This window comes from Pseudarthrobacter cellobiosi, assembly GCF_023913815.1.
GTDB classification, from domain to species: Bacteria; Actinomycetota; Actinomycetes; order Actinomycetales; family Micrococcaceae; genus Arthrobacter; species Arthrobacter cellobiosi.
The window spans coordinates 228509-284153 of record NZ_JAMXBK010000026.1 but is presented as its reverse complement, the minus strand read 5'-3'; the positions used below and the strand labels follow the sequence as shown (position 1 = coordinate 284153).

General features: G+C 65.7%; 56 protein-coding genes and 1 pseudogene (2 of these 57 cut by a window edge). 39 read left to right on the top strand and 18 right to left on the bottom strand.

Features of this window, described 5'->3' with window-relative positions; all coding sequences use genetic code 11:
• The 5 genes from urtC to NG701_RS15080 all read left to right on the top strand — a co-directional run.
• Positions 1-878, top strand: partial view of an urea ABC transporter permease subunit UrtC gene (gene urtC, locus NG701_RS15100; protein WP_252568617.1) — the 3' portion only. The gene continues 319 nt to the left of window position 1, outside the view; only the last 878 of its 1197 coding nucleotides appear in the window; its start codon lies off the left edge, out of view; the stop codon is at positions 876-878.
• Complete coding sequence (gene urtD / locus NG701_RS15095; RefSeq protein WP_252568616.1) at positions 875-1678, top strand: urea ABC transporter ATP-binding protein UrtD; 804 nt, start codon at positions 875-877, stop codon at positions 1676-1678. The genes urtC and urtD overlap by 4 nt, the downstream gene beginning before the upstream one ends.
• Positions 1678-2370: an urea ABC transporter ATP-binding subunit UrtE gene (gene urtE / locus NG701_RS15090; RefSeq protein ID WP_252568615.1), complete on the top strand. Its 693-nt coding sequence runs from the start codon at positions 1678-1680 to the stop codon at positions 2368-2370. The genes urtD and urtE overlap by 1 nt, the downstream gene beginning before the upstream one ends.
• 150 nt (positions 2371-2520) lie before the next feature.
• Positions 2521-2892 carry a hypothetical protein gene (locus tag NG701_RS15085; protein WP_252568690.1) on the top strand — a complete coding sequence of 124 codons (372 nt, stop codon included), beginning with the start codon at positions 2521-2523 and terminating at the stop codon, positions 2890-2892.
• 156 nt (positions 2893-3048) lie between these two features.
• Complete coding sequence (locus NG701_RS15080) at positions 3049-5034, top strand: FAD-binding monooxygenase (RefSeq protein WP_252568614.1); 1986 nt, start codon at positions 3049-3051, stop codon at positions 5032-5034.
• Positions 5035-5099: 65 nt separating this feature from the next.
• On the opposite strand, the gene NG701_RS15075 is transcribed toward NG701_RS15080, so the two are convergent.
• The 4 genes from NG701_RS15075 to NG701_RS15060 all read right to left on the bottom strand — a co-directional run bounded on the left by NG701_RS15075 (position 5100) and on the right by NG701_RS15060 (position 7584).
• Positions 5100-5957, bottom strand: a complete 858-nt coding sequence (locus NG701_RS15075; protein WP_252568613.1) for a prephenate dehydratase — start codon at positions 5955-5957, stop codon at positions 5100-5102.
• 159 nt (positions 5958-6116) lie between these two features.
• Complete coding sequence (locus tag NG701_RS15070; RefSeq protein WP_252568612.1) at positions 6117-6836, bottom strand: GntR family transcriptional regulator; 720 nt, start codon at positions 6834-6836, stop codon at positions 6117-6119.
• Positions 6837-6841: 5 nt separating this feature from the next.
• Positions 6842-7327 carry a PTS sugar transporter subunit IIA gene (locus NG701_RS15065; protein ID WP_252568611.1) on the bottom strand — a complete coding sequence of 162 codons (486 nt, stop codon included), beginning with the start codon at positions 7325-7327 and terminating at the stop codon, positions 6842-6844.
• Between the two features lie 26 nt (positions 7328-7353).
• The gene (locus NG701_RS15060; protein WP_058930899.1) at positions 7354-7584 is read right to left on the bottom strand and encodes a PTS sugar transporter subunit IIB; all 231 of its coding nucleotides are present in this window, start codon (positions 7582-7584) and stop codon (positions 7354-7356) included.
• Positions 7585-7770: 186 nt separating this feature from the next.
• Between NG701_RS15060 and NG701_RS15055 the strand changes: the two genes are divergently transcribed.
• From NG701_RS15055 to nagB, 3 genes are read left to right on the top strand one after another with little or no spacing between them, the layout of a single operon-like run.
• Positions 7771-9045 carry a PTS transporter subunit EIIC gene (locus NG701_RS15055; RefSeq protein WP_252568610.1) on the top strand — a complete coding sequence of 425 codons (1275 nt, stop codon included), beginning with the start codon at positions 7771-7773 and terminating at the stop codon, positions 9043-9045.
• Positions 9035-10315 carry an N-acetylglucosamine-6-phosphate deacetylase gene (locus tag NG701_RS15050; protein WP_252568609.1) on the top strand — a complete coding sequence of 427 codons (1281 nt, stop codon included), beginning with the start codon at positions 9035-9037 and terminating at the stop codon, positions 10313-10315. Before NG701_RS15055 ends, NG701_RS15050 begins: the two co-directional genes overlap by 11 nt.
• Positions 10296-11114 carry a glucosamine-6-phosphate deaminase gene (gene nagB, locus NG701_RS15045; protein WP_252568608.1) on the top strand — a complete coding sequence of 273 codons (819 nt, stop codon included), beginning with the start codon at positions 10296-10298 and terminating at the stop codon, positions 11112-11114. The genes NG701_RS15050 and nagB overlap by 20 nt, the downstream gene beginning before the upstream one ends.
• 94 nt (positions 11115-11208) lie before the next feature.
• Here nagB and NG701_RS15040 read toward each other — a convergent pair.
• Positions 11209-11301: pseudogene (locus NG701_RS15040) on the bottom strand (aldehyde dehydrogenase family protein); the annotation flags it as partial.
• Between the two features lie 147 nt (positions 11302-11448).
• Between NG701_RS15040 and NG701_RS15035 the strand changes: the two are divergent.
• The 16 genes from NG701_RS15035 (at position 11449) to NG701_RS14960 (ending at position 26116) form a co-directional block, all read left to right on the top strand.
• Positions 11449-11685 (top strand): hypothetical protein, encoded by a 237-nt coding sequence (locus tag NG701_RS15035; RefSeq protein WP_252568607.1) that lies wholly within the window; start codon positions 11449-11451, stop codon positions 11683-11685.
• A gap of 72 nt (positions 11686-11757) precedes the next feature.
• Complete coding sequence (locus NG701_RS15030; RefSeq protein ID WP_252568606.1) at positions 11758-12135, top strand: cupin domain-containing protein; 378 nt, start codon at positions 11758-11760, stop codon at positions 12133-12135.
• Between the two features lie 162 nt (positions 12136-12297).
• On the top strand, positions 12298-12645 hold the full coding sequence (locus NG701_RS15025) for a dimethylamine monooxygenase subunit DmmA family protein (RefSeq protein WP_252568605.1): 348 nt from the start codon (positions 12298-12300) through the stop codon (positions 12643-12645).
• Positions 12642-13619 (top strand): PDR/VanB family oxidoreductase, encoded by a 978-nt coding sequence (locus NG701_RS15020; RefSeq protein ID WP_252568604.1) that lies wholly within the window; start codon positions 12642-12644, stop codon positions 13617-13619. The genes NG701_RS15025 and NG701_RS15020 overlap by 4 nt, the downstream gene beginning before the upstream one ends.
• Positions 13616-14671 carry a heme-dependent oxidative N-demethylase family protein gene (locus NG701_RS15015; protein ID WP_252568603.1) on the top strand — a complete coding sequence of 352 codons (1056 nt, stop codon included), beginning with the start codon at positions 13616-13618 and terminating at the stop codon, positions 14669-14671. Before NG701_RS15020 ends, NG701_RS15015 begins: the two co-directional genes overlap by 4 nt.
• Positions 14668-15204, top strand: coding sequence for a dimethylamine monooxygenase subunit DmmA family protein (locus NG701_RS15010; protein WP_252568602.1), 537 nt, complete (start codon positions 14668-14670; stop codon positions 15202-15204). The genes NG701_RS15015 and NG701_RS15010 overlap by 4 nt, the downstream gene beginning before the upstream one ends.
• On the top strand, positions 15201-16199 hold the full coding sequence (locus NG701_RS15005; protein ID WP_252568601.1) for a PDR/VanB family oxidoreductase: 999 nt from the start codon (positions 15201-15203) through the stop codon (positions 16197-16199). The genes NG701_RS15010 and NG701_RS15005 overlap by 4 nt, the downstream gene beginning before the upstream one ends.
• Entirely contained in the window at positions 16196-17188 is a 993-nt protein-coding gene (locus tag NG701_RS15000) for a heme-dependent oxidative N-demethylase family protein (protein WP_252568600.1), read from the top strand. Before NG701_RS15005 ends, NG701_RS15000 begins: the two co-directional genes overlap by 4 nt.
• Before the next feature lie 138 nt (positions 17189-17326).
• Entirely contained in the window at positions 17327-18571 is a 1245-nt protein-coding gene (locus tag NG701_RS14995; RefSeq protein WP_252568599.1) for an ammonium transporter, read from the top strand.
• Between the two features lie 39 nt (positions 18572-18610).
• Entirely contained in the window at positions 18611-18949 is a 339-nt protein-coding gene (locus NG701_RS14990; RefSeq protein WP_252568598.1) for a P-II family nitrogen regulator, read from the top strand.
• A gap of 233 nt (positions 18950-19182) precedes the next feature.
• The gene (glnT, locus tag NG701_RS14985) at positions 19183-20553 is read left to right on the top strand and encodes a type III glutamate--ammonia ligase (protein ID WP_252568597.1); all 1371 of its coding nucleotides are present in this window, start codon (positions 19183-19185) and stop codon (positions 20551-20553) included.
• 44 nt (positions 20554-20597) lie between these two features.
• Positions 20598-21506 carry a class II glutamine amidotransferase domain-containing protein gene (locus tag NG701_RS14980; protein ID WP_252568596.1) on the top strand — a complete coding sequence of 303 codons (909 nt, stop codon included), beginning with the start codon at positions 20598-20600 and terminating at the stop codon, positions 21504-21506.
• A complete protein-coding gene (locus tag NG701_RS14975; protein ID WP_252568595.1) occupies positions 21494-22213 on the top strand; it encodes a GltB/FmdC/FwdC-like GXGXG domain-containing protein in 720 nt (239 codons plus the stop codon). The genes NG701_RS14980 and NG701_RS14975 overlap by 13 nt, the downstream gene beginning before the upstream one ends.
• A gap of 9 nt (positions 22214-22222) precedes the next feature.
• Positions 22223-23596, top strand: coding sequence for an FMN-binding glutamate synthase family protein (locus tag NG701_RS14970; RefSeq protein ID WP_252568594.1), 1374 nt, complete (start codon positions 22223-22225; stop codon positions 23594-23596).
• A 21-nt stretch (positions 23597-23617) separates the two neighbouring features.
• Complete coding sequence (locus NG701_RS14965) at positions 23618-24763, top strand: FAD-dependent oxidoreductase (RefSeq protein ID WP_252568593.1); 1146 nt, start codon at positions 23618-23620, stop codon at positions 24761-24763.
• Between the two features lie 132 nt (positions 24764-24895).
• A complete protein-coding gene (locus tag NG701_RS14960) occupies positions 24896-26116 on the top strand; it encodes an allantoate amidohydrolase (protein WP_252568689.1) in 1221 nt (406 codons plus the stop codon).
• 69 nt (positions 26117-26185) lie between these two features.
• On the opposite strand, the gene NG701_RS14955 is transcribed toward NG701_RS14960, so the two are convergent.
• Complete coding sequence (locus tag NG701_RS14955; protein ID WP_252568592.1) at positions 26186-26659, bottom strand: sensor histidine kinase; 474 nt, start codon at positions 26657-26659, stop codon at positions 26186-26188.
• Between the two features lie 203 nt (positions 26660-26862).
• On the opposite strand from NG701_RS14955, the gene NG701_RS14950 reads away from it, so the two are divergent.
• The 3 genes from NG701_RS14950 to NG701_RS14940 all read left to right on the top strand — a co-directional run bounded on the left by NG701_RS14950 (position 26863) and on the right by NG701_RS14940 (position 30165).
• The gene (locus NG701_RS14950) at positions 26863-27504 is read left to right on the top strand and encodes a helix-turn-helix domain-containing protein (protein ID WP_252568591.1); all 642 of its coding nucleotides are present in this window, start codon (positions 26863-26865) and stop codon (positions 27502-27504) included.
• Positions 27505-27771: 267 nt separating this feature from the next.
• Positions 27772-29061: an ammonium transporter gene (locus tag NG701_RS14945; protein ID WP_252568590.1), complete on the top strand. Its 1290-nt coding sequence runs from the start codon at positions 27772-27774 to the stop codon at positions 29059-29061.
• Between the two features lie 417 nt (positions 29062-29478).
• Positions 29479-30165, top strand: a complete 687-nt coding sequence (locus tag NG701_RS14940; RefSeq protein ID WP_252568589.1) for an HNH endonuclease family protein — start codon at positions 29479-29481, stop codon at positions 30163-30165.
• 13 nt (positions 30166-30178) lie between these two features.
• Here the strand turns inward: NG701_RS14940 and NG701_RS14935 are convergent, their stop codons facing one another.
• Positions 30179-33703: a DEAD/DEAH box helicase gene (locus NG701_RS14935; protein ID WP_252568588.1), complete on the bottom strand. Its 3525-nt coding sequence runs from the start codon at positions 33701-33703 to the stop codon at positions 30179-30181.
• 191 nt (positions 33704-33894) lie between these two features.
• Between NG701_RS14935 and NG701_RS14930 the strand changes: the two genes are divergently transcribed.
• Entirely contained in the window at positions 33895-34746 is an 852-nt protein-coding gene (locus NG701_RS14930) for a DMP19 family protein (RefSeq protein WP_056341263.1), read from the top strand.
• A gap of 72 nt (positions 34747-34818) precedes the next feature.
• On the opposite strand, the gene NG701_RS14925 is transcribed toward NG701_RS14930, so the two are convergent.
• A complete protein-coding gene (locus NG701_RS14925; protein WP_252568587.1) occupies positions 34819-35202 on the bottom strand; it encodes a DUF5655 domain-containing protein in 384 nt (127 codons plus the stop codon).
• Between the two features lie 153 nt (positions 35203-35355).
• Here NG701_RS14925 and NG701_RS14920 point away from each other — a divergent pair, with 153 nt between their 5' ends.
• The 3 genes from NG701_RS14920 to NG701_RS14910 all read left to right on the top strand — a co-directional run bounded on the left by NG701_RS14920 (position 35356) and on the right by NG701_RS14910 (position 37533).
• A complete protein-coding gene (locus NG701_RS14920; protein ID WP_252568586.1) occupies positions 35356-35991 on the top strand; it encodes a protein tyrosine phosphatase in 636 nt (211 codons plus the stop codon).
• A gap of 155 nt (positions 35992-36146) precedes the next feature.
• Positions 36147-36725: an RNA polymerase sigma factor gene (locus NG701_RS14915; protein WP_141138651.1), complete on the top strand. Its 579-nt coding sequence runs from the start codon at positions 36147-36149 to the stop codon at positions 36723-36725.
• Positions 36718-37533, top strand: coding sequence for a hypothetical protein (locus NG701_RS14910; RefSeq protein WP_252568585.1), 816 nt, complete (start codon positions 36718-36720; stop codon positions 37531-37533). The genes NG701_RS14915 and NG701_RS14910 overlap by 8 nt, the downstream gene beginning before the upstream one ends.
• A 27-nt stretch (positions 37534-37560) precedes the next feature.
• Here NG701_RS14910 and NG701_RS14905 read toward each other — a convergent pair whose 3' ends face one another.
• A complete protein-coding gene (locus tag NG701_RS14905; RefSeq protein WP_252568584.1) occupies positions 37561-38091 on the bottom strand; it encodes a COG4315 family predicted lipoprotein in 531 nt (176 codons plus the stop codon).
• A gap of 222 nt (positions 38092-38313) precedes the next feature.
• On the opposite strand from NG701_RS14905, the gene NG701_RS14900 reads away from it, so the two are divergent.
• Positions 38314-38814 (top strand): sigma-70 family RNA polymerase sigma factor, encoded by a 501-nt coding sequence (locus NG701_RS14900; protein ID WP_252568583.1) that lies wholly within the window; start codon positions 38314-38316, stop codon positions 38812-38814.
• Positions 38811-39476 (top strand): anti-sigma factor family protein, encoded by a 666-nt coding sequence (locus tag NG701_RS14895; RefSeq protein WP_252568582.1) that lies wholly within the window; start codon positions 38811-38813, stop codon positions 39474-39476. The genes NG701_RS14900 and NG701_RS14895 overlap by 4 nt, the downstream gene beginning before the upstream one ends.
• Positions 39477-39519: 43 nt before the next feature.
• On the opposite strand, the gene NG701_RS14890 is transcribed toward NG701_RS14895, so the two are convergent.
• Both NG701_RS14890 and NG701_RS14885 read right to left on the bottom strand, forming a co-directional pair.
• Complete coding sequence (locus NG701_RS14890) at positions 39520-40002, bottom strand: type II toxin-antitoxin system RatA family toxin (RefSeq protein WP_252568581.1); 483 nt, start codon at positions 40000-40002, stop codon at positions 39520-39522.
• Between the two features lie 73 nt (positions 40003-40075).
• On the bottom strand, positions 40076-40954 hold the full coding sequence (locus NG701_RS14885) for a DUF1206 domain-containing protein (protein WP_252568580.1): 879 nt from the start codon (positions 40952-40954) through the stop codon (positions 40076-40078).
• Positions 40955-41142: 188 nt separating this feature from the next.
• On the opposite strand from NG701_RS14885, the gene NG701_RS14880 reads away from it, so the two are divergent.
• Both NG701_RS14880 and NG701_RS14875 read left to right on the top strand, forming a co-directional pair.
• Complete coding sequence (locus NG701_RS14880) at positions 41143-42732, top strand: hypothetical protein (protein ID WP_252568579.1); 1590 nt, start codon at positions 41143-41145, stop codon at positions 42730-42732.
• A 63-nt stretch (positions 42733-42795) separates the two neighbouring features.
• The gene (locus NG701_RS14875) at positions 42796-43242 is read left to right on the top strand and encodes a hypothetical protein (RefSeq protein WP_252568578.1); all 447 of its coding nucleotides are present in this window, start codon (positions 42796-42798) and stop codon (positions 43240-43242) included.
• Between the two features lie 72 nt (positions 43243-43314).
• Here the strand turns inward: NG701_RS14875 and trmB are convergent, their stop codons facing one another.
• A complete protein-coding gene (trmB, locus tag NG701_RS14870) occupies positions 43315-44238 on the bottom strand; it encodes a tRNA (guanosine(46)-N7)-methyltransferase TrmB (protein WP_252568577.1) in 924 nt (307 codons plus the stop codon).
• Positions 44239-44353: 115 nt separating this feature from the next.
• Entirely contained in the window at positions 44354-44749 is a 396-nt protein-coding gene (locus tag NG701_RS14865; protein WP_252568576.1) for a hypothetical protein, read from the bottom strand.
• Between the two features lie 124 nt (positions 44750-44873).
• On the opposite strand from NG701_RS14865, the gene NG701_RS14860 reads away from it, so the two are divergent.
• Together NG701_RS14860 and NG701_RS14855 are read left to right on the top strand one after the other, a co-directional pair.
• Positions 44874-46214, top strand: coding sequence for an MFS transporter (locus NG701_RS14860; RefSeq protein WP_374208696.1), 1341 nt, complete (start codon positions 44874-44876; stop codon positions 46212-46214).
• Between the two features lies 1 nt (position 46215).
• Complete coding sequence (locus NG701_RS14855) at positions 46216-47598, top strand: MFS transporter (RefSeq protein WP_252568574.1); 1383 nt, start codon at positions 46216-46218, stop codon at positions 47596-47598.
• A gap of 9 nt (positions 47599-47607) precedes the next feature.
• Here the strand turns inward: NG701_RS14855 and NG701_RS14850 are convergent, their stop codons facing one another.
• Positions 47608-48333 (bottom strand): class I SAM-dependent methyltransferase, encoded by a 726-nt coding sequence (locus tag NG701_RS14850; protein WP_252568573.1) that lies wholly within the window; start codon positions 48331-48333, stop codon positions 47608-47610.
• Between the two features lie 326 nt (positions 48334-48659).
• Here NG701_RS14850 and NG701_RS14845 point away from each other — a divergent pair, with 326 nt between their 5' ends.
• Entirely contained in the window at positions 48660-50579 is a 1920-nt protein-coding gene (locus NG701_RS14845) for a DEAD/DEAH box helicase (RefSeq protein ID WP_252568572.1), read from the top strand.
• 85 nt (positions 50580-50664) lie between these two features.
• Here the strand turns inward: NG701_RS14845 and NG701_RS14840 are convergent, their stop codons facing one another.
• The 3 genes from NG701_RS14840 to NG701_RS14830 all read right to left on the bottom strand — a co-directional run bounded on the left by NG701_RS14840 (position 50665) and on the right by NG701_RS14830 (position 53026).
• Positions 50665-51315, bottom strand: coding sequence for an MBL fold metallo-hydrolase (locus NG701_RS14840; protein WP_252568571.1), 651 nt, complete (start codon positions 51313-51315; stop codon positions 50665-50667).
• Between the two features lie 10 nt (positions 51316-51325).
• Positions 51326-52321, bottom strand: coding sequence for an aldo/keto reductase (locus NG701_RS14835; RefSeq protein ID WP_252568570.1), 996 nt, complete (start codon positions 52319-52321; stop codon positions 51326-51328).
• 66 nt (positions 52322-52387) lie between these two features.
• The gene (locus NG701_RS14830; protein WP_252568569.1) at positions 52388-53026 is read right to left on the bottom strand and encodes a nucleoside/nucleotide kinase family protein; all 639 of its coding nucleotides are present in this window, start codon (positions 53024-53026) and stop codon (positions 52388-52390) included.
• A gap of 403 nt (positions 53027-53429) precedes the next feature.
• Between NG701_RS14830 and NG701_RS14825 the strand changes: the two genes are divergently transcribed.
• Positions 53430-54851: an amino acid permease gene (locus NG701_RS14825; RefSeq protein ID WP_252568568.1), complete on the top strand. Its 1422-nt coding sequence runs from the start codon at positions 53430-53432 to the stop codon at positions 54849-54851.
• Between the two features lie 114 nt (positions 54852-54965).
• Here the strand turns inward: NG701_RS14825 and NG701_RS14820 are convergent, their stop codons facing one another.
• A protein-coding gene (locus NG701_RS14820) for a cobaltochelatase CobT-related protein (RefSeq protein ID WP_252568567.1) crosses the window boundary here: on the bottom strand, positions 54966-55645 show its 3' end. Its footprint extends 1111 nt past the window's final position; the window shows 680 of its 1791 coding nt (coding positions 1112-1791); its start codon lies beyond the right edge, outside the window; its stop codon occupies positions 54966-54968.

The window sequence follows — 55645 nt, the reverse complement described above, 5'->3', positions numbered from 1 at the left end:
GCTGGTGGGAACCGTTCCGCAGCCCCGCGGTGACCATCCTGGCCGTGGTCCTGGTTCCGGGGCTCGTGGCACTCGTCCTCGGTTTGGCCATCTTCAAGCGCCGCGTCAAAGGCGCCTATTTCGCGATTCTCAGCCAGGCTCTCGCGGCTGCGTTCGCCGTGTTCCTGATCGGCCAGCAGGCCACAACCGGCGGTTCCAATGGACTCAACGGCTTCCGGTCCTTCTTCGGTTTTGACCTGAAGGACCCGAACAACAAGCTCATGCTGTACATGATCGCGGCGGTGGTCCTGCTGCTGTCACTCGCCATTGCCCGGCAGCTCATGCACAGCCGGTTCGGCGAGCTGCTGGTGGCGGTCCGGGACCAGGAGGAGCGCGTCCGCTTCCTGGGCTATGATCCGGCGACCGTCAAAACCGTCATCTACGTTGTTGCAGCTGTCCTGGCAGGCGTTGCCGGGGCGCTGTTCGTCCCGCTGGTCGGGATAATCTCACCGGCGGATGTGGGCGTGATCCCATCCATCGCGTTCCTCATCGGCGTCGCAATCGGCGGCCGCGCCACCCTCCTCGGGCCAGTCCTCGGCGCGGTCTCCGTAGCCGCAGCCCAGTCCAGCCTGTCTTCCACTTTCCCGTCCTTCTGGGTGTACTTCCAGGGCCTGCTGTTTGTCCTGGTCATCGGGTTTATGCCTGGCGGGCTTGCCTCATTGCCGGCGCTGCTGGGCAGGCGGCGCAGAACGTCGCCCGACGCGCCAGATCCCCTAGCGCCGCCCGACGCGTCAGATCCCGTAGGGCCGCCCGAAGCGTCAGATCCCGTAGGGCCGCCCGACGCGCCAGATCCCGACGTTGAAGAGCGAGCCACCAAGCCTGAGGAGATCAGCAGATGACGACGCCTACGCTGCTCCCTGACGGAGAGCCGCAGGCCGGGGGACTGCGCCACGGCCGGCCTAAATACCTTGAAGTCCGTAATCTCTCGGTTTCCTTTGACGGATTCCTGGCGGTGGACAACGTCAACCTTGATGTGATCCAGGGCGACCTGCGGTTCCTGATCGGACCCAATGGTGCCGGGAAAACGACGGTAATTGATGCCATCACCGGGCTGGTGCCGGCTACGGGATCGGTGAACCACACCGGCACGGAGATCCTCGGCCGCAAAGTGCACAAGATCGCCCGGCTGGGTGTGGGGCGCACCTTCCAGACCGCAAGCGTGTTTGAGAACCTCTCCGTACTCCAGAACCTCGACATCGCTGCGGGCTCCGGCCGCAGCCCGCTTCAGATGCTCCGCCGCCGGAAGACCGTGGACCCGGCCGTCGAAGAAGCATTGGACATCATCGGCCTGGCAGGCGCGGCGGACAAGAAGGCAGGCATCCTCGCCCACGGACAGAAGCAGTGGCTGGAAATCGGCATGCTCCTGGTGCAGAACTCGGACGTGCTCCTCCTGGACGAGCCAATCGCGGGGATGAGCCAGGATGAGCGCGGGGAAACCGGCGAGCTGCTGCGCCGCATCGCAGCCAACCGGATCACCCTGGTTATTGAGCACGATATGGACTTCGTCCGTGAGTTCGCCACATCGGTCTCTGTCCTTGCCGCGGGCAAGGTCCTCAGCGAGGGGAGCGTAGCGCAGGTGCAGGCAGACAGGAAGGTGCAGGACGTGTACCTGGGCACCTCGGGAACGGAAGGCCACTGATGCTGGAAATCGAAGATCTGCAGACCGGTTACGGCCGTACCCAGGTGGTCTCCGGAGTGAGCATGACCGTCCGGGAGGGAGCCGTCGTCTCGGTTCTGGGGCACAACGGTGCCGGCAAAACGACACTGCTGCGCGCCGTCGTCGGGCTCCTCAAACCCATGGCCGGACGCATCACCTTGGACGGGGAGGACATCTCGGCCCTCCGCCCACACCAGCGGGTGGCGCGTGGGATGGCCTATGTACCGCAGGGCCAGCAATCCTTCGGGCAGCTCTCTGTCATGGAGAATCTGCAGGTCGTCGCTGACGGGCGCAGGAACGGCACTGTACGCGTGGCGGAGGTCCTCGAGATGTTTCCCGCGCTCCGGCCACTGCTGGCACGGCGGGCCGGGCTGTTGTCGGGTGGCCAGCGGCAGCAGCTTGCCATTGCCCGGGCGTTGATCACCGAGCCGCGCCTTCTGATCCTGGACGAACCAACCGAGGGCATCCAGCCCAACGTTGTGGCCGAGATCGAAGCGACCATCGTCAAGCTGTCCCGGCGCAACGGCATGAGTATCCTCCTGGTGGAGCAGCACATCGGTTTTGCCCTCCATGCTGCGGACAGCTACTACGTCCTTTCGGCCGGAAGGGTCTCGTCCTCAGGAGCCGGCGGCGCCGGATCGGCGGCCAATGTGCGGCAGGCAATGCTCATCTGAGGCAAGAACAACGCTTGTCCGATGCCGGAAAAGCGAGTACTCACTACTCGTGACCGGACCGCCCCCACTGGCTTGAATGGAACTTCAGCTGGGTCTCACAGCGCAGGTTCGAGCCTTTGGGGGTTTCTCGTGTTTGGTTCTTCAGTCGTTATGTTCGCAGGGTCCAGTGTTGGGCTGATCCTGCTTGCCGTCGGTCAGGCCGTCGTGGTGGTGTGCATGTGCTTTGACATGGTGCGGGCGCTGTCCGTACCGAGGTCGCACCGGCGCTACGTGGCCAGTACGGTCTTCCGAACGCTGGCCATTCCGTCCATCATCGCTGCCGGCATGAGCGTGCTGATCGACGCGCTGGCCTGGTCCTGGATGGAGGTTGGCATGTCGATGTTCGTGATGGTGGCGATCATCTTCCGCCTGCACCACGACAAGGACGAAGACAACTGGTGGAAGGGCAAGGGCAAAAAACTCGCCCGCTGGGCCAGGCGCCAGTTCAGCTCCGGAACGTCGGTAGCGCCGGCGATGGGGTAGGACCCGGCGACCCGGGCTCACGGTCGCAGGGGGCTGGTTGTGGCTTGCATCACGGCCGCGTAGAATTCCACTTCAGGGCGTGATTCATATATGGAACGTTGAGTTCTATTATCGAACTCGATGTCTCCCAGCCACACAACGAAGTGAGGAAAGCCCGTGCAGTTCCACCACCACGGTTACGTATCCGGTGACCCTCGGGTCCAGCCAGCCGCCGGCGTCGGCATTAATCGGCCCGCCGAGCTCCCCGACGAAGTGGACGTGCTCATCGTGGGCACCGGCCCTGCGGGCATGCTCGCCGCGGCCCAGCTCTCCCGGTTCCCCGGCGTCACCACGCGCATCGTGGAGCGCCGCCCAGGGCGGCTCGTCATCGGCCAGGCGGACGGCATCCAGGCCCGCAGCGTCGAGACCTTCCAAGCTTTCGGTTTCGCCGAGCGCATCATCGCCGAGGCGTACCGCATCACCGAAATGGCGTTCTGGAAACCGGACCCCGCCGACCATTCCCGGATCGCCCGCGCCGCCCGCACGCCGGACGACCCCACGGGCATCAGCGAGTTCCCGCACCTCATCGTCAACCAGGCCCGCGTGCTGGACTACTTCGCCGAGTACATGGCCAACGCGCCAGCGCGGATGTCGCCCGACTACGGCTATGAGTTCCGCAGCCTCGATATAGGCGACGGCGACTACCCCGTCACTGTGAGGCTCGTCCACACTTCAGGACCTGAGGAGGGCCAGGTGCGGGTGGTCCGCGCCAGGTACGTCGTCGGCGCGGACGGCGCACGCAGCAAGGTGCGCGAATCGATCGGCTGCACCATGGCCGGCGACCAGGCCCATCACGCGTGGGGAGTCATGGACGTCCTCGCCGTCACAGACTTCCCCGACATCCGCACAAAATGCGCCATCCAGTCCGGTGCGGGCGGCAGCATCCTGCTGATCCCGCGCGAAGGCGGGCACCTCTTCCGCATGTACGTTGACCTCGGTGAGGTCGCGCCGGAGGACCACGGGGCCGTGCGCAGCACTACCATCGAGCAAATCATCGGCCACGCGAACACCATCCTGCACCCCTACACCCTGGACGTCCGCAACGTCGCCTGGCACAGCGTGTATGAGGTTGCCCACCGCCTCACGGACAGGTTCGACGACGTCCTTCCGAACCAGCGCGGGACGCGCACACCCCGCGTGTTCATCACCGGCGATGCCTGCCACACGCACAGCGCCAAGGCTGGCCAGGGCATGAACGTCTCGCTGCAGGACGGTTTCAATCTGGGCTGGAAGCTCGGCCATGTGCTCGAGGGCCGCAGCCCGGCAAGCCTGCTGGCCACGTACTCGGCCGAGCGCCAGGTGGTGGCGAAGAACCTGATCGACTTCGACAAAGAGTGGTCCACCATGATGGCGAAGAAGCCCGAGGAGTTTGCGAACCCCTCCGAGCTTGAGGACTTCTACGTCAGCACCGCCGAGTTCCCCGCGGGCTTCATGACCCAGTACACGCCGTCCATGATTACCGCAGAACCGGTGCACCAGCACCTGGCCGCCGGTTTCCCCATCGGCAAACGGTTCAAGTCCGCGCCCGTGGTGCGGGTGTGCGACGGCAACCCGATGCATCTCGGCCACCACGCCACGGCGGACGGCCGGTGGCGAATCTACGTCTTCGCCGACGCGGCAGCACCCCAGACGGCGTCGCCGCCCACAGAACGGCCGACGGCGGAACAACAGGATGCCGGACAGCCGACGGCGGGACAGCACGCGTCGCCGTCGTCCGTCGCCGACTTCGCCGAGTGGATCGCGAACTCGGCGGAATCGCCGCTGGCCGCAACGCCGTCGGGCGCTGACCGGGACGCGTGGTTCGACGTGAAGGTCATCTACCAGCAGGACCACACAAACGTTGATATCGGGGCTGTTCCGGCGGCGTTCAAGCCGTCAGTCGGGCCGTTCCAGCTGACTGACTACGAGAACGTTTACGCCACCGATCCCGCAGCTGACATCTTCGAGCTCCGCGGCCTGGACCGCGGCGGCGTGGTGGTGGTGGTCCGGCCGGACCAGTACGTGGCCAATGTCCTGCCAGTGGGCGCGACGGCGGAACTCGCCGCGTTTTTCGCTCCCCTCCTACTGCTCCATGAGAAGGGCAAGCTGCCCAAGGAGGCCTGACCGGCGGGGCATCGGTCCGCGGTCCCGACTTCGAGAATCGCCCTCCCGCTCCAGCGGGAAAGGGATCAGGCAGTGACTGTCTGCGCGGTCCGGAACTCGGCAGCGGGATAGACACCCAGGATGCGGACTTCGGTGGTAAAGAAATCCAGTTCCTCAAGGGCCAGGCGCAACGGCAGGTCCTCGGGGTGTCCTTCGACGTCCACCATGAACATCGTGGCGGCGAATTCGTCGCCCACCATGTAGCTCTCCAGCCGCGTCATGTTCACGCCGTTCGTGGCAAATCCGCCCAGCGCCTTGAACAGCGCCGACGGGACGTTCCTGACGCGGAACACAAAGCTGGTCACCGCCGGTCCGGGCAGCTCTTCGCGGGTGGGCAGTTCCTTTTCCCGCGCCAGGACCACAAAACGGGTGGTGTTGGACGGGTCGTCCTCGACCCGCGACGCCAGCACCTCAAGGCCGTAGATCTCGGCGGCGAGCGGGGGAGCGAGGGACAGTTTGGTGGGGTCGTTCCACTCGCGGACCTCCCGGGCGGAACCGGCGGTATCCCCGGCAATGACCGGACGCAGTCCGGCCTCCCGGATCAGGCGGCGGCACTGGCCCAGGGCGTGGATGTGGCTGTGGACCTCCGTGGCCGCCTCGATGGTGCTGCCCGGAATGCCCAGCAGGTCAAAGTGGATGGGCAGGAAGAACTCGCCCACGATCTGCAGGTTCGACTGGGGGAGCAGGATGTGGATGTCCGCCACCCGGCCGGCGATCGAGTTCTCAATCGGAATCATCGCCAGCTCCGCCTCGCCGCCGGAGACAAGCTCGAAGGCGTCCTCGAAGCTGGCGCAGGGAATGCTTTCCAGCTGGGGGAACATCTGCATGCACGCGATATTGGAGTTGGCGCCGGGCTCACCCTGGTACGCAATCTTCTGGGCCATGGTCCGTATGGTTTCACGGCAGGTGCCCGCCCACCCAACTGAGTAGCGTCAAGTGCCGTTTTGAGGGTCCAAAACGGCTGATACCGCTACTCAGTTGGGGCATCAGAGGGCGGGGAGCCATGGAGCCAGAGGCATTGGTGCGACGCCAGCAGTGTTGGCTTAGCCCGCGCCCAGACGCATGGACACCTGGTACCGGTCGGAGCGGTACGTTGAGACGGCGTATTCGATGGGCGTGCCGGGGTCCTCCTGGCCGGTGAACGAACGGCGCCGGAAGAGCAGGACAGGTGCCCCCGGCTCGATGTCCAGCAGCGCGGCGGTCTCGTCAGGGGCGGCGGCGGCCTCGACGGTCTGTTCCGCATGCTGCACCGGGTGCCCTGCGGCGCCAAGGGCCCGGTAAAGGGACCCCGTCAGGTCTTCCGAGAGTAGCCCGGGGACCAGCGCTGGCGGCAGCCACGATTCGTCCACACTGACGGGCGCGCCGTTCGCGAGCCGCAGCCTGCGGACGCGATAGGCCGCTTCCCCGGGCGCCAGGCCGAGGTGATCGGCGGCCGCCGCCGGCGGCACTGCCGTGGAGGCGTTGATGACCCGTGTGCTGGGTTCGAATCCGGCTGCCCGCATGTCCTCGTTGAACGAGGCCAGGTGCAGGGTGGAACGCACCAGCCCGTGGGAGACGAACGTGCCTTTCCCCTTGATCCGCACCAATGCGCCGTCCTGGACCAGGTCCGAAATGGCACGGCGCACCGTGATCCGGGAGACTCCGAACTGCTCCTCCAGCTGGCGCTCACCCAGCAGGGCATCGCCGGGCCGCATTGTGGTGGCCACCAGTTGCTGGAGTTGCCTGCGGACCCAGACGTGTTTTAGTTCCCCTGCCGTATCCATGTCTCCTATTTTCCGGGAATTTTGAACAGGTGGCCGCCTGATTCCACCCGGCCACCGGAGGCCGGAGGTTCGATGGCGTCCGCCGCGCTGTCCAGGATCACCACGGGACTGCACATGCTCAGGTCCTTTGAGCGGACCAGTGTGACGTCCACGGTGATCATGGGGTCGCCGGCGCGGACCTGGTCCCCCTTTTGCGCGAGCACGGTGAAGCCCTCGCCCTTCAGGCCGACGGTGTCGATGCCGACGTGGACCAGCACGGCGGGCCCGGACGCGTGCTGGACGATGTAGGCGTGGGGCATGACCTTGATGACCCTGCCGTCCAGCGGTGCGACGGCGGTGAGGACGCCGGCGTCGTCGTCGGGAACTACGGCGGCGCCGCCACCTACAAGCCCCTTGGCGAATACGGGGTCCGGCACCTCGTTCAGGGGAATAAGCCGGCCCGGCAGGGGGGAGACAACGCTGATGACCTGGGCTGGTGCTTCCGTGCTCACGTCAGGCGTGCTCACCTCAGGACTGCTCACATCAGGTCCTGGATGTCTTCGGCGAGGCTTTCGGCTTCCGGACCCACAACCACCTGGACCACCGTGCCGGACATCATGACGCCGTGGGCACCCGCGGCCTTGAGGGCGGCCTCGTCAACCCGGGAGGAGTCCACCACCTCGGTGCGAAGGCGGGTGATGCACCCTTCGATTTCTTCGACGTTGTCGGCGCCGCCAAGGGCGGCGAGGATGATTTCTGCTTTGGACATGTCCACTCCTGAGTTCGTTTCGCGGTGAATGACACCGGGTCCGGAAGCTTTTTTACGGCTTGAGGTTGACAACTGAGGCCGGCGCCCTTCACAGTGATGGTTGTCACTGGTTATAACCAGTTAGCTAGACTCTACTGAATCAAGCATCCACGCACAAGCACCACCCTCTTCGAGACGAGGAACATCATGACCACGGAAAACCCATCAGCTTCCGCCGGGGCCGGCCCGCTGGCCGCTCCGGCCCCGAGCAAGGGCAAGGGCAGCGGAAAAGCGCTGCAGAACATGCAGCGCTTCGGCCGCAGCCTTATGCTCCCCATCGCCGCCCTCCCCGCCGCGGCGCTGCTTTTGCGCCTGGGCCAAGACGACCTGCTGGGCAGGTTCGAATCCCTGACCACCGTCGCCCAGGTCATCGGCGCCGCCGGCGGCGCCCTGTTCGAGAACCTGCCGCTGCTCTTCGCCGTCGGTATCTCCTTCGGTTTCGCCAAAAAGGGTGACGGTTCCACGGCCCTTGCCGCCGTCGTCGGATACCTGGTCCTGACCAACGTCTTCAAGGTCATGGCCCCGCTAGTGCTGGGAGCCGCCCCGGAGGGCGGCAAGGATCCCGTCATCAATTACGGCGTGCTGGCCGGCATTGTGATGGGCCTGACGACGGCGTTGCTTTGGCAGCGTTTCCACCGCACCACCCTGCCGGACTGGCTGGGCTTCTTTGCGGGCCGCCGCCTTGTGCCCATCCTGACGTCCTTCGCCGCGATCGTGATCGGCGTGGCCATGGCGCTGCTGTATCCGCTGTTCAATAACGGGCTGACAGCGGTGGGCAACACGGTTGCGGACAACACCGTGGTGGGCAGCGGGGTCTATGGCACACTCAACCGGCTGCTCATTCCGCTGGGCCTGCACCACATCCTGAACTCCATCGTCTGGTTTATCATCGGCGACTACAACGGCGCCCACGGCGACCTGAACCGGTTCTTCGCCGGGGACCCCACCGCTGGCGTCTTTATGACCGGATTCTTCCCCATCATGATGTTCGCCCTGCCCGCAGCCGCCCTCGCCATCTGGCAGGAAGCAAAGCCGTCGCAGAAGAAGATCGTGGGCGGCGTGATGTTCTCCACCGGTCTCACGGCCTTCCTCACCGGGATCACTGAACCGCTGGAATTCTCGTTTATGTTTGTGGCCTGGCCGCTGTACGTCGTCCACGCCTTCCTGACCGGGACGTCCATGATGCTGGTCAACTTCCTCGGCATCCATCACGGGTTCGGCTTCTCAGCAGGAGCGATCGACTATGTCCTGAACTTCGGCATCGCACAGAATCCGCTGTGGCTGATCCCCATCGGGCTGGTCTACGCCGCGGTGTACTACGTGGTGTTCCGCTTTGTGATCCGTCGCTGGAACCTGCGCACCATGGGCCGCGAAGATGAAAACGACGAGAACGGCTCAATGGCCAAAGCCGATGCCAGCTGACCGGCCGGTGACCCTGGACGCCGACGGCGGGGTGGGGCTGCGGGGCCGTCTCGTTACCGGCCGCCCGGGTGACGAAGTTATCGACGACGGCGCCGTGGTGATAGCCAGAGGGAACATCGTGTGGTGCGGCCCGACGGCGGACCTGCCGGCCGGTATGGGCGTCGCCATCCGGCAAGTGCCGCTGATCCTGCCCGGGCTCGTGGACGTGCACTGCCACGGTGCCGTGGGGCACACTTTCTCCGCGGATGCGGATGGTGCACGCCTGGCTGCCGGCCACCACGCAGCGCAGGGCACGACGTCGGTACTCGCCTCGCTCGTCTCGGCGCCGTCGCAGGTGCTACTGGAACAGATCGCTGTGCTGCGGGACCTGGTGCAGGACGGCACCCTGGCCGGCCTGCACCTGGAAGGGCCGTTCATCACCACAAGCATGTGTGGGGCCCAGGACCCGGCAGCCATCATCGACGGCGACCCGGCGCTCCTGCAGCAGTGGCTTGAGGCGGGACGAGGGACCGTGCGGTCACTGACTCTTGCTCCGGAAACCCCGCACTTTGCCGAGCTGGTGCAGCTCTGCCGGGAACACGGCGTCGTGCCTTCCCTGGGCCACACCGCCGCCACGGCTTCCCGCACCAGGGAAGTCCTGGGCGGCGCAAACGGTGGGGTTGGCGGCCCGTGGTCGGCCACGCATCTGTTCAACCGGATGCCCCCGCTGGGCCACCGAACGCCCGGGCCCATTGCGGTCCTGCTGCAGGCGGCCGAACAGTCACCCGGGCAGATGGTGCTGGAACTGATTGCCGACGGCGTGCACCTGGACCCGGAGATCGTCTGCATGGTCTTCGGGCTGGTGGGACCCCGCTCCATTGCGCTCATTACGGATGCGATGGCAGCGGCGGGCATGTCCGACGGCCACTACACTCTCGGCAGCCTGGACGTGCTGGTCCAGGACCGTGTGGCACGGCTGGCCGGCACCGCCGACGCCGGTCCCGACGCCGGTCCCGGGGCGATCGCCGGGGCGACGAGCCTGCTGCTGGAAAACGTGCGCCGCTGCGTTGAATGGGGCGTTCCCCTGGCCGATGCCGTCATGGCGGCTACCTCAACCCCGGCGCGGCTGATGGGCCTGGATCGGCCTGGTCCCAACCGGGTGGGCGCCATTGCCCAGGGTTTCCGGGCGGACGTGCTGGTGACCACCGAAGGACTTGAACTCGTGCAGGCCTACCGCGCCGGCACACCACAAACGCAGGAAAGGAATGACCGTGCAGATAGTTCTGTGTGAGTCCGCCGATCACGTAGGAGCCCGCGCGGCGGACATCATCGAAGCCCGGGTCCGGCAAGGACCGGCCGTGCTGGGGCTGGCGACCGGCGGCTCCCCGCGATCCACCTACCAGGAGCTCATGCGGCGGCACCGCGAGGAACAACTCAGTTTCAGCCAGGTCACCGGCTTCACGCTGGACGAATACGCGGGTCTGCCGCCGGAGCATGGGCAGTCGTACTACTCCACCATCCGGCGGGAGTTCGTCGACCATGTGGACCTGCCCTTGGAACGGCTCTTTACCCCGCGGGGGGACGCGCCGGACCTGGTGGCCGAAGCTGACCGTTATGACGCAGCCATCGCCGCCGGCGGGGGTGTGGACATTCAGATCCTGGGCATCGGCGCCAACGGCCACATAGGCTTCAACGAGCCGACATCGTCACTTGCTTCCCGCACGAGGGTGAAGACCCTCGCCGGGGCCACGCGGGCTGACAACGCGCGGTTCTTTTCCGACGGCGATGTTCCGCGGCTGTGCCTGACGCAGGGTCTCGGGACCATCCGCGAAGCCAAACTGGCAGTGCTGGTGGCGATGGGGGAGAACAAGGCCACCGGTGTCCGGGCCATGGTTGAAGGGCCGGTCAGCGCCCACTGCCCCGCGTCGGTGCTCCAGCTGCACCGGAGGGCCGTGGTCATCCTGGACCCGGGAGCCGCTTCCCAGCTGAGCCTGCTGGATTACTACCGGGAAGCCCAGGACTTCAACGACAGGCTGGGCCAAACACCCACAAGGCCCTGGCTTCAACAGCAGCTGCTCCAACAGAGCTGAGCCGCCAACGGCGGCCGGACTCCGTCGACCGCCACGGAGGGTCGGGGCGCATCCCGCCCCGGCCCTCCGCCGTCATTATTGAGAAGCCGAAAGGTCAGCCGTTGATTGCCTGCCGAACGCCAAGGGCCTCGAGGCCGTCGACGCCGAATTCCAGGCCGTAGCCGGACTGCTTTTGGCCATTGACGGGTTCACCAATCGGGTGGAGGCGGAGGACGTAGTCCGCCAGCGCATTGGGGAGGGCAACGAACGCGGCAATGCTTCCGAAGAACCGGCTCAGGGAGCCGGTGGGCTGCAAGCTCCATTCGGAAGGGCAGCCGACGCTGTTGGCGGATTCTTGCTGCTCGAAGCGGTGTCGTCGGACCACAGCCACGCAACGTCTGCCCAGGCCGTCGTCGGAACTGCAACTTCCGCTGCGGCGGCCTCGCTGGCAATTATCGCTGTGGAAATTACGACGGCGCTGGTCACCGCCGCGCTGATTGCCCGGCAGGGCCGGCTGCACGGGAGGCGGAGTCAACGCTGGCGCTGCGGCCGGTCCCGGATGCACGATCTCGCAGGCTTAACCAAGACGTAACCGCTCGGAAACCTAGGGCGATTCACTGTAGGTAATCTTGATTTCACCACAGTAACCCTAAGGAGAGCACCGTTGGAAACTTTGATTGGAAACCTGAGTAAGGCCGGAGCAATCCACAAGGTCGAGGATGGCTTCAAGAACCTGCCCACCATGGATGAGCCTGGCACTGAGGCGTTCATCGGCGACTCGCTTTCGAATCCCGAAGGCGCAGCCATCAGTTGCGGATTTTTCGAACTCAAGGCCTCTGAGCCCCTCGTGTACGAGTACACATACGACGAAATGAAGGTCGTTATCCAAGGGGAATTTATCCTCACCGATCAGGCCACCGGGGAAGTCACCCGCGCCAAGGAGCGCGACGTCCTGTTCTTCCCGAAGGGCACCACCGTGAAGTTCGAAACCACGGACTACGCACTCGGTTTCTACACCGGCCACCGCTCTTTTGCCCCCTAAGCCATGGCCTCTGAGTTCACCAGTGTGCCTAGGCCGGCGGCAGTTCCGCCGCCGGCCCGGGCCCGGGAAATCCTAGCCATTTCCTTCACGTCCGCTGGAGCACAGACCGCGGAGGTGTGGCTGAAGCAGTCAGACCCGAGAATTCCTCGGCGCCATGTCCAATTGGACCGGGCCGACAGCGCAACGCTGGCGGACCTGGGCGACGTTGTGGGGAACTCAAAAGTCGGCGTCCATCTGCTGTTCGCCGGGCCGCAGGCGGAGATCTACGCTGCCCGGGCTCAGGCCCTCGGGAGCGGTGCGGTGGACGCGGAAGTCTCCCTCGTGGAAACGGACGCAGGGGAGCGTCGCGTCTACTGTGCCCACTGCAAGGCAACGACCGTAACAGGAAACAGCTTGGGCGCTACCGTCAGCTGCTCCGGCTGCGCTCGCGATCTGATGATCTATCACCATTTTTCCCGCCGCACCGCCAGTTACCTGGGGTTCAAGGCCAATGCTGAGGAGGTTATATGACGGCCACTGCTCTTGCGACCAGGCCCGTCGCGTCCCCTCAATTGGAACTCGAAGTTGTAGGGATCCTGGACCAGACACCGCTCGTCAGAAGTTTCACCTTCCGCGACCCCGAGGGCGGGCAGCTGCCCAGCTTCGTTCCCGGCAGTCATATCGTCGTCCGGTGCGGAGCAAAAGCAAAAGCAAACGCCTACTCGCTCACCGGAAGCGGCCTGCACCCGACCGCATACACGATTTCGGTCCGCAGGGCCGACGACGGAGCTGGCGGTTCCGCGGCAATGCACAGCATCTCCGTAGGGGATACGGTCACCGTATCCCGTCCCCGGAGCGCCTTCCCCCCAGTGTCCAATGCCAGACACCATTTGCTGATCGCGGGTGGCATAGGGATCACTCCGATGCTTTCCCACGCGCGCGCGGCCAACGAATGGGGCAGGCCCAGTTCGTTGATCTACTCTTACCGGCCTGGTGAGGGCGCCCACCTCGAGGAAGTCAGGGCAGCCTGCGCAACAGGATTGACCGAGTGCTCGGACAGGGAGGGCTTCGGCCGAGTGCTGCAAAACGCCCTGCTGACGCAACTTCTCGGCACTCATCTGTATGTCTGTGGGCCAGCAGAATTCATGAACACCGTGCTAACGCAGGCCGAGCTCGCGGGATGGCCGGCCGACCGGCTGCACTCGGAACCTTTCGGGGCAGCTGATCAGGACCCCGGTCAACCCTTTAGCGTGCGGCTCTCCCGGAGCGGAAGACGACTCAGCGTGCCAGCTGGGCAGTCATTGCTGGAGGCGTTGGAGGGCTCAGGAATAGCCGTTTCCAACATGTGCCGGAAGGGCGTGTGCGGTGAATGCGCCGTACAGGTGCTGCGGGGCCGGGTTGAGCACCGGGATTTGTATCTTACAGACGAAGAAAAAGCAGCCAACGACACCGCGATGTGTTGCGTATCGCGGAGCCAAGACCAGGAACTGGAGCTGGACTTATGAGTGTCAGCACGAACGAAATAGGCCGGGACACGGAAGATGCCCTTGCGGATGGCACCGGCATCGGCTCCGGGGTGGATCCGCACCGTCTTTCTGCCCGCATCAAAGCCTTTCCCTTTCCGTTCCGGGAGGACTCCTACCGTTACAGCACCAATGTCGAACCAGCCCTCCACCCAGTGCAAACGGAGGCGGGAAGCTGGGGCGAGCGCATCATCGACATCGACGAGGGCTACCTCGACGAGCAGAGCCAACGCGAGGATGTGCTGAAAAGGGATCCCACGCGGATGCAGCTGACGGACCACATGCAGCCCGCAGTGTGGGACACGATTACCACACTCCTGCCGCTCATGGCATCGACGTACCCCGAGAGCATGCAATTCCAGCGCGAAGGGCGGGCCTGCACCTGGCGTAACGAGCTGCAGGGGTTGGAGATTCAGTTCATTGTCGGCGAGGACGAGTCGTTGCCGATGGGGCCGCTGCGCTTTATCGCCAGCCAGATCCAGGATGACATTGTTCTGCTGGACCAGCGGGAGGGCGCACTGTGGCTGGATGCCGGACTCGTGACTTTTGCCGCCGATTGGTCCATGGGCTTCGATGTAGGCATGCGCTTCCTTGAAGTGCACGGTCCGGTACCCCGCGTTCACGAAGAGAAGATCATCACCAGGGCCCACCAGTTCCTGCTGAGACTGCAGCCAGGCGAACAATACAGACGGACAAACTGGACCATGACCGTCGACCGCCGGCTGGACACCTCTACCGAAACCTACCCGGACTGGGCCCAGGACAGGACCCTGGTAATCACCGACCCTGCGCTGCCGGACAGGCTCCACCTAAGGGTGGAAGTGCAGCACCTGATCAAACTTCCTCACTCAGGAGCACTGCTTTTCCTGGTGCGGACGTATCTGGCCTCACTGCGCGAGATTGCTGCCGTCCCCGCCTGGCGCGAGCGTCTGGGAAAAGTCATCGAAGAGCTTCCGGCCGACATGGCCGAGTACAAGGGCATCGAACGCTACCGAAACGCTGCTGCTTCATGGCTGAAGGGTAGCGAGGGATGACCACCGTGGCCGAAGCCGTGACCGCGCAGACCTTGAGTCGCCGGACGCCGCGCTCGGATGCCCCGCCTTTGGACCCCAGCGGAACGTCCTTTCTCATCATTTCGTACGGCAATGGAGAGAGTTCCAGTGTCGCCAGGCAGTGGCTGGCCGAAGCGCTTGAAATAGCGCCCGTGCAGTGGCTGACGTTCACTCGTTTCACGCCTGATGCCGGGCGCCAGTTGTCCCGCACCCTCTGTTCGAGCCAGAACGGTCTCCGGATCATGATTGTCGGCGGGCAGTTCGACGTGCTGCAGACAACCGCCCTTGCCCTGCGTAGCGGAGCACTGGCGGAGGAGGTGCGCGGCTTAGCCCGCGACGTATCCAGCCTTCCGATCTACTGTGCGCATTGCCGGCAGACAAATTGTGTCACCGGTGAACCGGGGGGCCGGGTGGCCTGTCCCGGCTGCGCCCGGACGCTGGAAATCCACCCGCATCTGTCTGCGGTCCGGGGGAGTTTCCTGGCATCCGACGCCTGTGCCCGGGACGTGCCATGACCACGGCCGTCCAGCAACTTCTTCCCAACGCGGGACACCTGCACCACGCTTTCGAGACGCATCCTCGGGAACTCATCGTTGTGTCGGCCGAGCCTCTGACGCCAGAGATAACCCACTTCGTCTTTGCCGACCCTGCAGGCCGGACCCTCACAGGCTTTGAACCTGGAAGCCACCTGATTATCCAGGCCGGAGATAAACGCAACGCCTATTCGCTCACTGGCGACGGGGTAAATCCGCGCCGCTACGAAATCTCGGTACTGCGCCATGAAACCGGCGGGGGATCCGAATGGCTGCATGCGAATGTGAGCGTTGGCGGCAACGTGCTCGTCGAGGGCCCTCGCTCCATGTTCGCTCCAAATCCGGTTGCGAAGAAGTTACTGCTCATTGCCGCGGGCATTGGCGTTACCCCGGTGCTTTCCCACGCATTGGCCGCAGCCCGGTGGGGCCGCCCCGCAGAGGTCGTCTATATTTACCGACCGGGATCCGCAGCACACTTGGCGGAATTGCGGACACTGGCAGCCAGTTACTCCATGGAACTCTACGAAGCGCATGGCCGGGAGCCGGGCTTGGAACTGATACGCCAGCGACTCCGCCACCAGCCTCTGGGCACGCACGCCTACGCCTGCGGGCCTGCAGACATGCTGGATGACTACCTCGCCCTCGGCCGCGCCGCAGGGTGGCATGACGATCGGCTCCATTCGGAGAGATTTCAGGCGCCAGATCTGGAGCCGGGTGATGCGTTCGGCGTGCGAATCGCGTCCACCGGGCAAGGGTTCACGGTCCAGCCCGGAGTGAGCCTGCTGGAAAAGCTGCTGGAGGCGGGACTCGATGTTCCCAACCTTTGCCGGCAGGGAGTCTGCGGAGAATGCAGGATCCCGGTCCGTTCCGGGACGATCGAACATCGTGACCACGTCTTGAGTAATGAAGAAAGGAATGCCGGCACGGCCATGCTCTGCTGCGTATCCCGTGGACAAGAAATAGAGGTGGACTTGTGAGCGGCAAGACAATTACCAACCTGGTTCACACAACCAACCTGCCTTGGCCGTTTGCCGAAGACCAGGAGCAGTTTCAATACACCGTCAACGTGGAACCCGCTCGCGTGACCAAAAAGACGGCAGCGGGAGAGTGGGGTGCAAACATCGTTGATCTCGGCGGTGACGAGTACCTCCACATCATGACGGAGCGCCGCCGCATCCTGGAAGCCGATCCCTCGCGGGTCCAGATTCTGCCGGGCATGATGCCGGCGTGCTGGGACCTGTTGATGTACTACTTGCGGGATCTGTCGGTGTCCCATCCTGACGTCATGCACCTGGAGGAAAATGGCGATGTTATCCGGTGGAGAAACGACCTCCTGCGAACGGACCAGGTATTCGCCATCGGTGATGAACAATCCCTGCCCTATGACCCCATGACTTTCCTGGGCCGGGAGATCCCCGACGATCTTCTCCTAGTTAAGGAACGGGGAGGACAGCTCTATTTCGACGCCGGTCTGGTCACCTTCGCCGCTGCCTGGTCGGTGACCTTTGATGTCGGAATGAGCTTCAGGGAAATACACGGCCCCGTTCCACGCCTGACAGGGGAAGGAATCACCTCCCGCGCCGAGCAGTTCCTGATGCGCCTGCCGGCGGACCGGGTGTACCGGCGCGTCAATTGGACGCTGTCTGCCTCAGGTTCCCGCAAACTCGACATCAGCCTGGAAGAACTTCCAGAGTGGGGCAAAGACATCCCCCGTCTGGTTGCCGACCGGGATTTCGGGAAACTTCAACTGCGCATCGAACTCGAGCACTTCATCCGTCTGCCCATGTCCGGAGCAGTTACCTTCAGCATCCGCACGTTCATGGCATCACTCGAAGAAATCAAGGCCATTCCCGCCTGGCGGGATCAGCTGGCCCAGATCCTCGCCGCAACCCCCGAGGATATCGCAACCTACAAAGGAATCATCGACTACCGGGACGAAGCCATCCGCTGGCTTCGGAGCAGCTGAACAACCTCCTTCTTCCCCCACCCGGATTCCGGACCTCCTAGGTGATCCTCCTGAGGGTGATCCGGCACCGTACTGCGCCACCGTACTGGGCGCCCGCCTCTTTTTCGTCCAAAGCTAGTCTCTGATTGGAGTTCCCCCATGCCCCAGGCCGACCTCGCGTGGCTCCTTGCCGCGTTCGCCCTCGTTGCCCTCATGTTCCCAGGTCTCGCCTTGTACTACGGAGGCCTCCTGGGGACGAAAAACGTTCTCAATATGTTCATGATGGTGCTGAGCACCCTCGCAGTCACGGCCGTTCTTTATGTCCTATTCGGGTACGGAATGGTCTCCGGAAATTCGGTTGCTGGACTCGGCCTTGTCGGCAATCCGTTTGAATTCCTCGGAATGAACGGATTTGAAGTCGACGACGGATCCGGTGGCGCGCAGCCCATCTACTGGGCAGCATTTTTCGTCTTGTTCGGGGCAATCACTATTGCCATCGTCGCCAGCGGCGCGGCCGGTCGAATGAAGTTCGGTGCGTGGCTCATCTTCGCCGCAATCTGGCTCACGCTGGTCTATTTCCCCATCGCACACTGGGTCTTTACCTATTCAGACGAGGAAACCGGCTACGTGGGCGGATGGCTGCGCAATGCCGTCCACCTCCATGACTTTGCCGGGGGCACAGCTGTCCATATGACCGCTGGTGTTGCGGCCCTGGCCCTGGCGCTGGTCCTCGGCAAGCAAAAGACGCCACAGACCAAACCCCACAATCTCCCGCTCGTGATCCTTGGCGCAGGGATCCTCTGGTTCGGATGGTTCGGCTTCAACGGCGGTTCCGCCGCGGGAGCAAACTTCTTGTCCCAGTACGTTGTGATGACAACGCTCCTCTCGGGATGTGCGGGCATCATCGGCTACCTCGTGGTCGAGAAAATCCGTGACGGACGTGCAACCACCCTGGGCCTGGCCACTGGCGCCATCGCCGGCCTCGTCGGAATCACTCCATCGGCAGATGCGGTCAATCCCCTTGGGGCGCTCGTTGTCGGAATAGCGTCCGGAGCGGTCGTCTGCTGGGCGATCACCTGGAAACAGAAATGGCAGGTGGATGACACTCTTGATGCGTTCGCCGTGCACGGCATCGGTGGAATCGTGGGCACGCTCTGTGTGGTGCTCATCGGGGCAGGATCGGCCCCCGCCGGGGAAGTGGGCATCCTTTTCGGCGGTGACTGGAGCATCCTGTGGCGCGAACTGATTGCCATCGTGGCAACCTGCACCTACGCGTTCGTCATGACCTACGCCATAGCCTGGGTCATGAACAAGACAATGCAGATTCGCGTGGACGAAGAAACCGAACACCGTGGACTGGACGTCGCCCTCCACGCAGAATCGGCATATGCGGCCTCTGAATAGGCCTGGCCAGGGCCGCCCAAACACCATATGAGGAGCACCATGAAAATTGTCACAGCCATTATTCAGCCCTTCAGGCTCGAACAGGTGAAGCAAGCGCTGACCGATACCCTACACACAGGGCTCACGGTCACCGAGGTCAAGGGCTACGGAGCCCAGAAAGGACACGCCGAGATCTACCGTGGAAAAGAATTCCGCGTCGATTTCCGGGCCAAAATCCGCATCGATCTCATCGTCACCGAAGAAGAGGCCGACTCCGTCATTGAGACCATTGTGCTCGCCGCGCGTACCGGAAACCTGGGGGACGGAAAGATCTGGACGCAGGACATCTCCAATGTCATCCGTGTACGGACGGGAGAGCGCGGCAACGCGGCAGTTTAGACGCACGCTGCCAAGCGTTGGGTGTGCCGTAAGCGAGTGAAGACCTCTTGGGTCGGTGGTTTCCACAACTGCCCAACCCAAGAGGTCTTCATCTTTTTGCGGTAGCCCGTCTTCCGGCCGGCTCCTCGTAACGCGGATTTAACATGGCGGCCGAGCCGCTGTAACAACCGATTGGCTACTGTGGTTCAACAAGGTTTACTAGTAGCTAACACCAACCGGACAGGAATGTTTCGATGACGAGTGTCGCAACCCCTGCTGTATCCACTGACCAGGCAGTGCCTGAAACGCACAGAATTTCCCTGGCGGACATCGCGCGCGCCCACAACGTCCGCTTCCTGCTGGCCACCTTCGTGGACATGACCGGCAAGCCCTGCGCCAAGCTGGTGCCGGTCGCGGCCGCAGACGAGCTTGAGAGCGGCACCATGGGCTTTGCCGGCTACGCCGCCGGGCTGATCGGCCAGCAGCCCCAGGACGCGGACCTCATCGCCGTCCCGGATCTGGCCTCCTTCACCCCGGTGCCCTTCATCAAGGAGGGCCTGGCGATCATCCACTGCGATCCGCACGTGAACGGTCAGCCCTGGCCGTATGCCCCGCGGGTGATCCTGAAAAACACCCTGGCCCGGCTGGCCGGGCAGGGCATGCAGGCAAAAGTCGGTGCGGAAGTTGAGTACTTCCTGGTCAACAAGAACGACGACGGCACGCTGAGCACCGCGGACGTCCGCGACGATTCACCCCGCCCCTGCTACGACGCCCGCGGCGTCACGCGGATGTACGACCACCTGACCTCCATTTCAGAGGCGATGAACGTCCTGGGCTGGGGCAACTACGCCAACGACCACGAGGACGCCGCGGGACAGTTCGAACAGAACTTCAACTACGCGGATGCCCTCACCACGGCGGACCGCGTGGTCACCCTGCGCTACATCCTGAACATCCTGGCCGAACAGCGTGGCATGACGGCCACGTTCATGCCGAAGCCGTTCACGGACCGGACCGGCACGGGCCTGCATTTCCACCTGTCCCTGTGGTCCGGTGCCGAGGCACTGTTCCCGGGGGACGACGGCGGCCGCGGCCTGGGGCTCTCGGACCTCGCCTATTCGTTCATCGGCGGCATCCTGGAGCACGCACCGGCACTTCAGGCCTTCCTGGCGCCCACCGTGAACTCGTACAAGCGCTCCGGTGCCACCACCAGCTCCTCCGGCGCCACCTGGTCCCCGCGCAGGGCCTCGTTCGGCGGCAACGACCGTACCCACATGATCCGTGTGCCGGACAACAAACGGATCGAACTGCGCTCGGGCGACGGCTCAGCCAACCCGTACCTGGCCATCGCCACGGCTATCTCGGCAGGGCTGGACGGCGTTGAAAAGACTGTGGATCCAGGCCTGCCGTCAGGCCCCGGCGAGTCCAAGCCCGGCGCCCACCTCCTGCCCGCCACGCTGCTCCACGCCGTCGAAGCCCTGAGAAGGGACCCGGTGATCCTGTCCAGCCTCAGCGGCGACCAGGAAATTGGCAAATACTACGCGGACGCCAAGGAAGAGGAATTCCTGAGCTGGCATAACCAGGTCAGCGACTGGGAAATCCGCACTTACCTGACCTCGATCTGACCAGCCCGACCAAGAATCAGCTCTCCTACGAAAAGGACCCGACCATGTGCGGAATCGCCGCGCTGCAGCTGCGCAACCCCCTGCTGCACCCACAGATGGGCAGCCTCCTGTCCTCGATGATGTGCCAGATCGTGGACCGCGGACCGGATTCCGCCGGCCTGGCCGTCTACAACACCCCAGGCCTCGTCCGCAAAGGCACCTCCACACTCAGCCTCCTGGGCAAAGACCAGGGCATGCCGCTCGATGCCATTACCGCGGGGCTGGGATCCCTGCTGCCGTCCTCGGCCGCCGCCACGGTGCGCGTGGTGGGCGACACCACCCTGGTAAGTGCCGCCGTCGGCACTGACCTGCTCGTGAAAGCGGTCAGCGAGACCCTCCCGGCCGCCACGATCATCGGCCGCGGTGAGCACGTGGCCGTGATGAAGAGTGTGGGCCATCCGATGGAGGTCGCTGCCGAGCACGGACTTGAGGCCATGGCCGGCAGCCAGGGACTGTCCCATACCCGCATGGCCACCGAGTCCGCCGTGACTGCCGGCGGCTCGCACCCATTCTCCGTGGCGGACGACCTTTGCTTGGTCCATAACGGCTCGTTCTCCAACCACGCCACGATCCGCCGTGAACTCAAGCGCGAAGGTGTCGTGTTCGACTCGGACAACGACACCGAGGTGGGCGCCCGCTACGTCGCCTCGCGCCTGAAGCAGGGCGACACCCTGGAAGAGGCCCTGGTAAACCTAGGCAAGGTCTTTGACGGTTTCTACACCCTGGTGGTCACCACCGCGGACAGCATGGCCGTGGTCCGGGACCCCATCGCCTGCAAGCCGGCCATCATCGCCGAAACCGACGATTACGTGGCCATGGCCTCCGAATACCGTGCCCTGGCAGCGCTGCCCGGCATCGAAACAGCCCGCATCTTTGAACCGGAACCCGGAAAGGTCTACACATGGTCACTCTGACAGCCCCCGAAAACGCGGAAAAAACTCAGGACTCGTTCAGCGTCGATTTGGCCGGCAGCCCCGTCCGGGACCTCAACCAGGCCCTCCACAACGCGGTTGACGGCCAATCTTGGACCGTTACTAGCCCCGGCGGCAAGCACAGCCTCGCCGTCGGCATATCAGCGGACGTGACTGTCAGCATCGAAGGCCATGCCGGCTACTACGCGGCCGGGATGCATCAGAAGGGCGACGTGACCATCACCGGAAATGCCGGCGTCGGCCTCGCCGAAAACATCATGTCCGGCCGGGTCCACGTGACGGGCGACGCGTCCCAGTCCGCCGCGGCCACCGGCCACGGAGGCCTGGTGGTCATCGACGGCAACGCGGGTGCCCGTTGCGGGATCTCCATGAAGGGCGTGGACATCGTAGTGGGCGGAAACATCGGCCACATGTCCGCGTTCATGGCGCAGGCCGGACGCCTGGTGGTCTGCGGCGACGCCGGCGAAGCCCTGGGCGATTCCATCTACGAGGCCCGGATCTACGTCAAAGGCACCGTGGCCTCCCTCGGCGCCGACTGCATCGAAAAACCCATGAAGGCCGAACACATGGACGAACTCCGCGAGCTGCTGGCCGCGGCCGGCCGCACCGACAACTCTGCCGAATTCAAGCGCTACGGCTCAGCCCGGAACCTTTACCACTTCCACGTCGACAACTCGACGTCGTACTAGGAGGCCATCATGACCGTCACCTCACTGCCCCAAGAGGCAGCGCTCCCCGCGCAGAGCATTCCCACCCAGGACATCGCTGAACTGGGCCTGCGCGAGTCCGCCACGTTCGACCGGGCCACCATCGCCGACATCCAGCGGGCCGCCGCCACCGGCGTCTATGACATCCGCGGCTGGGGCGCCAAGCGCCAGCTCCCGCACTTTGACGACCTGCTGTTTCTCGGCGCCTCCATGTCCCGCTACCCGCTTGAGGGCTACCGCGAAAAGTGCGATACCGACGTCGTCCTCGGCGACCGGCACGCGTCCAGGCCGCTGCACCTGCAGACCCCGGTGACCATCGCCGGGATGAGCTTCGGCGCCCTGTCCGCCAACGCGAAAGAGGCGCTGGGACGCGGCGCGTCCGAGGTAGGGACCTCCACCACCACGGGCGACGGCGGCATGACCCCTGAGGAGCGCGGCCAGTCCAAGCATCTGGTGTACCAGTACCTCCCGTCCCGGTACGGCATGAACCCGGACGACCTGCGCAAGGCCGACGCCATCGAGATTGTGCTCGGCCAGGGCGCCAAGCCCGGCGGCGGCGGCATGCTCCTGGGGCAGAAAATCACCGAACGAGTGGCCGGGATGCGCACCCTGCCGGTTGGGATTGACCAGCGCTCGGCAAGCCGGCACCCGGACTGGACGGGCCCGGACGACCTGGAAATCAAGATCGGCGAGCTGCGCGAAATCACCGACTGGAAGACCCCCATTTATGTCAAGATCGGCGCCTCCCGGCCGTACTACGACACCGCCCTCGCCGTGAAGTCCGGCGCCGACGTGGTGGTGGTGGACGGCATGCAGGGCGGCACCGCCGCGACGCAGCAGGTCTTCATCGAAAACGTCGGCATCCCCACCCTCGCCGCCATCCCGCAGGCCGTCCAGGCACTTCAGGAACTCGGCGTCCACCGCAAGGTGCAGCTGATCGTCTCCGGCGGCATCCGCACCGGGGCCGACGTCGCCAAGGCCATGGCGCTGGGGGCGGACGCCGTCGCCATCGGGACTGCCGCGCTGATTGCCCTCGGTGATAACGATCCCCGCTACGCCGCTGAATACGCCGCCCTGGGTTCCGCCGCCGGGTTCTACGACGACTTCCAGGACGGCCGCGATCCCGCCGGCATCACCACCCAGGACCCGGAGCTCGCCTCCCGGCTGGACCCGGTAGCCGCCGGCCGCCGCCTCGCCAACTACCTGCGCGTCCTCACCATGGAAGCGCAGACCATCGCCCGGGCCTGCGGCAAGTCGCATCTGCACAACCTCGAACCGGAGGACCTTGTGGCGCTGACCATCGAAGCCTCAGCCATGGCCCGCGTTCCCCTGGCCGGCACCAGCTGGATCCCCGGCGCCAAGTAAGCGCCGGAACAGGAGCCCACGATGACCGATTCCTCCGACTATGTGGTGGTGGGCGCCGGCCTGGCCGGTGCTGCCACAGCGTGGCAGCTCGCGGCCCGCGGCCACCAGGTCACCATCTTGGAACGCAACGTCCCCGCCAGCCACGATGCCAGCTCGCACGGGTCCGCCCGGATCTTCCGCTACGCCTACCCGGACCCCTTCTATACCCACGCGGTGCAGGAGTCCAAGGAACTGTGGGACGTCCTTGCGCTGAACAGCGGCTCCCGGCTGATCACCCCGGCGGGGGCCGCGGACTTCGGCTCCGAACGCCACCCGCGGCTGCTCGCCGGGGTACTGGCCGGTGCGGGGATCGGGCACGAGCTGCTGAACGCGGCCGAGGCCTCGGCGCGCTGGCCGCAGATCGCCTTCGACACGGAAGTGCTCTGGCACCCGGACGCGGGAGTGATCGACGCCGAGACCGCAGTCAATGCCATGGTGGAGCAGGCGGTCAGGCACGGCGCCCGGCTGCTCACCGGCTGGCAGCTGCAAGGGCTGGACAAGACAGCCGCCGGCTACCGGCTTCGCTCGGTTGCGGGGGAAAGGTTCGACGCCGGCAATGTAGTAATCAGCGCGGGCGGCTGGCTGCCGGGGCTGCTGGGGGGTTTGTCCCTTCCCTCGGGCTTCCTGGCCGGGCTCCCGGAAATCACGGTCCGGCAGGAGCAGGCGTTCCACTTCCGCTACAGGGAACCGGAAACCGCCACCCCCTGGCCGACGTTCATCCACAAACGTGAGGACATCCAGGTCTACGGCCTTCCCGGCGGACGGGACGCGGACTTTGCCGGGCAGAAAGTGGCCGAGTACAACGGCGGCCGGTTCCTTCCCAGCGCCGCGGCACAGACCGGTGAAGTGAACCCCGCCAACCGCAGCCGGGTGGTGGACTACGTCCGCAGCTTCCTGCCCGGCCTTGACCCGGAACCGTACGCCGAGACCACCTGCCTGTTCACCAACACGCCCAACGAGGACTTCATCATAGACCGCGTCCACAACCTCACCATTCTCTCGCCCTGCTCCGGCCACGGCGCGAAGTTCGCACCGCTGATCGGCCGGTGGGCGGCTGACCTTGCCACCGGAGCGGCCAATGTGCCGCTGCGTTTCCGAACCGCGACGACGGCGGTCAGCAGCCGCTGAGTGTCACCCATCACCACCCACCGCCCGCACCTCGAGAAACGGACCCCCGTGACCGCTCCCCTGACTTCCGCAACCCGCCCGACTCAGGCGTCCGCGGCCCGGCCGTCCACAACGCAGCCGCCCGCAGCCACGGTGAGCGGCCTCTTGAGGGATATTGCCGCCGTCGGACGCGACAGGACCCGCGGAGGCTATTCACGGCCTGTGTTCTCCAGCGCGGAAACCGAGCTGCGGAGCTGGTTCATGGAGCAGGCCCGGCGGCGCGGGCTGGACGTCAACACTGACCACAACGGAATCATCTGGGCGTGGTGGGACACCGCCGCCGGCACACGCCGGAACGCCGTGGTCACGGGCAGCCATCTCGATTCCGTGCCCGGCGGCGGTGAGTACGACGGACCGCTGGGGGTCGCGTCGGCGCTGGTCGCCGTCGATGTTCTGAAGGCACGGGGCCTACGGCCACGGCGGCCACTGGCCATAGCCGTCTTCCCGGAAGAGGAAGGGTCGCGTTTCGGCGTGGCCTGCCTGGGCTCGCGGCTCCTCACCGGCGAACTGGATCCGGACAAGGTACGCCGGCTCAAGGATCCGGAAGGCAACACCTACGCGGATGTCGCCGCGGCCAACGGCCAGGATCCCCGGATCATCGGCGCCGACTACAAAACCCTCCAGCAGTTGGGCGTGTTTGTGGAGCTGCACGTCGAACAGGGCCGGGGCCTGATCGACCTGAACCAGCCGGTGGCCATCGGCTCGTCCATCCTTGGCCACGGCCGGTGGAAGCTCAGTATTCTGGGGCAGGGAAACCACGCCGGAACGACGCTCATGAAAGAGCGGAAGGACCCCATGATTGCCGCCGCCAAGGTCATGGTGGGCATCCGCGACACGGCCCGGAAATACCGGGACGCCCGGGCCACCGTCGGCCGGCTCCAGCCCGTCCCCGGCGGGACAAACGTGATCGCCTCCCGGGTGGACCTGTGGATCGACGTCAGGCATCCGGACGATTCCGTCACCGCAGCGCTGGTGGAATCCATCGGGCTCAACGCCCAGGTCCTGGCCGCCGAGGAAGGCTGCACCGCCAGCCTCACCATGGAGTCCCTCAGCCCCACCGTGCACTTCGACGCGGGGCTGCGGGACAAGTTGAAGGGGCTGCTTCCGGCTGCGCCCGTCCTGGACACTGGGGCGGGGCACGACGCCGGTGTCCTCAGTTCGCAGATCCCCACCGCGATGCTGTTCGTCCGCAATCCCACCGGCGTCTCGCATTCGCCCGACGAACTCGTGGAGGACTCGGACGCCGAGGCGGGTGCCGCAGCGCTCGCGGACTCGCTGGCGGGGCTCCTGGGTGAGACGCGCGTCATCGGGTAGTGCTGCCCGGGCGCTCCCTGGCACAGCCTGGGCGCGAACTGGGGGCGAATAGCTTGGCTGGTTCCGGCGCTAATCCAGGGGAAGAGTGATGGTTATTTGGGCGCCTTGGCCCGGAGCGGAGTCAATGGCGATGGTGCCATGGGCTTCGTGCACGGCCATGGTCATCAGGCACAGGCCGTAGCCATGCTTCCTGCAGTTGAGGGCTTGGCCCTCAGAGCTGAAGCCGACGCCCTTGTCCGTGACGGTCAGTCGGATGCCGTGGAAAACGGCTGCCAGTCGGACGGTCACCTCTGTGGCCTGTGAGTACTTGAACACGTTGGTGAGTGTTTCCTGCGCGGACTGGTAGAGCAGCGCGGCGCAGGCCATCGGTATTTCGACGCCGTGGTGAGGGGTCTCCCAGCGGACCGAGACCCCGCCCTGGCGCAGCGGAATGGTCAGTTTGTCGATGCAGCCGGCCAGTCCCCGGGTGTGGAATTCAACGGTGTGGTCATCCGTGATGGCGCCGCCGACGGTACGTTCGTCCAGAGCTGCTGCTTGACTCACGGCTTTCCCTGCTTCCTTGCGGTCCCTGCTGAGTGTTCGCCCACGTGGTCTGGTTGGATCGGTGTGCTCTTGGTTCAATATTGACTTCCGAGCATCAAGGATTCCGGCCGTTATCCGCAGCGTTCGGGCAGGGTTCGGCAAGCTTGGCAGTTCCGCAGGTTCTTCGCCTGGCAGTGCAGGCGGAGCCACCTATGATGGCTCTTATGACCAATGACGCCCGGGAAGAATCCGCCGCGACTACTCCTACGCCCGGCGGGGAGGCCGCCGCCAACATGGGCGCTTTTGCCGGGAAACTCGAGCAGGTCATTGCCACCCAGGTCCGGCACTACCGCACCTCCAACCGCCTGTCCTCAGCGGAGCTTGCAGCGAGGACGGGGCTGTCCAAAGCCATGATCTCCAGGATCGAAACGGCCACCACATCGTGTTCACTGACCACCCTGCAGCGCCTTGCCGACGGCCTGAAGATCCCCGTCACTGCCCTCTTCCGGGGCGCGGAAACGGACCGCGATGCCACGTTCACCAGAAGCGGCCAGGGCAGCCTGACAGTGCGCAGCGGCACGCAGCACGGCCACGAATACCGCGTGCTGGGCACACTCAAGGGCCGCACCGACGCCTTGGAACCCACCCTGGTCACCCTCACCGACGCTTCCGACGTCTTTCCGCTGTTCCAGCACCCGGGAACGGAGTTCATCTACATGCTGGCCGGAAAAATGGTCTATGGGCACGGCGCCTACGAATACGCGATGGAGGCGGGGGACTCACTCCTGCTCGACGGCGAAGGGCCGCACGGGCCGCTGGAGCTGCTGGACCTGCCCATCCGGTTTCTGGCTGTCTCCGCCAAGTAATCCTGCACGACCGTCCTGTAATCCTGCACAACCGTCGTGCCGTTACTCAAGGCCGAACTGCACTTGCGGGACGTGTGAAACTCACATGCCCGTGACTGAAACGTTGATTTAACCAGCCGGAAACCCACCGGCCTTTAGCGGCCATACAGTTGGAATCAGACGGCAATCGCTGCCCTCCGATGAACGTGGTACTGACTCCGCGTCCCTCCTCCGGAGCGGCTCTCCGGGCAATTTCCGTTCTCTCTTCGCATCACGAAAGGGGTTCCTATGGATTCGGGAAATGTCGCTTGGATTCTGGCCAGCTCGGCGCTGGTCTGCATGATGATCCCGGCCCTGGCCCTGTTTTACGGGGGCATGGTGGGGTCTCGTCGCATTCTTAACATGATGATGATGTGCTTCGGCGGCGCCAGCCTGGTGGCTGTGCTCTGGGCACTCTTCGGCTACTCGATGGCCTTCGGCAATTCCGTGGGCGGCCTGGGACTGATCGGTGACGTCACCGAATTCCCGGGCATGGGGCAGTTGCTCGCGGCAGATGAGGCAGCATCGATTCCGGTCATACTCTTCGCTGCATTCCAGCTGTTCTTCGCGTGTGTCACCACGGCCCTGGTTGCGGGAGCGGCAGCCGGACGCATGAAGTTCGGCGCGTGGATGCTGTTTGCCGGGATCTGGGCCACCATTGTCTACTTCCCCATCGCACACTGGGTGTTCGCCTTCTCCTCTGCTGACGGCAGCGTTACCGGCGGCTGGATCGCGAGCGGCATCAAGGCAATCGACTTCGCCGGTGGAACCGCTGTGCACATGAACGCCGGCGCCGCGGCCCTGGCCCTGGCACTCGTCCTGGGCAAGAGCTCCGGCTGGCCCAAGATGGAACACACCAAGCCGCACAGCAGGCCGCTCGTGCTCGTTGGTGCAGGACTGCTCTGGGTAGGCTGGTTCGGTTTCAACGCGGGGTCCGCGCTGTCCGCCGGCCAGTCCGCTTCAGTGGTTTTTCTGAACACTGCAGTGGCGGCTTCTGGCGGGCTCCTCGCCTGGGCGTTGATTGAGCGACTCCGTCACGGCGCGGCCACCAGCATGGGCGCAGCGTCCGGCCTCATCTCGGCCCTGGTTGCCATCACCCCCGCCTGTGGCGCTGTCAGCCCGCTTGGTGCACTGGCCATCGGCGCGATCGCCGGTGCCGTCTGCTCCCTGGCCATCGAACTGAAGTTCCGCCTCGGCTATGACGATTCACTCGACGTCGTAGGCGTCCACCTCGTGGGAGGCATCCTCGGCACCCTGCTTATCGGCCTGTTCGCCACCGACGCGGCCCCGAACGGCGTGAGCGGCCTCTTCTACGGCGGCGGGGTTGAACTGCTGGGTGTCCAGGCCCTGGCTACGGTCACAGTGCTCGCCTACTCATTCGGGATCACGTGGATCCTGGCGAAGATCCTGGACAAGACGATCGGTCTGCGGATCAAGCCCGAGGACGAAATGCGCGGTATCGACATCGCCGCGCACTCGGAGCTTGCCTACCTGACGGACGAAGATCCTGTGGAACTTGGCTCTCCGCACCGGGCCTGATAGCGGGCGCCCCTGTGACAGTCGGTTTGGATCGCAGGGCCTGAAGGAGGCGTACCCGAAGGCAGCAATACCTTCAAACAATAAATAACGAGTCCGGCCGAGGGCCGAACCGCGGACCGGTGCCAGCACCCGCTGGCTTATAGTTCCGCGGTTCGGCCCACAGTCGTGGAGCCGCGAGTCGGTGAACCTCGGGGTCTGGCTCAGGAACCGATTTAGAAACGGTCAGGGTTGGTGGCCAGATGGGCGGTTCCCAATAGGCGCTTTCCCGAGTCTCAGGCGTTCTGACGTGACGGACTCCACTCTTGGGCATGACGGATCAGGGCGGCCGGCGCTAGTAGCCTGTTCACCTCCGCCGCACTCCTGAAGGACATAACGATCAACCGCTCCGCCGCCACCAAAGCCCTGACGCTGTTCACCATGCTGCTTCTCGCCAGCGCCCTCACCGGTTGTGACGCCGCAGCCCAGGCCGCAAACAAGGTGGCCGAAGCTGTCAGGGAAGCACCGCCGTCGGGCAACGCCGGCGAATTATCTGTGAGCCCAGCCGACGTGGCAACGGCCCTCGCCCAGCTGGAGACTATCCCGGTGAAGGGGCGCGCACCCAAGACCGGCTACACCCGCGAGGAATTCGGCCCCCCGTGGGCGGACGTCGACCGGAACGGCTGCGATACCCGAAACGACATCCTCGCCAGGGACCTCGACGGCGAGACGTTCAAGCCCGGTACACAGAACTGCGTCGTTGCCACCGGTACGCTGGCCGACAAGTACACCGGCACAACCATCAACTTCGTCCGCGGCAACACCACCAGCTCCGCCGTCCAGATCGACCACCTCATCGCCCTCAGCGACGCCTGGCAAAAGGGCGCCCAGCAGCTCAGCGCCGAACAGCGCAGGCAGCTGGCCAACGATCCCCTGAACCTCCTGGCTGCCAACGGGGCAACCAACAGCGCCAAGGGCGACAAGGATGCGGCCACCTGGCTCCCGCCAAACAAGGCGTTCCGGTGCGAATACGTAGCCCGGCAGACCGCCGTGAAGGCCAACTACAGCCTGTGGGTCACCCAGGCCGAGCGGGACGCGATCGCCGGTATCCTGACAGCCTGCAGTTAGGCCTTGATCGCGCTCAGTCCTTGAACAGCCCCGCGAGGTCCTCGGCCGTGATCGACCCGCTGGACAGGGCGTCGCCCTCCATCACATCCGCGAACAGCTGCGACTTCCGGGCCTTCAGCGCCATGACCTTTTCCTCGATCGTGTCCTTGGCCACCAGCCGGTAGACCATGACATTCCGAGCTTGCCCGATCCGGTGCGTCCGGTCCACGGCCTGCGCCTCGGACGCGGGGTTCCACCAGGGATCGAGTAGGAAAACGTAGTCGGCCTCGGTCAGGTTGAGCCCAAATCCGCCGGCCTTCAAAGAAATCAGGAACACCGGCGCGCTGCCGTTCTTGAATTCGTTGACGACGTCGGTTCGGTTCCGGGTGCCGCCGTCGAGATAGCAGAACTCGATCTTCTCCTCCACAAGCCGCTCGCGGACCTTGCCCAGGAACCCGGTGAACTGGCTGAAGATCAGCGCCCGGTGGCCCTCGGCCACCAGGTCCTCCAGCTGCTCGAACAGCACGTCCAGTTTGCTGGAGCGGACGCCGGACAGCGACGGATCCACCAGCGACGCGTCCAGGCTGAGCTGGCGGAGCAGGGTCAGGGACTGGAAGATGGTGAACCGGTTCTTGTTCACGTCCTCGATCAGGCCCAGGATCTTCTGCCGTTCCCTCTGCAGATGCGTCTGGTAGACCTTCTGGTGGCGCGGGTTCAGCACCACCTCCAGGATCTGCTCCTGCTTGGGCGGCAGGTCCTTGATGACCTGGTCCTTGGTGCGGCGCATCATCAGCGGGCGGACCCGACGGCGGAGCTTGTCCAGCTGCCCCTTGTCGCCGTTCTTTTCCACCGGCTTCTGGTAGTACTCAGCGAACCGCTTGGGGCTTGAAAACAGGCCCGGCGCCACGATGGAGGTCAGCGCCCAGAACTCCATGAGGTTGTTCTCCAACGGCGTGCCCGTGATGGCCAGCTTGAACGCCGCGGGCAGCTTCCGCGCGCATTGGTAGGCCTTGGACTGGTGGTTCTTTACAAACTGGGCTTCGTCGAGCACCAGACCCGCCCAGGTCTTGGAGGCATAGGAGTCGTAGTCGATCCGGAACAGTGCGTAGGACGTGATCACGATGTCCGCGCCGCCGAGTTCAACGGCCGCATCCTGGCCGTTCTTGGCAAAGGTTTCGCTCACGATGCGGACCGTGAGGCCGGGAGCGAAGCGTGCGGCTTCCGCCGCCCAGTTGCCCACCACGCTGGTGGGGGCAACCACCAAAAAGGGAGTCCCGCCGTCGGACGCCGGAACGTCGGACGCTGCTACTTGAGCCGGCGCGCCCGCTGCTGAACCCGGAGCCGTGCCAGCCGCCGCAAGCTCAGCAGCCTGTTCCTTCGCGGCGCACATCAGGGCGAGTGCCTGCACGGTCTTGCCCAGGCCCATGTCGTCGGCGAGGATCCCGCCCAGGCTGTGCCGATACAGGAAGCTGAGCCAGTTGTAGCCTTCCAGCTGGTACGGCCGGAGCTCCGCATTGAGCGAGGCAGGCAGCGGCAGCCCGTTGATCCCGCCTTCAAGCAGCCCGCCCACGGCCTCACGCCAGGCTGCTGCCTGCTCGTCCACGATGCCCAGCTGCGCGAGCTCGTCCCAGAGCCCGGCCTGGAAACGGCTGATCTGCAGCGGGGCATCCTTGTTGTCCTGCAGCGAGCGGGCCTCCTCGATCAGGGCGCGCAGCTGGTGCAGTTCCGGCAGGTCCAGCGAGAAGTAGGCGCCGCTGGGCAGGAGCATCTTGGTCTGGCCCGCGGCCAATGCGGAGAACACGGCGGCGAAGGACACCGGCTGGCCCTCGAGCGAAATCTGGATGCCAAGGTCGAACCAGTCGCGCTGTTCCGTGGCCTTGGTGGAGATGGAAACGACCGGCGCTTCCTCGGCCTCGCGGTAGTCGGCGATGTCCCCGGCAGTATCCACTGATACGTCTGGCGCGTTCCGGAGTTCGGGCAGGACGTCTTCGGTGAAGGCCAGCGTGTCCAGGCCACTCAGTTCGGCGGACGCGGACAGGCGTGGCGTGCCCCAGCCGCCGGTGGCCGATTCGCCCAGGGCCGGAACAACGTTCCACGGCTGGCCGATGCCCTCCAGGATGCGGGCCTCGGCGGTGTCGTCGCGGTAGCCGTGGTCGCCGGGGTGACGCCACAGCGGTTGGGCCGTGACCAGGTTTCCGGACTTGTAGTGCCATTCCCAGTGCAGCCGGACCCGGTGGTCCGCGCCGTAGTTGGCCAGCAGGGAAAGGGTCGGGAGGGCCAGGGCGGGCAGAGCCACCGACTCGTCCGTCGCCGTGACCCGGGCTGCCTGCTTGAGCTTCGGGTAGAAGCCGGTGAGGAAGCGCGTCTCGTCCTTCGCCGGAATGTGCAGCGTGCTGCCAGCCGTGACGAAGGTCAGCAGCTCCTCGCTCAGACCGCTTTCCAGCGGGGCCAGCGTGATCACATTCTCCGCGGAAACCCCGGGCAAAGCCTCCCCGCCCGTGGTCAGGAAAATGCCGTGCGCGGGGCGGCCAATGGTCCCCACCGACGCTGGATCAACGTCTTCCCCCTCAACGGTGATGGTGGGCGCGAGCTCCAGCCCGCCGTCGTCGGCCCCTGTGCCGGGAGCTACTGTGCCGGGAGCGACCTCCGGGGTGGCAGTGGCGGGATTGCCGGCGTCACTGGAAGGCGAGCCGTATCGGCTCAAATTAAGCCCGACGGCGGCGGGAGACTCCGCGAGCCGCACGGGCTCAGTGCCGCGGCTGTGAACCAAGGCGAGGCCGATCTTTTTGGCGTCGACGAGCAGGCCCCACATGTTCTTCCCGGCGAACGTGTTCAGGCCCAGCCACAGCGCGGAGGAGTTATGAACCCGGTTGGCGGCGGCGGTGTGTGCGGCCAGGAATGCCTGCATCCACTCGATGTGCGCCTCGTTGCATTCGCGGCGGAAGTTCAGGTAGCTCAGGGTGTTCCAGGAGACGTCGCCGCGGATCCACTTGCCCTTGGCGCCCATAATCACGGGCCGGGCCTTGAGCTGGCGGACGCTGCGGAGCGGGTCGCGGCGGCCTGTGTAGGAGAAGTGCGGCGCCGGTTCCTCGATCTCGAACTGGAGGGCCAGCGGGATGCCGCTGATGGACTGGGTGATGCCCGGCTGCGAAATGAGCGGGCTGAGGGCCTGCTCCCAGTCGGCCAGGTCCAGGTTGGCGGGTTGGCGGGAAAGCCGGGAAACTTCAGCCGGGGCAAGGAGCTGGACGCGGATGGCCGGGTTGTCCTCGGCGGCGAACAGCAGCGCGGCCACGTGCTTGCAGTCCTTGCGGACGGGGCAGCTGCAGACACCCACGGTGCAGCTCCAGCCGCCCGATTTCCGCACCAGCTTGGCCGTGGTGGAGTAGGGGACATCGGCACCTCCCCGGACCTTGCCCAGCATCAGCCCGGTGGCGGCGTCGAACGACATTCCGGCAACCCGGCTGCCCATGGCATACGCCAACCCGGCCGCGAGGGAGCGGTCGTTAATGGCGGGGGTCTGTATTGCCAGTGCCGCACTCTCGTCCGGTTGGGATGGCATGGTGCGCGCTACTTTCAGCTGGCCACGGGGGTGCCGTGTCCGATCGGAGGTTATCTGCTTCATCTTAGTTCGCCCGGCGGGAGCCTGAAACTTCGCCTGACGTTCACTTCCGCCTCAACACGGCGCCGCCCCCGCCGACGTAGCGTGAAAGTGTCCCTAGCAGCACCCGGCATTCAGCAGTGAGGAATCCCATGACCATGAGCCAGAACCCCGTCGTCCTGACGAAGGCCAGCATCGATGCAGGCAGCGAGGAGGTTGTAGATGCCAACGTTCACGTGGTGAACGCCATGTACGGGAAACTGCTCGACGCCGGCGAGATCGCGCCCGCGGCGCTCGGCAGCTACTACGTTGACTTCTACGTCACGCAGTCCTTGGAGGGCGGTTTCGCCCAGTACGTGTTCACCGCGGACCGGGACGAAGTGGACCCGCTCATCCGCGAGGGCCTCGCCGGGATGGGCGCAACCGCCCACCTGGAGCTCTTCAACCGGACCGTTGCGGCGTTTGATGCCTTGTCCGAGGAAGACGAAGAGCGCTACCTCGACGGCGACCTGGACACCGAGGAAGAGTCCACCGACGCCGTGCGCACCATTGAAGAGCTCGACGGCGAGTTCGAGGAGCTGTTCGAAACCGAAAACATCACGGCCCTCAACGCCGCCTGGCTACTGTCCCAGGAGGGCCTGCTGGTGCTCGACGACGAGGAGCTCGACGCCTACATCGAGCGTCAGGTTGCGCTCATCCCCAACCTCGAGGAGCGCCAGGCCGCGGCCGATGAGGAAGCACTGGAGGACGCCCCGGATTTCGAGGTCATCATCCGCGAACTGTGCGACATCGCCGGCTACACGCTGCAGAAAATCACCATGGGTGACCCCAACTACATGCACGACGGCGAGAAGACGCTGGCCTGGCACTTCACCACGGACCACGGCGACTTCATCATGGTGGAGGACGACGAAGAGGCGTTCATGATCAACCCGGAGACCCAGGAAATCGTCGCCGCCGTTGAGTTCGAGGAAGCGGACGACGACGAGATGATCGACGCGTAGGACCCTCACCACGGTCCCGGGCCGGGTTCGTCGGAAGTTTTCCGGCGACCCGGCCCGCCGTCGTTCCAACTGTCAGGTGTTCTGGTCCAGCGCCCTGGCGAGGACTTCCAGCAGTTCCTCATCCACCTGGTCCACAGACGTGAGCCGGACGCGGCGGTCGAAGCGATCATCGGTCCGGGCCTTCAAGGCTTCCAAACGCCCTCCGGCGGCTGCGTCGAGGCGGAGCGCGACGTCCACGGCGGTGTTGGTGGTCCGGGTGACCTGGGCGAACTTCCGGCGCGGGCTGTGCAGCGAGACGTAGCCCTTCCGCATCTGGATCTCCACGCCCTCGGGGGCCGCCGCCCACGCCAGGAGCGCATCGCGATGGGCCGCAGCTCCGGGTGGTTGATGTACTGGCCATCGATAAGCTCGTCGGCGTGGCGCAGCATGAATTCCGGATTCCGGAGTGATCGCCATGCCTCGATGCTAGTGCGGTCCATGGGTCCGCAGCCGGGCCACGAAAGAAGATTGGGAGGCGCCGTAACTTTCCCGGTCCGGCCAGCGATGTAGGGGGTGAAGGGCTCCTCACGGAGCCGGATCTGAATTGTTCTCTAGGTTTTGGAGTGTCATATGTCGTTGTTCACTGTTCTCGCCACCAGCAAAATCGCCGCCGGAGTACTCGCCGCGGGCACCCTGGCCGTCGGTGGAACCGGCGTCGCAGCTGCTTCCGGCGCCCTCCCGGCCGACGCACAGCAGACCGCCCACGAACTGCTCGGCGCCCCGGCCCCGAAGCTGGCCGCTGACTCTGCTGAGTCAGCCTCCGCAAGCGCCTCCGGTGATGCAGCAGTAACCGGCGAAGCAGCCGTCTCCGACGATGAGGTCGCAGCCGAGGCCAACGCCTCCGCCGCCGCCGGCACCGCAGTGGACGCTGCAGGTGCCGCAGCCTTTGGCCTCTGCACCGCCTTCGCCAACGGTGGACTGAACGAAGCCTCCGAGGGCTTCTCGTCGCTGGTCATTGCCGCCGAGGGCGAAGGCAACGTTGACGCTTTCTGCACGGACGTCGTTGCACAGGGTGCCGCCTCGGCCGACGCCGACGCTGCTGGCGAGGGTTCTGCCGCCGCCAAGGCTGAGCGCCCCGAGCTGCCCGCTGTTCCTGCCGTGCCGGCAGTTCCGGGTGTCGACGGCGAGCCTTCCGTTCCCGCCGTTCCTGCTGTTCCCGCCGTGCCGGGCGAGGTTGTAGACGTTCCGGCCGTTTCGGGCCACTAGGACCTGCTCAGCTAGTGTGGACTGCGGGAACCGGCTACGGACGGACCGGATTCCCGCAGTCCACATGGCAGCCAGATAGCTGACCGACCGCAGCTGACCGACAGCAGCGGAGCACGCCGCGCCAAATACCGGGATGAGCGACTACGCTGCCCGGGATGGAGGAGCCACTGGTGCTAGACACTTTGGCCGAAGAAGACATAGATACATTTGCAGACACGGCCGGTGCTGATCCGGCTGTGCTCTTTGGCGCTGTCTATCGAACCTTGTCCGGAGCGGTCCTGGGTTATCTCAAGGCCCGTGGCGTGGATGATCCCGAAGCTGTCACCCAGGATGTGTTCCTGGCGTTTTTCCCCAAGATTGGTGAGCTGACCGGCGGCCTTCAGGGCGCCAAGTCGTTGGTGTTTTCCATCGCCCACGCCCGGATGGTGGACTACTACCGGCGGGTTGAACGCCGGCCGGACTTCACTCCGTACGACCCTCTGCAGGACGGGCGGAGCACGGCGTCCGCGGAGGACCACGCCTTGGGCCACAGCGGCGGCGCGGCTGCCCTGCTTGAAGGCCTCGCCGATGAACACCGCGAGGTTCTGGCCCTGCGGGTGGTGGCGGACTTATCCATCGAACAGGTGGCCGGCATCATGGGCAAGTCCCAGGGTGCCATCAAGCAGCTCCAACGCAGGGCGCTGCAAAACCTCAAGGACCAGACTCTTAGAAGAAACCAGGCAGATCATGAGTGACACCGCAGGCTCACGCAAAGGTTTCCGCGACGACGCGTCTGTTGACCGGCTGCTGCTGGAGGCAGGGCTGGACGACGACGGCGTCCTCCACCCCGTTCTGCTGGAGCTCCAGGCGCTCGCAGCCGAGCGGCCGGTACCTTCCGATGCGGTTGCCGCGCTTATGAGGCCTGCCGTGACACAGACTCCTGCCGTGACACAGACTGTTGTCCCGACGCCTGCACCGAGCCACGCGGCAGCGACCCGTTACCTGGCGGTGGCGGCTTCCCCTCAGTCAGAGCCCGCCGCAGCCCTCGCCGAGGCAACCGGCCAGCTCACAGCGGCCACCGACGAGCTTGCCGCCCGCCGTCGTGCCAAGCGCAGGATCACCCTCACCACGCTGTCCGTGGCCGTTTCGCTGGCGGCCGGCGGCGCCGTTGCCGTGGCCTCCGACCAGGGGATCCGGGATTCCATCGGCCAGGTCAACCACGCAGTAACATCCTTCGTGTCCACCGTTGGCGGCGGGTCTGCCCCCGCGCCGGTGGAGACCCCGGCTCCGGGACCGGGCCAGCCCGCCGTCCCTGCCGTAGGACCCGCCGGGCCGGCTGACACTGTGCCGGTTCCGGCCGCTCCGGGATCCGGTTCCAGCCAAGCCACGCAGCCCGCTCAGGCTCCATCGGTTTCAGCGCCGGCAGTGCCCCTGCCAGACCTTCCGCTAACTGAAAACGTCACGCCGGGTGTACCGGGGGCGCCGCTGAACGGCGAGGGACAGCCCCCGGCTCTGCCCCCGCCGCCCACGCCTCCAGTCCCGCTGCCCGGCATCCATCCGTAGGCGGTTCGTCAGTGAGTGCCTGAACTGTCAGTAGCCTGACGCCGCTGTCCGGATTTCCCCGGCCGGCGTGGCCAGGTACCAGACGTCGTTGACGCCCTGCCCCAGGACGTCGCCGGGATTCTTGTCCTTCGCGAAGTAGTACAGCGGCAGTCCATTCAGGGTCACCTGCTTGGCCCCGTCCGGCGTCGTGATTGTCCCGAGCGTGCCGGTGACGCCTTCTGCGGCAGGCTTGGCCGCGGTGGTGAGGAGCGGTGGCCACGCGGTCAGGCACGCTCCCGTGCAGGCGCTGGTGCCGGAATCCTTCACGTCCTTGGTGAAGAAATAGACGCTCATGCCCGCGGAATCCACCACGATGTTGCCAGCGCTGGAGGATGCTGTCTTGAGGTCGACGGCGGCTGAGGTGGCTGATGGAGTGGCGGCGGACGTGGCGGCCGGGCTGGTGGCCGCCGGAGTGGTGGGAGCGGCGGTTGTGGTGGTGGTTCCCGGGCTGCCGCCGCAGCCTGCAAGTGCGGCTATGAGAGCCGCTGCGGCAAGTCCTGTGCCCAAATGCTGTTTCATGGGGATCCTCCTCGGCTGGGGCCCGGCGTCGGATCGCCGGACGCTAACCGGTACGACGCACCAGGGTGAAGAATGGTTCAAAGTGAACCGTTTTCCGTCCGCCGACGTTATATCGCATGTACGCGGAGCTGCAGCGTCGCTGTGGATGCACGTAATCGTGTGGACGAACAGCTGTGTGCCCGCATTTGTAACCGCAGACCGGATCAGGGACAGGAGGGCGGCATGCCGCTGGACGAGGACGTGGTGGCCGCGATCTACCGCGAACACGGCTCCGCCCTGCGCCGTTTTGTGCTCAGCGCCTCCCGCGACCCGCAGCTGGCAGAGGACGTGGTCCAGGAGACCGTGCTGCGGGTCTGGCAGCAGGCCCCGGACATCACCGGAAGCCTCCGCAGCTACCTGTTCCGGACCGCGCGGAACATCATGATCGACAACTACCGCAAAGCCCAAAGGCGCCCGGCCGAAGTGATGGAACGCGAACTCGCCGATCCCTCCGAGGCCGTGGAACGCGTGGATGAACTCCTGAACCGTGTGCTGATGGAAGAGGCGCTGCTGCGGCTCAGTACCGAACACCGCGATGTCCTCGTCGCGCTCCACTACCGCCGTTTCACCGTCAACGAGGCCGCCGTGCAGCTGAACATCCCCAGCGGAACCGTGAAGTCCCGCGCCTTTTACGCAGTCCGGGCGCTGCGGACCATCCTGGACGAGATGGGGGTGGAGCGGTGAACGCCTCTGAGCTGCACCAGCTGCTGGGCGCCTACGTGCTCGGCGGGCTTGACCCCGCGGATTCGCAACGTTTCGAAGCCCACCTCGAGGACTGCGCGGACTGCCGGACCGAACTCGCCGAGCTTGAAAGCCTGCCGGCCCTGCTCGACGCGCTTCCCGTCCCGGACGCGGTGGCGCTCACCGGGAGCGCCCGCCCCGCGGTGGCCCCCGAGCCAGCCAGCTCCGTGCCGCGCAGGGTCCTCGATGAACTGGCCACCCGGCGTCGTAAACTACGACGGCGGTGGGCGGCCGTGGTGGGTGCCGTCGCCGCGGCGTCCCTCGCCTTGGGGGTGGCCGCGGCCCCGCTGCTGAGCCGGCCGCCGGAGCCGGACGCCAGCTACTCGGTTCAGTCCGGCAATGGCCTGCAGTTCAGCATTGACCTTGCCCGGAAAACCTGGGGCACCGAGCTGGCCGTGAACGGCAGCAAACTGCCGCTGGACGGGACCCTCTCGCTCTGGATCCGGGACCGCGACGGCGGCGAAGACCGGGCGTGCGCCTGGACCGCCACGCCCAGCGGGAGAGTGAAGGTCATGGGCGCCACGCCCCTACAGCTGGCCAGCATCGCCAGCCTGGAACTGCGGGACGAAACCCAGCGCGCCGTTGCTGTGATTACGGTGCCCTGATCCCTGTGCCGGCGAACACGGTCCGGTGTTCACGGCGCTGTGATCACGGCGTTTGGAGGGCGCGTAACTCGGCCACCAGAGCTGGGTTTTCGCAGGCGCGGGCAAACGCGTCGATCCTCTTAGTGATCTCACGGCCCAGGAGCCAGGCGCCCATCCGTTCAGCCACCGGCCGCAACCATGCCGGGCGGCACGAAAAGGTGTACTTCCAGACGGCGCGCGTGCCGCCGTCGTCCGCGGTGAAACGCCAGCCGCCGCCGAAATTCGTGAAGAACCACGGTCCGGACACCATGGTCATACCCACGTTCCTGGGTGGCGCATAGGAAACGTACTCGCTCACCATCACCAGGCCCAGGCGGGACACGGTCCGAGTCCGGACGCCCTTTCCGGCGGACGTTGCGCCGTCCAGGAAACCTTGGGCAGAGATGAACGGGTCCCACTGGAGCCGGAACGCACCCGTGGTCTGGGAGAGGGCAAAGACTGTCTCCGGATCGAGGCGGATGAGGCGTTCGGCGCGTACCTGGGGCATGGACCCACCCTAACCGGAGGCCGGGTGGGCCGGGTGGGCGGGTAGACCGGGGCCCCGGAGATGGCGCCCCACCCTACATTTTGGCCAGGCGAGCCCGCACCACCATGAACACGCCGTAGCAGATGAGGCCGGCGCCCACGGCGGCCAGCAGGTACACGCCGAAGGGCTGGTCGCGGAGGGCCCTGAGTCCGCCGTCCAGGCCCGTGGATTCATCCGGATGGGCGCCCAGGGTGGCGATGGTGATGAGCATCCCGGTCAGCAGCAGGACGATGCCCTTGGCGATGTAGCCGGTGACGCCCAGTACTGTGACGGCTGTCCGGGCGGAGGGAGAGACGGGCATCGTCAGCTGTTTCTCGAAGGTCTTCTTGATTCCGCGGATGCCGTAGATGATCCCGGTGATGGCCATGCCGAGCCCCACGAGGACAAGCAGTGCTATGCCGCCGGGGGCTTTCATGACGGCGACGGTGAGGTCGCTCGCTGATTGCTGGTTGTCGCCTCCGGACCCTGTGCCCATGGCGAAGCTGGCCAGGGTCACGGCGAGCCCGGCAAACACCACGGTCTGCGCTGCCGCTTTGGCCTTCTTACCGACTTTGTCCTTGGTGGGCAGCCGGTTGTAATCGAAGACGGCGTCGCTGGCCTGCCAGACGGCAAGGGCGGCGCAGGCGGCAAAGCTTGCCCACAGGAGGAACGGCCCGGCGGGCTGGCTGGCCAGTTCGGAAACAGCACCGCTGAAGTCAGCATTCCCCGAACCGCCCATGGCGAGGCGGATGGCTATGGCGCCCACCAGGAAGTGCAGTAGGCCGCTTACCGCGAAACCCACCCTCGCCAGCAACTCCAGTGCGCGTGAGTTGGTGACGTCCTCCGCCGCGTCTGCGGCGTCTTTGAGTTCTCTTTTGATGGCGCTTCCTTCGGGCCAGCGCCGCGGGGGCGCAGATTTGCGTGCCCCCCGCACAACCCCATCGTGCCACGCGAAACCGGCCGCGAATAGTACCAACTTTTGCGCACCGCGGACCGACAATAACTGCGTGTCCGCTGGTGTGCCCGGCGATGGGGAGTGTTCCCCATCGCGGGAGAATTGCCACCATGCGACGATATGTCCAGCGATAGATCTAACTCTTAATACTCTCCGGGGGAGACACCATGACTTTTTACGGCGCGGACGTCAGCCAGCTGCGGGAGCTGGCGAAGGCCGTGGACAAGGCGGCCGCGCTGCTCAGCAGCCGGGCCAGCTCCCTGCAGGGCCAGATCCAGTCCGCGCCATGGAAGGGCACCGACGGCGAGCTGTTCCGGCAGGACTGGTCCGGCAACCACCGCCCCAGCCTGGAGCGGGTGGCATCCAGCCTCCGCCACAACTCCAAGCTGCTCCTGCAGCACGCAAACGAACAGGAACAGTCCTCTGCCGCGACCGGCGGCGGCGGTGGCGGTGGCGGGACCAGTGTGCTGGACAGACTCAAGGACCTGGGCAGCCGCGCGCAGAACTGGCTGGAGGAACAGGTAGCGAAGGCGGCAGCGGCTGAGGCCCACCGCCAGGAGCTGAAGGGGGACATGGATGGCATGCTCAAGGCCAGCCCGGAAGAGCAAGCCAAGTGGTGGGCCAGCCTGTCCGAGGAGGACCGGAAATACCTGATCGAAGGCGAAGACGAGAACGGCCCGTTCGCCGAGGACCTCATGAGGATGGACGGCGGGGTTCCCCAGTCCGCCCAGGATCAGGCGAGTGCCCACCTCCGGGAACTCGCCAAGACAGAAACCCCCGTATACACGGAGTCCGGCAAGGCCTCCCTTGATGCCCGGGTTGCCTGGTTCCACGCCGGCGCGGAGGTGGGCACCGTCGTCGTAGAGAATGCAGACGGTTCGGCCACCATGAAGGTCTACGGGAACGTGGGCGTAGGAGTGAACGACACCACCGGCACCGCCGGCGTCACGTTGAACGGGGAGGCCTCGCGCGAGTACAAATTCGGCAGCCTGGAGGAGGCTATGGCCGCCCGCAACCAGATTTATACGGATCTCCCGCCGGACAGCGTCGGTGAGATCAAGGATGTGGCAGGCAACCCGCCCGGCTACATTCTGGACACCATCAGCGATGCTGCGGACGACAACGGCTCCACCGGCCACGACGACAAAGCCAAGGGAACGCTCTCCCTCGAAGCCAAAGGTGAATCCGGCCCGGCTTCGGGCTCGGCGAAGCTGGATCTTGCCTACGAGCGGAACCTGACGGACGGCACGGCCACCGCCAGCGCCGAGGTGTCGGCCCAGGGCAAGCTGGACCTTGACGGCAGGGTGTTCGAGGCCTCGGGCAAGGGCGGCCTGGAAGTGAACCTGGATAAGAACGGCAACATGGAATCGGTCGCCGTATCCATGGAGGGCACGGTTGCCGCGGGCGCCAGCACGGGTGCCGACCTCCAGGGCACAAAGGCTGAGTCCAGCGTGACAGTGGGCACTCAGGGCACCGTGAAGATCAATGTTGAGTACTCGCCGGAGAACGCGCCTGTGATCGATAGCTACATGCGCAATATGGCGTTGGGAGACACGGTTGCGGCCGGCCACGACGCCGCCAAGCTCTACGCGGCAGGTTCCGCCACGGTCCAGGTGAACAGTGTGGTGACAGCATCCAACGAGTTCGGCGTTGACCTCAAGGCCGGTGAGGTGGAGGTCAAAACCGAGAACAAGGCAACCACCAACGTGTCCACGTACTATAAGGTCCCGAACGACACCAAGCTCGAGAAGCTCTGACGTCCCGTGCCGGATCCGCATGTGCCAGCCAGCCCAGCCAAGACTTACCGCTAAGGAGCAACCATGTCAGTTCATATCGAGTCCCCGCTGGGATTCACGGCAGACTTCCCCGAGCACACCCAGGTTCTGGAGGACTCCGCCGCCGGGCCAAACACCGAGCAGTATGGCCTGCTGGGCGGTGTCCTGGTGACGGTCATCAAGGACGACACCTCCGTGACCGGCGCCGCGCAGGCCAACGGCTGGGCACACCTGATGTCAGGCTTCTACCTTGAAGACCGGGCCGGGACCATCCTCACCGAAGGCGAACTGAACGCACCCGGTAAGTCCTCGTACGCCGTCGTGGTTGGATACACGGATCCGGCAGGCGAGGCGAGGGTCGCGGCCACTGTGGGTGTTTGGGAGAACAACCGCTTCATCGGTGTAGTGGTGATCTGGCCGTACGTGAACCCGGAGATCGAGCCGCGGCTGGGGATGCTCCAGGAGATCGTCGCCTCCATCAGCGTGAACTGACCTCAACTAAGTAGCGCCAACTGCCGTTTTGAGCCTTCAAAACGGCAGTTGGCGCTACTTACATTTCAAGGCTCAGCGCCGACGGTAGCAGAGGTCGAAGATCAGCCGGCCGGCCTCGTGGGCCTTCGCCTCGAAACTCGTGCGGATCCGGCCTTCAAAGCGTGGCGCCCAGCCGCCAGTTTCATCCACGCCCTCGTTGGGGCCGGTGTGCGCGGTGCTCACCGGCGCCCGGCCTTCGCGGACGGGCGCGCCGCCCACCAGGGTTTCGACGCCGGATTGCCACACTTGGGTGAGCGGACTTTCCGGGCCGTGGCGCTCGCCGGTGTGGAGATTTTCGAAGTCCGGCGATCCAGCCAGTACGTCGCGCACGTGGACAGCGTAGTTGGACCAGTCCGTGGCGACCCGCCACAGTCCGCCCTTGGTGAGTGCCCGTGCCGCCAGTTCGGCAAACTCCGGCTGGATGAGGCGGCGTTTGTGGTGCCGTGACTTGTGCCAGGGATCGGGGAAGAACACCCACAGCTCGCTGACGGAACCTGCCGGCAGCATGGTGGCGAGGACCTCGGGCGCGTTGGCTTCCACCACCCGGACGTTGTTCAGCCCGCGGCTATTGATCTTGATGATGGTGTTGGCCAGCCCCGGGGTATAAACCTCAACCGCCAGGAAGTCCGTGTCCGGGTTTTCCTCGGCCGCGTAGCAGATGGCATCGCCCAGCCCCGAACCGATTTCCACAACCAGCGGTGCCTTGCGGCCAAACTCGGCTTCGGCGTCGAACGTGTAGTCCGGGTGGACCGACGTGTTCGCAATGTGCCGGGGGACGTCCAGCGCCCACCGGTCCGAGTGCTCTTCCCAGGCCGTCTGGCGGCGCCCCTGGAGTCGGGTTCCGCGGCGTACAAAGCTCACCGGCCTGCCGCCGTAAGTGCCGAACGACGCCTGGGTTCCGGGCGTCACCGGGCGCGGGACATGCGGAGGCTGGGGGGATTCTGGGGATTCGCTCATCCCTTCCAGAATACCCGGGGCCCCCGCCCACGGCTTGGGCACTCACCTGAGCCACGAACGGAACGCGATGGAACGCGAAAATGGTCGCCCTGCGAGGTCGGAAGGAAATGAAATCTCAGAAGAGGATCATAAAGTCCCCGTCCCTGAGCACGAGCACCAGGCCCACGGCAACCTCGGCCGCCGATATCCACAACGCAGCCACGCCAGCCCGCCAACCGTTTGACCGACGCACAAATACGCGGAGCGAAACAATGCCGAGCGTCACTGCGAGCAGGCCAAACAGCGCCGGATAGCTCCACAGCACCAACGGTGCGACCCAGTCCAGCCGGCCAGGCCCCTCCGAAGGCCTCGTAAAGAACTCCGCCAATAGGCTGAAGGGCACAGTCAGAAACATGCTCGCCGGGGCGATGAGGCTGAAAGCGAGGCTGGCTGTGCCCTCGCCACTGCCATGGGCCTTCGGCGAGGCCGGGGCGGACGCAATGGACAGATCGTGCAATGGTGCGAGGCTCATGGCTTCTCCCGAATGTTATGGCTGGGTACCGCATGCTGATCCCACGGTAGGGTCGCTCCAGGTGGGCAACCAGCCCTTTTCTGGTCTATGTGGATAACTCCGCGTGGCAACGAAGCCTGACAGAATGGGTCCCGTGACCCGTGCTGACAACGTTGACGTGCCTGGACTTCTGATCGACGCCGAAATCGACGACATCCCCCCAGCGGCCCCGACGCGCCTTCCGGGCCAGTCGGGAGGCGGTCCCGAAAGCCCTCAGGGCAGCCGACGCGCGCTCGTGTACCTGGGCCTCTGTCTGGTGCTCATCGGGCTGAACCTCCGCACGGTTTTCTCCAGTTTCGCCGCGGTTCTTCCGGAGATCACGTCCGACGCCGGCCTGCCGGGCTGGGCCGTGGTGGTGCTCACTACCGTGCCCGTGACGCTCCTGGGTGCCTTCGCACCGCTGGCCCCTGTCCTGGCCCGCCGGTTCGGCGCCGAACGCGTGCTGCTTGGTGCCATGACAGTACTCACGGCGGGGCTGCTGCTGCGGCCCGCGGACATCGGCGGCCTGGTGCCCGGTGCCGGCCACCTCCCTACATTGCTGGCGGGAACTGCTGCCTGCGGTGCCGCCATCGCCCTGTGCAACGTGTTGCTGCCGGGGCTGGTGAAGCGCGATTTCCCGCACCGGCTGGGCCTCATGGGCGGCCTGTACACCACGGCGATCTGCGCGTCGGCCGCCCTCGGAGCCGGCTTTACCTACCCGGTCTTCACGGCGACGGGGGAGTGGACCTCGGCGCTGTGGTTCTGGGCCGTTCCTGCCGCCGTCGTACTTTTGCTGTTCCTTCCGGTGGCGCTGCGCCAGCACCCCGTCCGGCACCAGGCCGCCAACCTCGGCGTCAACGTGTGGCGTTCGGCGGTGGCATGGCAGGTGACCATCTTTATGGTGCTGCAGGCCATGATGTCCTTCAGCGTCTTTGCCTGGCTGGCGCCGATCCTGCGCGAACGCGGCGTGGACGGCGGCACGGCCGGCCTGATGGTCTCTGTTTCAATCGTGCTCCAGATGACGGGTTCACTGTTTGCCCCTGCACTGGCGGCGCGGTGCCGTGACCAGCGGGCCATCAACGTGGTGGTGGCGCTCATGACCGGCGGCGGGTTCGCGCTGAGCATCTTCGGACCCCCGGAACTCATCTGGGTGTGGACCGGGCTGCTCGGCCTGGGGCAGGGAAGCCTCACCGCGGTTGCCCTGACCATGATCATGCTGCGGACCCGCGACGGGCACACGGCCGCGCACCTGTCCGGGATGATGCAGGGCGTGGGCTACGGGCTGGGTTCCACCGGCACGCTGATGGTGGGCCAGCTGCACCAGGCCACGGGATCGTTCACGGCCGCCGGGGTGCTGTTCTTGGTGGTCGGTTCGCTGGCCGCGGTGTTCGGTTACCGCGCGGGCCGGAACCGCTACATCGGCGACTCCAGCCGATCGGGCCATTAGCGTGCCCGATTCCGCCCTGCCGGCCACGCATTCCGCCACCACAGCCGGGATCCTGCAGCGACCGTACCTGTGGGTGACCATCGGCGCATGTGCCCTGGTGTTCCTCGCGGCCTTCGAATCGCTCGCCGTGACCACCATCATGCCTGTCGTCAGCCGCGAGCTCGACGGCGCCAGCCTGTATGCGCTGGCCTTCGCCGGTCCGCTGGCCACCGGCGTGATCGGGATGGTGGCGGCCGGAAACTGGTCGGACCGCCGCGGCCCAACAGTCCCGCTGTACGCCTCCGTGGCGTTGTTCGTGCTGGGCCTGATCATCGCGGGCACGGCCGTGTCCATGCCCATGCTGGTTGCCGGCCGCCTGGTGCAGGGACTTGGCGGCGGCGCTCTGACGGTTGCGCTCTACGTGGTGGTGGCCCGCGTCTACCCGGCCGTCCTGCACCCGGGGATCTTTGCCGCCTTCTCGGCCGCGTGGGTGATCCCGTCCCTGGTGGGCCCGTTCGCTGCCGGCATCGTGGCGGAGGTCCTGAGCTGGCATTGGGTGTTCCTGGGCGTGGTGGGGCTGGTGGTGCCCGCCCTCGTGATGATTGTTCCGGTGCTCCGCGGCATCGACCGGCCTTCTGAGCAGGGCACGGTCCCGCCCTGGGCGCTGGGCCGCCTGGCCTGGGCGGCTCTCGCCGCGCTCGCTGTGCTGGGGCTGAACCTCTCCGCCGGAGTCACTATCGCCGGCATTCCCGCAGCCCCGGCACTCCTGGCCGCGGCCGCCGTCGTGATTGCCCTCGTAGCCGTGCGGCCGCTGGTACCGCGCGGAACACTGCTCGCCCGCCGCGGCCTGCCCAGCGTGATCCTGACCCGCGGTCTGGCGTCTGCCGCATTCTTCGGTGCCGAGGTCTACCTGCCGTACCTGCTGATCGAGGAGTACCAGTTCCCGCCGACGTTCGCTGGCCTGGCACTCACCGGAGGCGCGTTGTCGTGGGCAGCCGCTGCCGCCATCCAGGGCCGCCTCGGCACCCGGCTGCAGCACCGGGCGGCGGTGCGCATCGGCTCAGCGCTGGTGCTGGGAGCCATTCTCCTCACGTTGGCGACGTCGGCCCTTCACTGGCCTGCCGCCGTCGCGATTGCCGGCTGGCTCTTCGCCGGCGGCGGCATGGGGCTGCTGTATCCGCGGCTCAGCGTGATGACGCTCGCCATGTCCACCAAGGATAACGAAGGATTCAACAGCTCGGCGATGTCCATCTCGGACTCGCTGGGCGGCGCGCTGGCGCTCGCCGCCACGGGCATCGTGTTCGCGGGATTTACGACGACGGCGGAATCGTTCGCGGGGGTCTTCGCGCTGACGGCGGTGGTGGCCGTCGGCGCGGTTGCGGTGGCGCCGCGGGTTTCCCGCTAACCACAAAACTCAAGCCAGCCGGGTGGCGCGGAGTACGGTATCGCCGATGATGGCTTCCTCGCCGTCCGGACCCGAAGCCGTCCGCTCCCGCGTGGTGTTGACCTCCAGCTGCCAGTCCGGCGAGTCCAGGCCGAGCTCCGCCACGAGCTGCGCCGGGGTGTAGAACATCTCCGGTCTGGTGTGGTTTCCCCACGGCGGCAGGTGGTCCGGATGATGGCCCACGATCAGCAGCGTGCCACCCGGCTTGACCGCCGCAGCCGCCGTCCGCAGCGAGCCCTGCCACGCCAGATGCGGGGAATGCAGGAACTGGGAGGACACCAGATCGAAGGTTGCCGTGGGCTGCCACTCCTCCAGATCACACTGCTCCCAGTGGATGCGGCTGGGAATTTCACCCGCGCCCTCGGCATGCACACTCTCGCGGTCCAGAGCCGACTTTTCGTGGGTGGCTGCCCGTTCCAGCGCGATGGCGGAAACGTCGACGGCGGTGACGGTCCAGCCCTGCTGGGCGAGCCAGATGGCGTCGGCACCTTCGCCGCAGCCCAAGTCCAATGCCTTGCCCGGCCGCAGTCCCGCGCCTTCGCGGACCAGTTGCGGGTTGGGCTTCCCGCTCCAGAATTTCGGCTTGCTCCGGTACCTTTCGTCCCACGCCTCCGCGGCACTGGGTTGGGGTGCATCCCCAAGCCGGGTGTCGCCGTCGTCCGTTGTGTCGTGGTGGTTCGCACCCTGTTGAGTCATGCCTCAAGCCTGCGCCTGCCAGGCACCCAAAGGCAACGCCAGCACCCCCTGCACCACGTACTTGAAAGAGGCCCAGGCGCGGGGATGGTACGCTTATGGGACTTGATGTGCAGTGATGCCCGCTCGTCCCTTGATTTGGGAAGCGGGTTTTTTCATGTGAGAGGCACATCCTGCGTCGATGAACGCGTTCCATTTGGTCCCAGCCGCCGCCCTGAATTGGGCGGCAGCACGGTTGATCACCTGACTTTTCTTCGGCGAAACCCTTGAGCCAACCGGCATCGGGGGCCGATATCCGCACGGATACCGCCTGAAAGACCATGAAATATATGACTACTTTTGCTGCCCTCGGCACGCCCAAAGCACTCGCCGACACCCTCACCGCACAGGGAATTGTTGAGCCGTTCCCAATCCAGGTCAAGACCCTCCCGGACACCCTGGCCGGACGCGACGTCCTGGGCCGCGGCCGCACCGGCTCCGGCAAGACCATCGCTTTCGCCATCCCGCTTGTAGCACGACTCGCTGAGCGGGAAGCCAAGCACTTCCGCAAGCCCGGCCGCCCCATGGGCCTGGTCCTCGCACCGACCCGTGAACTGGCCACCCAGATCAACGCCACCATCGAGCCGATGGCCAAGGCCATGGGCCTGACCACCACCGTGATCTACGGCGGCATCTCCCAGGCACGCCAGGAAAAGGCACTGCGCGCCGGCGTCGACATTGTCATCGCCTGCCCGGGCCGCCTGGAGGACCTGATCCGCCAGCGCATCCTGACCCTCGAAGGCGTCGAGATCACCGTACTGGACGAGGCCGACCACATGGCCGACCTCGGCTTCCTCCCGGTGGTCAAGAAGCTCATGGACATGACCCCCAGCCAGGGCCAGCGCCTGCTGTTCTCCGCAACCCTGGATAACGGCGTGGACAAGATCGTCCAGCGCTACCTGTCCAACCCGCTGACCCACGCCGTGGACGAATCACAGGCCGCGGTGACCACCATGGAGCACCACGTCCTGGTGGTCAACGACCAGACCGTCAAGAAGCAGCTGATCGTGGAGCTCGCCTCGGGCGCTGGCCGCCGCGTACTCTTTATGCGGACCAAGCACCACGCCCGCAAGCTGGCCAAGACCCTGACCGACGCCGGGATCCCCGCCGTCGATCTGCATGGCAACCTCTCGCAGAACGCCCGTGACCGCAACCTGGCCGAGTTTTCCTCCGGTGACGTCCGCGTACTGGTGGCCACCGACGTCGCAGCCCGCGGCGTCCACGTGGATGACGTCGAACTGGTGATCCACGTGGATCCGCCCACAGAGCACAAGGCATATCTCCACCGCTCAGGCCGTACGGCCCGCGCAGGTTCGGATGGCACCGTTGTCACGCTGACCCTCCCGGAGCAGCAGTCCGACGTCAAGAAGCTGATGAAGGCTGCGGGCGTCGAGGTTAACTTCGAGCGCGTCACCGCCAACTCCCCGCTGGTCGCTGAGCTCGTGGGCGAAATGGCCGACAAGATCGATCCGCGCACCCGCGCCGCTCTGCTGGCCAAGAAGTCCGCGCAGGGCGGCGGCACCTCCACGGGTGCCAACGCCGAGCGCAAGCGCGCCCGCCGCAGCCAGGAAGGCCCCACCGCCGGTGGCCGTGGCGGCCGTGGTGGACGTGGACGCGTCTCCACTGAGCCGACCCGCACCGATCTTCCCCGCGCCGAGCGCCGCGCTGTTGCCTATGAAGGCCGCACCGAGGCGCGGGCAGCATTTGACCGGGTAGCTGAGCAGAACGAGGACCGCGCCATTGCAGCAGCTGCTGCTCGCCGCAATTCCCGCGGCCACGGCGCCACAGGCTCCACGCACCGCAACGACGTCCCCGCAGCAGGTGGCCGTGCAGCGGCCGGCCGCGGTTCAGACGGCCGTTCGGATTCACGCGTGACCCGCAGCGATGCTCCCCGTGGCGGCACGGGCCGCCCGGCTACCACCGGCGGACAGCGCGGCGGACGTCCGGCAACGGGCCAGCGCGCAGCCGGGGCCCGCACCGCCGGCGCCGGTGCAGGTGCCCGCGCGGGTGGATCCGGCCAGCGCGCCGGAGCCTCCACAGGTAACTCGGGCAACGGCGGCAATGCCGGGAACAAGGCTGTTTGGTCCTCCAACACCGGCGGCACGTCCGGCGGCTCGTACGCCGGCAACGGTGGCGGCAATGGCCGTCCGGCACGCAGCGGTCCCCGCCGCGCGTCGGCCCCGGCCTCGAACGAACGCCGCAGCCGCTAAAGTCCCTTAACTACCATCGAGTGCTCCGTAACCGCCGTTTAGAAGGTTCATAACGGCAGTTACGGAGCACTCGATGAGTTAAGCCCTACCATCCGCGGGCGCGCCACTCCTCCAGGTGCGGGCGTTCCGCACCCAGGGTGGTGGGGCTGCCGTGACCCGGGTGCACCAGGGTGTCATCCGGGTAGGCCTCAAACAATCGCGCGGTGACATCGTCCAGCAGCGACGTGAACCGCTCAGGATCATTCTGGGTATTGCCCACGCCGCCCGGGAACAATGAATCCCCGCTGAAGATGTGGGCAGCCCCTTCCGGGTCCTGGTACACAAACGCGATCGATCCCGGGGTATGGCCGCGCAGGTGCACGGCGGTGAGCTCGAATCCGTCCACGGCGCAGGTGTCCCCATGCTCCAGGATCCGGTCCACGGGCACTGGCAGCGCCTCGGCGTCGTCCTTTCCGGCAACGGTTGGGGCGCCGGTCGCTTCCACCAACGCCGGCAGTGCCCGGACGTGGTCCCAATGCTGGTGCGTCGTTGCAATCTGCACCAGTTTGGGCGTGGCAGCGGTATCCGCAGCGGCGTCCGCCAGCAACGCCTGGATGGCCGGAAGATCGTCCGCGGCATCAATGAGCAGCTGTGCGCCGCTGGCCTTCGCGGTCAGCAGGTACACGTTGTTGTTCATCTCGCTGACGGAGATGCTGCGGATGGTGATGTCGCGTAGGTCGTGAATGAGCGTGTCCATGGGCTTCAGTCTATTCACGGCCCTGGGACACCCACTTGGGGTCCGCCGAGCGGGAGCCGACGACGGCGTCCGCAGCCTGGTCAAGCGCCTCCAGTTGCGCCGGGGTCAGGTCCAGGGACAGTGCGCCCAGGTTTTCGTCGATCCGGTGAGTTTTGCGCGTGCCGGGGATGGGGACCACGGCCAGTCCCCGCCGTTTGCCCTGCTCCAGCAGCCACACGAGTGCAACCTGGGCGGGCGTAGCGGACAGCTCGGCCGCGACCGATCGCACGGCCGCCACGACTCCCTGGTTCGCGTCAAAGGCGTCCGCAGCGAACCGCGGGATCCGGCGTCGGAAGTCGTTGGCTCCCAGGCTGGAAGCGTCCACCGTGCCGGTGAGGAATCCCCGGCCCAGTGGCGAATACGGCACAAAGCCCACTCCCAGGCTGGCCGCGGCCGGAACTACGTTGCGTTCCACGTCACGGCTCCAGATGGACCATTCGCTTTGGACCGCGGCGATGGGGTGCACGGAGTGGGCTTCGGCCAGCTCCTGCGCGGTCACCTCTGACAGGCCAAGGTGTTTGACCTTGCCCTGCTGCACCAGCCCCGCCATGGCCTCCACGGTTTCCACAATCGGAACGCGGAGGTCACGGCGGTGCATGTAGTAGAGGTCGATCACGTCCGTGCCGAGCCGTTTCAGGCTGGCGTCGACGGCCTGCCGGACGTAGGCGGTATCTCCCCGGACATCCGTGTAGCCATCAGCCGGCGAGCCCACCAGGGAAAACTTGGTGGCGAGCTGTACTTCACTCCGGCGCTGCTTGAGCAGCTGCGCGATGAGTTGCTCGTTGCTGCCTCCGCCGTAGATGTCCGCGGTGTCGATGAAGCTGACGCCGGCATCCACGGCATGATGCAGGGTTTTGAGGGCATCGTGCGGGTCAACTTCGCCGTAGACCGGGGTGAGGGCCATGCCGCCGAAACCCAGGGGGCTGACGTTAAGGCCGTCGCCGAGGTGTACCAATGGTGCAGTCATGAGCGCTCTCCATTCGTTTGTGGACTCTCGTCCCAGCCAAGAACCCCGGTCCTTGCCCCGGTATTCCTAGCCGATGTCCTGGCCCCACGGGATGATCCGGTCGGCGCCCTGCCGCGTTGCCTCGATCATCACCGCGTTGGCCTCATCCGGTCCCGCCGCCCACGCCTCCGCTGCGGCCCGCTCCATGCCGAACTCCACGTGCCGGTCCACCAGCCGGGCCAGCCGCAGCGCGGGAGGGCTGTCCATGAACCAGACCTCATCCAGCTGCGCCCTGACGTCCTTCCACTGAGGCGTCTCCGCCAGCAGATAGTTTCCCTCGGTGATCACCAGCGGCACGGACGCGGGGACTGCGATGGACGCGGCCACCGGCTCGTCCAAAGTCCGCCGGAACTCCGGTGCGTACACCACTGCCTCGTCCCGGCGCACGAGCCGCTGCAACAGCGACAGGTACCCGCCGACGTCGAACGTGTCCATTGCGCCCTTGCGCTGCCGCAGCGGTGTGCCCTCGATGATCGCGTTGCCCAGATGGAAGCCATCCATGGGCACTACTACGGCGAGTTCCGGGCCGAACTCCCGCTGCAGCCGGGCCGCGAACGTGGACTTTCCGGAGCCGGGCGCACCCGTGATGCCCAGGAGTGTGCGCCGGCCGCTATCGAGCCTGTGCCGCAGGGCGTCGAGTGCCTGCTGTACTTCGGGGGAGTCCATGGCAAAAGCCTAAACCGGCCGCTGGTTCTCCCCGGTTTCCACTATCGGAACGAGGAGGTCACGGCGGTGTGGGTGCAGTCACCTTCGTACCGGACTGCAGCCATGAGAGACTTCGTGGACCCACGCTTTCACCGCTGGCTCCCTCTTTTCCGCTTGATCTGGCCCTGTGCACCCCCTACGTCGGCTCCGTAGGTTTATGGCTACACCAGGAGGAGTGATCTGAATCACCCAGTGATTGCAGTACGGTCCGAACCTCCGGTGGACCTGGCTTCGCGCTTCGTGGCGCGGGCACCGAAGTGCACTTCAACGGGTTTCGTCAGAGCATCTTGGAGGAAACGTGTATCAAGCCGAACCCCGGCAGGCCGGCAATGCCGGCCTTAGCAAGGGCCTCAAGAACAGACACATGAATTTGATCGCCATTGGGGGCGTCATTGGTGCCGGGTTGTTCGTCGGCAGTGGCGTGGTGATCAGCAGCACCGGCCCGGCGGCCATCGTCTCGTTTGCGATCGCAGGAGTCATCACCTTGCTCCTCATGCGGATGCTGGCCGAAATGGCCGTAGCGCGTCCGGTGGTGGGCTCTTTTTATGTCTACGCACGCCAGGCGCTGGGACAGCGGGCCGGTTTCGCCACCGGCTGGATGTACTGGTACTTCTTTGTGATTGTGGTGGCAGTCGAGGCGATTGCCGGTGGCCGGATCATCCAGCTGTGGTTCCCCATGGTTCCGTTGTGGATGCTCAGCCTGGGCCTGATGGTGGTACTGAGCGCCACGAACATGGCTTCGGCCCGCTCCTTCGGCGAGTTCGAGTACTGGTTCAGCTCCATCAAAGTTGTGGCCATCGTCCTGTTCCTAGGGCTGGGCGTACTGTGGATCACCGGCCTATGGCCCGAGTCGACGCCGGGGATCGGCAACCTCTTTGACCACGGCGGTTTCACGCCGCTGGGCTGGGGTGCCGTGCTGGCCGCCGTCGTTCCCTGTGTGGCCTTCTACACCGGCGCGGAAATCATCACCATTGCGGCCGCCGAGTCCGAAGACCCCGAGCGTTCCGTCAAGAAGGCCATGCGCTCCATCGTGGCCCGGGTGGTGACCTTCTACGTCGGCTCGATCTTCGTGGTGGTGGCGATCCAGAGGTGGGATGCCGAGAGCGTCGGCGTGAGCCCCTACGCGGCGGTGCTGGACGTCCTGGGTATCCCGGCGGTGTCCACCATCATGAACTTCATTGTCCTCACGGCAGTGCTCTCGTGCCTGAACTCAGCCCTGTACACCACATCGCGCATGCTGTTTGCGCTCACCCGCAACGGCGATGCGCCCAAGTTCTTCACCAAGCTGTCACGGAGCGGCGTTCCACGCCGTGCCATCCTGCTGGGCACCACCGTGGGCTACGTTTCGGTGGTCTGTGTCTACGTGTGGGGCGATGTGGTGTTCGCCTTCCTGGTGAACTCCTACGGTGCCGTGGCGCTCTTCGTCTACCTGGCGATCGCACTGTCACAGGTGGTGCTGCGCAAGAGACTGGACCGCGACGACCCCGGGGCGCTGAAGCTTAAGATGTGGCTGTTTCCATGGCTGAGCTACGCAACCATCGCGCTCATGCTCTTGGTCATCGCCGCCATGGCCCTGCTGCCCAGCACCCAGACCCAGTTCGTGATGAGCGGCGTGACGCTCGTGATCATCCTCCTCAGCTACGAGCTACGCCGGCGCTACGGCCGCAAGCCAGGAGAAGAGGCCGGCAACGACGTCGCCGACCTTCCGGCGGATCCGTCCTTGGACCCCTCGGCTGAAGGGCTCGAGGAGGAGCCCGACAAGCAGCCGGTAGCGGCCCGCCCCTGATCTTCAGGCCGGATGTCCGTCCGGTCCGTAAAGCCCGCCGCGGGGAAGTGCCAATGGAGGCACGTCCCCGCGGCGGGCTTTTGCGTTGAGCGGCTTCGACGCACGGAGGTAGCGTCAGCGGCGTCCGGCAAGCATGGCCAGGACCTGCCCGACGACGGCGGCACTGCTTCCGCGCGAGAGGTCCAGTGCGATGTTCCTGCGGTAGTACGGCGAGAGATCCAGCCCCACGCCCAGTCCGAAGATCTCCGCGTTGCCGGCGGCTTCGTGCGCCGCCACGACATCCCGTAGATGCTGTTCCAGGTAGTGGCCGTCGTTGGCCAGTGCGGTGGCGCCGTCCATCGGGCTGCCGTCGGACAACACCAGCAGGATCCGCCGTTCGGAGCCGTTGCTCCCCGTGCCGCCGTTCCCAGGGCCGCCCCTGAGCCGAGCGCAGGCCCAGTCCACGGCCTCGCCGTCGACTCCTTCACGGAACAGGTCCTTCTTCATGAGCCCGGCAATGGCCGGGCGGGCCCGCCGCCACGGGGTGTCTGCGTCCTTGAAGACCAGGTGCCGCACCTCGTTGAGCCGCCCCGGATGCGGGGGCCTGCCGGTACGGATCCAGTCCTTCCCGGCGCGGCCGCCGTTCCAGGCGGCTGTGGTGAAGCCGAGGACTTCGCAACGCGCCCCAGCCAGTTCCAGGGCGCGCGCGTAGACGTCCACCAGCGCGGCCACGGCGGCGCTGTGCTCCTTCATGGAACCGGAGCAGTCCACCAGGAACGTCACCGCGGCGTCGGTCCGGGGTTCGATCCGTTCGG

Bases quoted from the DNA above. Each gene is read 5' to 3' on its own strand.
- NG701_RS15085 (WP_252568690.1), top strand. From the start codon at position 2,521: ATGTTCGCAGGGTCCAGTGTTGGGCTGATCCTGCTTGCCGTCGGTCAG.
- NG701_RS14965 (WP_252568593.1), top strand. From the start codon at position 23,618: ATGACCGATTCCTCCGACTATGTGGTGGTGGGCGCCGGCCTGGCCGGT.
- urtD (WP_252568616.1), top strand. From the start codon at position 875: ATGACGACGCCTACGCTGCTCCCTGACGGAGAGCCGCAGGCCGGGGGA.
- NG701_RS15015 (WP_252568603.1), top strand. From the start codon at position 13,616: ATGAGTGTCAGCACGAACGAAATAGGCCGGGACACGGAAGATGCCCTT.
- NG701_RS14970 (WP_252568594.1), top strand. From the start codon at position 22,223: ATGACCGTCACCTCACTGCCCCAAGAGGCAGCGCTCCCCGCGCAGAGC.
- NG701_RS14840 (WP_252568571.1), bottom strand. From the start codon at position 51,315: ATGGACACGCTCATTCACGACCTACGCGACATCACCATCCGCAGCATC.
- NG701_RS14880 (WP_252568579.1), top strand. From the start codon at position 41,143: ATGACTTTTTACGGCGCGGACGTCAGCCAGCTGCGGGAGCTGGCGAAG.
- NG701_RS15060 (WP_058930899.1), bottom strand. From the start codon at position 7,584: ATGTCCAAAGCAGAAATCATCCTCGCCGCCCTTGGCGGCGCCGACAAC.
- trmB (WP_252568577.1), bottom strand. From the start codon at position 44,238: ATGAGCGAATCCCCAGAATCCCCCCAGCCTCCGCATGTCCCGCGCCCG.
- NG701_RS15075 (WP_252568613.1), bottom strand. From the start codon at position 5,957: ATGGCCCAGAAGATTGCGTACCAGGGTGAGCCCGGCGCCAACTCCAAT.
- NG701_RS15050 (WP_252568609.1), top strand. From the start codon at position 9,035: ATGCCAGCTGACCGGCCGGTGACCCTGGACGCCGACGGCGGGGTGGGG.
- NG701_RS14995 (WP_252568599.1), top strand. From the start codon at position 17,327: ATGCCCCAGGCCGACCTCGCGTGGCTCCTTGCCGCGTTCGCCCTCGTT.
- NG701_RS14890 (WP_252568581.1), bottom strand. From the start codon at position 40,002: ATGCCCCAGGTACGCGCCGAACGCCTCATCCGCCTCGATCCGGAGACA.
- NG701_RS14940 (WP_252568589.1), top strand. From the start codon at position 29,479: ATGCTGCTTCTCGCCAGCGCCCTCACCGGTTGTGACGCCGCAGCCCAG.
- NG701_RS14950 (WP_252568591.1), top strand. From the start codon at position 26,863: ATGACCAATGACGCCCGGGAAGAATCCGCCGCGACTACTCCTACGCCC.
- NG701_RS14915 (WP_141138651.1), top strand. From the start codon at position 36,147: ATGGAGGAGCCACTGGTGCTAGACACTTTGGCCGAAGAAGACATAGAT.
- NG701_RS14860 (WP_374208696.1), top strand. From the start codon at position 44,874: ATGGGTCCCGTGACCCGTGCTGACAACGTTGACGTGCCTGGACTTCTG.
- NG701_RS14910 (WP_252568585.1), top strand. From the start codon at position 36,718: ATGAGTGACACCGCAGGCTCACGCAAAGGTTTCCGCGACGACGCGTCT.
- NG701_RS15005 (WP_252568601.1), top strand. From the start codon at position 15,201: ATGACCACGGCCGTCCAGCAACTTCTTCCCAACGCGGGACACCTGCAC.
- NG701_RS14930 (WP_056341263.1), top strand. From the start codon at position 33,895: ATGACCATGAGCCAGAACCCCGTCGTCCTGACGAAGGCCAGCATCGAT.
- NG701_RS14935 (WP_252568588.1), bottom strand. From the start codon at position 33,703: ATGCCATCCCAACCGGACGAGAGTGCGGCACTGGCAATACAGACCCCC.
- NG701_RS14875 (WP_252568578.1), top strand. From the start codon at position 42,796: ATGTCAGTTCATATCGAGTCCCCGCTGGGATTCACGGCAGACTTCCCC.
- urtE (WP_252568615.1), top strand. From the start codon at position 1,678: ATGCTGGAAATCGAAGATCTGCAGACCGGTTACGGCCGTACCCAGGTG.
- NG701_RS14945 (WP_252568590.1), top strand. From the start codon at position 27,772: ATGGATTCGGGAAATGTCGCTTGGATTCTGGCCAGCTCGGCGCTGGTC.
- NG701_RS14905 (WP_252568584.1), bottom strand. From the start codon at position 38,091: ATGAAACAGCATTTGGGCACAGGACTTGCCGCAGCGGCTCTCATAGCC.
- NG701_RS14925 (WP_252568587.1), bottom strand. From the start codon at position 35,202: ATGGCGATCACTCCGGAATCCGGAATTCATGCTGCGCCACGCCGACGA.
- NG701_RS14835 (WP_252568570.1), bottom strand. From the start codon at position 52,321: ATGACTGCACCATTGGTACACCTCGGCGACGGCCTTAACGTCAGCCCC.
- glnT (WP_252568597.1), top strand. From the start codon at position 19,183: ATGACGAGTGTCGCAACCCCTGCTGTATCCACTGACCAGGCAGTGCCT.
- NG701_RS14850 (WP_252568573.1), bottom strand. From the start codon at position 48,333: ATGACTCAACAGGGTGCGAACCACCACGACACAACGGACGACGGCGAC.
- NG701_RS14980 (WP_252568596.1), top strand. From the start codon at position 20,598: ATGTGCGGAATCGCCGCGCTGCAGCTGCGCAACCCCCTGCTGCACCCA.
- NG701_RS15070 (WP_252568612.1), bottom strand. From the start codon at position 6,836: ATGGATACGGCAGGGGAACTAAAACACGTCTGGGTCCGCAGGCAACTC.
- NG701_RS15055 (WP_252568610.1), top strand. From the start codon at position 7,771: ATGACCACGGAAAACCCATCAGCTTCCGCCGGGGCCGGCCCGCTGGCC.
- NG701_RS14975 (WP_252568595.1), top strand. From the start codon at position 21,494: ATGGTCACTCTGACAGCCCCCGAAAACGCGGAAAAAACTCAGGACTCG.
- NG701_RS14990 (WP_252568598.1), top strand. From the start codon at position 18,611: ATGAAAATTGTCACAGCCATTATTCAGCCCTTCAGGCTCGAACAGGTG.
- NG701_RS15010 (WP_252568602.1), top strand. From the start codon at position 14,668: ATGACCACCGTGGCCGAAGCCGTGACCGCGCAGACCTTGAGTCGCCGG.
- NG701_RS14825 (WP_252568568.1), top strand. From the start codon at position 53,430: ATGAATTTGATCGCCATTGGGGGCGTCATTGGTGCCGGGTTGTTCGTC.
- NG701_RS14900 (WP_252568583.1), top strand. From the start codon at position 38,314: ATGCCGCTGGACGAGGACGTGGTGGCCGCGATCTACCGCGAACACGGC.
- NG701_RS14865 (WP_252568576.1), bottom strand. From the start codon at position 44,749: ATGAGCCTCGCACCATTGCACGATCTGTCCATTGCGTCCGCCCCGGCC.
- NG701_RS15020 (WP_252568604.1), top strand. From the start codon at position 12,642: ATGACGGCCACTGCTCTTGCGACCAGGCCCGTCGCGTCCCCTCAATTG.
- NG701_RS14845 (WP_252568572.1), top strand. From the start codon at position 48,660: ATGACTACTTTTGCTGCCCTCGGCACGCCCAAAGCACTCGCCGACACC.
- NG701_RS14830 (WP_252568569.1), bottom strand. From the start codon at position 53,026: ATGGACTCCCCCGAAGTACAGCAGGCACTCGACGCCCTGCGGCACAGG.
- NG701_RS14920 (WP_252568586.1), top strand. From the start codon at position 35,356: ATGTCGTTGTTCACTGTTCTCGCCACCAGCAAAATCGCCGCCGGAGTA.